Raw genomic sequence first — 57333 nt, 5'->3', positions numbered from 1 at the left:
GTTGCAGGCGTAGCCCGTGATCTGATCAACTTGGGCTTTGAAGTCGTGGCCACTGCCGGGACCGCTAAGCTGATCGAAGCTGCCGGCCTGAAAGTGCGTCGCGTGAACAAGGTGACGGAAGGCCGTCCGCACGTGGTCGACATGATCAAGAATGACGAAGTCACGCTGATCATCAACACCACAGAGGGTCGCCAGTCGATCGCGGACTCCTACTCCATTCGTCGTAATGCCTTGCAGCACAAGATCTACTGCACCACCACTATTGCTGCTGGCGAAGCCATCTGCGAAGCGCTCAAGTTCGGTCCAGAAAAGACCGTGCGTCGCTTGCAGGATCTACACGCAGGATTGAAGGCATGATCAAATACCCAATGACTGTCCAGGGCGCCAAGGCCCTGGAAGAGGAACACGCCCATCTGACCAAGGTCGTCCGTCCGAAGCTGAGCCAGGACATCGGTACGGCCCGCGAACTGGGTGACTTGAAGGAAAACGCTGAATACCACGCTGCTCGCGAGCAGCAGGGTATGGTCGAGGCGCGGATCCGTGACATCGAAGGCCGTATGCAGAATGCGGTGGTCATCGACGTCACGACCATCCCGAAGACCGGCAAAGTGATTTTCGGCACCACCGTGGAAATCGCCAACGTCGAGACTGATGAGCGCGTTGTTTACCACATCGTGGGTGAAGACGAAGCCGACTTCAAACTCGGCAAGATCTCTGTTGGTTCCCCACTCGCCCGTGCCTTGATTGCCAAGGAAGAGGGTGACGTGGTGGCTGTGAAAACGCCCGGTGGCGTTATCGAGTACGAGATTGTTGAAGTTCGTCACATCTGAAAGACGGCGCCCGCTTCATGCGGGCGCCATGCTTTGGCAGCTTGCCCAGATGCTTTGGGTGGGCGGCGTGTGGTTGTTACACATTGGTATATTACCGACGCTGGGCCTGATTGGCCTGGCGCCGTTGCTGATCGATGAGATCGACGGATTGCTAAGTGCGCTGCTGGTGGTTTTTGCGGCGGCGTGCGTGACGCTCCAAGTGCTGGTGCTGATCAGGGCCGAAGGCTTGGAGAGTTTGTGGCGGGATATTCGCGGCCAGCTGCTGTTGATGGCGCTGTATGCATGCGCAATGTTCTGCGTGGTGCATGTGTGGCTGCCGCAAGCGTTGCGCTGGCAGCTATTCAGCTATCTTGTGCTAGGGTTCTCCGGCCTGGTGCTGGTTATACAGCCGGCGCCTGGGTGGAGTGGCGGGGCGCGCGAAGCGCGCCCGTGACCCTTGTTGTCATTTGAAAGCTACTTGAAGCGGTGTACGTTCGACAGTTGCTTGTTGACGCTGAAGTTCTTGCGATACAGCAGCGCCATCTTGCCGATGACCTGAACCAGGTCCGCTTTGCCGACCTTGCACAGTTCTGCAATGGCGGCCAAACGCGCTTCGCGGTCAAGGATGTTGACCTTGATCTTGATCAGTTCGTGATCGCCCAATGCGCGTTCAAGTTCGGCTAACACACCTTCAGTCAAACCGTTGTCTGCCACAATCAGAACTGGTTTCAGATGGTGGCCAATGGATTTGTACTGTTTCTTCTGCTCTTGAGTGAGCGGCATAATCTGACCCCTGCGTCTGATCTTGTAAAAAGCGGCGGCCAGTTTACCCGAGCGAGTCCGGGACCGCCCAGTTAATCACGACCCGTTTTATTTTTCGAGGTGGCCCGTGGCCCGTTCCAAAACTAGTCTTAAGTGGCTGCAAGAGCATTTCAACGATCCTTACGTCAAAAAGGCGCAAAAGGACGGCTACCGTTCGCGGGCCAGCTACAAGCTGCTGGAGATCCAGGACAAGGACAAATTGATTCGTCCGGGCATGAGCGTTATTGATCTTGGCGCGGCCCCCGGTGGCTGGTCCCAAGTGACCAGTCGTCTGATTGGTGGGCAGGGCCGCTTGATTGCTTCCGACATCCTGGAAATGGACAGCATCCCGGATGTGACCTTTGTTCATGGTGACTTCACCCAGGACACCGTGCTCGCAGAGATCCTCGAAGCCGTGGGAAATTCGCAGGTAGACCTTGTGATTTCCGACATGGCCCCCAATATGAGTGGATTACCGGCCGTCGATATGCCGCGAGCGATGTTCCTTTGTGAATTGGCTCTGGATCTGGCAGGTCGGGTTTTGCGTCCTGGTGGTGATTTTCTGGTGAAAGTCTTCCAAGGCGAAGGTTTTGACGAGTACCACAAGAACATCCGCAAGCTGTTCGATAAGGTGCAGACGCGTAAACCTGACTCTTCACGGGACAGGTCTCGAGAGCAGTACCTGCTGTGCCGTGGGTTCCGCGGTGTCGAAGGCGCGGCGAGCGAAGAGCGTTTTTGAGAAATTCGAGGAGGGCGATAGGTTTTTTTATGTCGCTTTCGTCACGAAGCTTTACGAATATTGTGTAGTCAAAGTTTCACAAAGGGTTACAGACGGCGCCTGCCAGAGTTGTAGGTAATGTAGTAAGTTAGGCCGGTGAATATCATGCGAAGCGCGCGCCAGTAGCGGAGCTTGCTTCAGAGGGTAGTTAATTGAACGATATGGCAAAGAATCTGATCCTGTGGTTGATCATCGCGGCTGTCCTGGTGACGGTGATGAACAACTTCTCCAGCCCTAATGAGCCGCAGACCCTCAACTATTCCGACTTCATCCAGCAAGTTAAGGATGGCAAGGTCGAGCGCGTAGCGGTTGATGGCTACGTAATTACCGGCAAGCGCAGCGATGGCGATAGCTTCAAGACCATTCGTCCGGCAATCCAGGACAACGGTCTGATCGGCGACCTGGTGGATAACCACGTAGTCGTTGAAGGCAAGCAGCCTGAGCAGCAGAGCATCTGGACTCAACTCCTGGTGGCCAGCTTCCCGATCCTGGTGATTATCGCCGTGTTCATGTTCTTCATGCGCCAGATGCAAGGTGGTGCGGGAGGCAAGGGCGGGCCGATGAGCTTCGGCAAGAGCAAGGCGCGCCTGCTCTCCGAAGATCAGGTGAAGACCACCCTGGCTGATGTTGCAGGTTGCGATGAAGCCAAGGAAGAAGTGGGCGAGCTGGTTGAATTCCTGCGCGATCCGGGCAAGTTCCAGCGCCTGGGTGGCCGTATTCCTCGCGGTGTGCTGATGGTCGGTCCTCCGGGTACCGGTAAAACCTTGCTGGCCAAGGCAATTGCCGGCGAAGCCAAGGTGCCTTTCTTCACCATTTCCGGTTCTGACTTCGTCGAGATGTTCGTCGGTGTGGGTGCCAGCCGCGTTCGCGATATGTTCGAACAGGCCAAGAAGCACGCGCCATGCATCATCTTCATCGATGAAATCGACGCCGTTGGTCGCCATCGTGGTGCCGGCATGGGCGGTGGTCATGATGAACGTGAACAGACCCTCAACCAGTTGCTGGTAGAGATGGATGGCTTCGAAATGAATGACGGCATCATCGTCATCGCTGCGACTAACCGTCCTGACGTACTCGACCCAGCGCTGCTGCGTCCAGGTCGTTTCGACCGTCAGGTTGTGGTTGGCCTGCCGGATATCCGTGGTCGCGAACAGATTCTGAAAGTGCACATGCGCAAAGTGCCAATGGGTGACGACGTTGCTCCGGCCGTGATTGCCCGTGGTACTCCAGGTTTCTCCGGTGCCGACCTGGCCAACTTGGTGAACGAGGCTTCGTTGTTCGCAGCCCGTACCGGCAAGCGCATCGTGGAAATGAAAGAGTTCGAGTTGGCGAAAGACAAGATCATGATGGGCGCCGAGCGCAAATCGATGGTCATGTCCGAAAAAGAGAAGCAGAACACCGCTTATCACGAAGCTGGTCACGCCATTGTGGGTCGCGTTGTGCCTGAGCATGACCCGGTCTACAAAGTGTCGATCATCCCTCGTGGTCGGGCGCTGGGTGTCACTATGTTCCTGCCGGAAGAGGACCGTTACAGCCTCTCCAAGCGTGCACTGATCAGCCAGATCTGCTCGCTGTACGGTGGTCGAATTGCTGAAGAAATGACCCTGGGCTTTGACGGTGTAACCACCGGTGCCTCCAACGACATCATGCGTGCCAGCCAGATTGCACGGAACATGGTGACCAAGTGGGGCTTGTCGGAAAAACTTGGCCCATTGATGTATGCCGAGGAAGAAGGCGAAGTGTTCCTGGGTCGTGGCGGTGGCGGTCAAGCCGCCAGCTTCTCCGGTGAGACAGCTAAGCTGATCGACTCCGAGGTGCGCAGTATCATTGACCAGTGCTACGGCACGGCCAAGCAGATCCTGACCGACAACCGCGACAAGCTGGATGCCATGGCTGATGCGCTGATGAAGTACGAAACCATTGATGCCGACCAGATCGACGACATAATGGCAGGTCGTACGCCTCGTGAGCCTCGCGATTGGGAAGGCGGTTCAGGTACTTCTGGCACTCCGCCAGTGGTTCAGAACGAACGTCCTGAAACCCCGATCGGCGGCCCGGCAGCTGACCTCTAAGGTTTGAAATGACTTCTGCGTTGTCCTCCACCCGGTTGCCTTGCGGCAACCGGGTTCTTGATTTGGCCCATACACATGTCATGGGCATTCTTAATGTAACCCCTGATTCCTTTTCTGACGGCGGCCGTTTCAGCCAACTGGATGCCGCATTGCGTCATGCCGAAGCGATGGTGGCGGCTGGCGCAACGTTGATTGATGTCGGCGGCGAGTCGACTCGCCCTGGCGCTCGTGTTGTTTCTCCCGCCGAGGAGCTGGAGCGCGTGGCGCCGATAGTCGAGCTTATTGCTCGCGAGTTGGACGTAATCATATCGGTCGATACATCCACCCCAGCCGTGATGCGTGAGACGGCACGTCTGGGGGCGGGGCTCATCAATGACGTCCGCTCGCTGCAGCGCGACGGCGCCCTGGATGCTGCGGCGGCAACCGGTCTGCCGGTGTGCCTGATGCATATGCTGGGAGAGCCCGGCAATATGCAGGACAGCCCGCACTACGATGACCTCGTTGGCGAAGTGAGCGGGTTCCTTGCTGAACGGATTGCTCAGTGCGTCAAGGTGGGGATTGCTGCCGAAAAGATCATCCTTGATCCCGGGTTTGGCTTCGCCAAGACCCTTCAACACAATTTAAGCCTGTTCAAGCATATGCAAGCCTTGCATGCCCTTGGTCGGCCCCTTTTGGTCGGCGTTTCGCGCAAGAGCATGATAGGGCTGGCCTTGAGCCGTCCTGTAGGTGAGCGGCTGTACGGTGGGCTGGCGCTGGCGGCGCTGGCCGTGACCAAAGGTGCGCGTATTTTGCGTGTGCATGACGTCGCCGAGACGGTCGATGTGGTGCGTATGCTTGCTGCTGTAGAATCAGCCGAATAAGAATGATGGAGCACTTATGACTAAAAAATATTTTGGCACCGACGGTATCCGTGGCCGTGTCGGCGAATTCCCGATTACTCCTGATTTCATGCTCAAGCTGGGTTGGGCGGCAGGCATGGCGTTCCGCAGCATGGGCGCGTGCCGCATCCTGGTAGGCAAAGACACCCGGATTTCGGGGTATATGTTTGAATCGGCGCTGGAGGCAGGTTTATCCGCCGCCGGTGCTGATGTAATGCTGCTGGGCCCTATGCCGACACCGGCGATCGCCTACCTGACGCGTACCTTTCACGCTGAAGCCGGTATCGTGATCAGTGCCTCGCACAATCCCCATGATGACAACGGCATCAAGTTTTTCTCGGGCCAGGGCACCAAGCTGCCGGACGAGATCGAGCTGATGATTGAAGAGCTGCTGGATGCACCGATGACCGTGGTCGAGTCCAGCAAGCTGGGTAAGGTCTCGCGCATCAACGACGCCTCTGGTCGTTATATCGAATTCTGCAAGAGCAGCGTGCCGACCAGCACCAATTTTGCCGGCCTGAAGATCGTCGTCGATTGTGCGCACGGTGCAACCTACAAGGTCGCTCCGAGTGTATTCAAAGAGCTGGGTGCTGACGTGACAGTGCTGTCAGCCCAGCCGAATGGTTTGAATATCAACGATAACTGCGGCTCCACCCATATGGAGCAGCTGCAGGCGACCGTTCTGGCTGAGCATGCTGACTTGGGTATCGCCTTTGATGGCGATGGTGACCGCGTGTTGATGGTGGATCACACCGGTACTGTTGTTGATGGCGATGACTTGCTGTTTATCATTGCTCGCGATCTGCATGAGCGTAACAAGCTGCAAGGTGGTGTCGTTGGTACGCTGATGAGCAATCTTGGGCTTGAGCTGGCCTTGGCAGAGCTGGGGATCCCATTTGTTCGCGCCAATGTCGGTGACCGCTATGTAATCGCCGAGCTGCTGGAGCGTAACTGGCAGGTGGGTGGTGAGAGCTCTGGGCATGTTGTCTGCTTCCAGCACACCACCACGGGCGATGCCATTATTGCTGCGCTGCAAGTGTTGCTGTCCTTGCGTCGTCGCGAAGAGAGTCTCGCTCAGGCGCGTCAGGCGCTGCGCAAGTGCCCGCAAGTTCTGCTCAATGTGCGTTTCGCCGGTGGTGAAAACCCGATCGAGCACCCTGCTGTCAAAGACGCCTGCGAGCGCGTGACCCAGGCAATGGCGGGGCGTGGGCGGGTGTTGCTGCGCAAGTCCGGCACAGAGCCTTTGGTGCGTGTCATGGTCGAAGGTGAAGACGAAGCACAGGTTCGCGGCCATGCCGAGGACCTGGCAAAACTGGTAACTGAAATTTGCGCCTGAATTCGGCTTGCCAGTGATGATGTGGTTGGGTAACATCTGCGCCCACTTTGACCGACGAGGTACAGCATGCGTCGCACTATGGTAGCTGGTAACTGGAAGATGCACGGTACCCGCGCCAGTGTCGCTGAGCTGATAAACGGCCTTCGTCACTTGGCCTTGCCTAGCGGTGTTGATGTCGCGGTTTTTCCGCCTTGCTTGCATATCAACCAGGTTGTTGATGGCTTGAAAGGTAAGTCGATTCAGGTCGGCGCGCAGAATTCTGCGGTGGAGCCCATGCAAGGTGCGTTGACCGGTGAGATTTCGCCGAGTCAGTTGGTAGATGCGGGTTGTTCCTATGTGCTTGTCGGGCACTCCGAGCGCCGTCAAATGATGGGCGAACGTGATGGGACACTCAATCGCAAGTTCGCAGCAGCACAGGCTTGTGGCCTGATTCCAGTGTTGTGCATAGGGGAGACTCTTGAGCAGCGTGAATCGGGCAAGACTCTTGAAGTTGTCTCGCGTCAGCTGGGCAGCATCATCGAGGAGTTGGGTGTTGGTGCATTTGCAAAGGCAGTAATTGCTTACGAGCCGGTCTGGGCCATTGGCACCGGGCTGACTGCTACACCGCAACAGGCGCAGGATGTGCACGCAGCCATCCGCGCGCAGTTGGCGGCAGAGAATTCTGAAATCGCACAAGGTGTGCGGCTTCTATACGGCGGCAGCGTGAAGGCGGCCAATGCGGTCGAACTGTTCGGCATGCCGGATATCGATGGGGGGCTCATTGGTGGAGCTTCCCTGAATGCAGATGAGTTCGGTGCGATCTGTCGCGCCGCGGGAAACTGAAAAAATGCTGGAAACAGTCGTAGTCGTTTTTCATCTGTTGGCTGCCCTGGGCGTAATTGCCCTGGTTTTGTTGCAACAGGGTAAAGGTGCGGATGCTGGTGCGTCTTTCGGTGCAGGTGCTTCAAATACTGTATTCGGAAGCCAAGGTTCCTCTACCTTTCTTAGTAAGTTTACTGCTATACTTGCCGCCGGTTTCTTCATAACCAGCTTGGGGTTAGGTTACTATGCTAAAGAGAAAGCTCATGTGCTGACTCAAGTAGGTCTCCCAAATCCAGCAGTGTTGGAAGTACCAAAAGCAAAACCGGCTTCTGATGATGTCCCGGTGCTTCAAGAGCAAAAGTCGGCTACTCCAGCGACTGACGTACCTCCAGCTCAAGAGCAGAAGTAAGAAGGGTTGTAAGCGCTGTATTGCCGAGGTGGTGGAATTGGTAGACACGCAACCTTGAGGTGGTTGTGCCCATAGGGTGTAGGGGTTCGAGTCCCCTTCTCGGTACCAATTATCAGGAGAGCCCGCTGTTGCGGGCTTTCTTGTAGGTGGAAGGTTACATTGACCCTGTAAAGGATCGGTCGTATACTTCCGCCCCAGCTTTGTCGCGGGGTGGAGCAGTCTGGTAGCTCGTCGGGCTCATAACCCGAAGGTCGTCGGTTCAAATCCGGCCCCCGCAACCAGTTTTAGCGGAGCCCCTTTTAAGGGGCTTTTTGTTAGCTGGACACTTTCAACGCCGCTGTTCGACGGCGTTTCAAGGATGGGCGTTTCGCCCATTTTTTTATTTTGCACAGCATGCACATACATGCACGAGGGGGTTCAGGTGTCGAGCAAGCTAGAAGAGTTGCAGGCCTTGTTGGCCCCGGTGGTCGTGGCCCTAGGCTATGAATGCTGGGGTATTGAGTTTTCGGCTCAAGGTCGCCACTCAATGTTGCGCGTTTATATCGATAAAGAGGGCGGCGTGCTGGTGGACGATTGTGCCATTGTCAGCCGTCAGATCAGCGGTGTGCTGGATGTTGAAGATCCAATCGCCGTTGAGTACACCCTTGAAGTTTCCTCGCCTGGCATGGAACGCCCACTGTTCACTATTGATCAGTTTGCAAAATTTGCCGGTGAACAAGTGAAGATCAAGCTGCGCTCTCCCTTTGAAGGGCGACGCAACTTTCAGGGCCTTCTGCGCGGTGTAGAAGAACAGGATGTCGTGGTGCAGGTAGAAGACCATGAATTCCTGTTGCCGATCGATATGATCGACAAGGCCAACATTATTCCCAGTTTTGACTGAGACGCGGATCCCGCGGATCCAATGGCTTGCGAAAGGCGAGGCGTACGATGAGCAAAGAAGTACTGCTGGTTGTTGAGTCGGTATCCAATGAAAAGGGCGTACCGGCAAACGTGATTTTTGAAGCGCTGGAGCTGGCCTTGGCCACTGCTACCAAAAAGCGTTTTGAAGACGAAGTTGATCTGCGTGTGGAAATCAACCGCCACACCGGTGCCTATGAGACTTTCCGTCGCTGGACGGTCGTCGAAGAAGCCGATCTTGATGATCCGGCCATCGAAACTTGGCCAAGCAAGGTTGCCGAAACGCATCCTGGCGCCAATGTCGGTGATGTCGTCGAAGAAAAGATCGAGTCGATCGAATTCGGCCGTATTGCTGCACAGACCGCCAAGCAGGTCATCGTGCAGAAGGTTCGCGAAGCCGAGCGCGCTCAAGTCGTTGACGCTTATCGCGAGCGCCTGGGTGAGATCATCTCCGGCACCGTGAAAAAAGTTACCCGCGACAACGTGATCGTCGACTTGGGCAATAACGCTGAAGCGTTGTTGGCCCGCGAAGACATCATTTCTCGCGAAACCTTCCGTGTCGGCGTGCGTCTGCGTGCGCTGCTCAAGGAAATCCGCACCGAGAACCGCGGCCCGCAGTTGATCCTGTCGCGTACCGCGCCGGAAATGCTGATCGAGCTGTTCCGTATCGAAGTGCCGGAAATTGCCGAAGGCCTGATCGAAGTCATGGCTGCGTCCCGCGACCCGGGTTCGCGCGCCAAGATCGCGGTCCGTTCCAAGGACAAACGCATCGACCCGCAGGGCGCTTGCATTGGTATGCGTGGTTCACGCGTCCAGGCAGTGTCGGGCGAATTGGGCGGTGAGCGTGTGGACATCGTCCTATGGGACGATAACCCGGCGCAGTTCGTGATCAACGCCATGTCGCCAGCTGAAGTGGCGGCAATTATCGTTGACGAAGATGCCCATGCAATGGACATCGCCGTTGGCGCAGACAATCTGGCTCAGGCCATTGGTCGTGGTGGTCAGAACGTGCGTCTGGCCAGCCAACTGACCGGCTGGACCCTGAACGTGATGACCGAATCGGACATCCAGGCTAAGCAGCAAGCTGAAACCGGTGACATCCTGCGCAACTTCATCGACGAGCTGGAAGTCGACGAAGACCTGGCGCAGGTACTGGTAGATGAAGGCTTCACCAGCCTGGAAGAGATTGCCTACGTACCGTTGGAAGAAATGCTCAACATCGACGGCTTTGACGAAGACACCGTCAACGAGCTTCGCGCTCGGGCCAAGGATCGTTTGTTGACTAAAGCCATCGCTACTGAGGAAAAGCTGGCAGACGCCCATCCGGCCGAAGACCTGCTCTCGCTTGAGGGTATGGACAAGGATTTGGCGATGGAACTGGCGGTGCGCGGCGTAATTACCCGCGAAGACCTGGCCGAGCAGTCTATTGACGATCTGCTCGACATCGACGGCATTGACGATGATCGTGCCGGCAAGTTGATCATGGCCGCCCGAGCCCATTGGTTCGAGTAACTAGGCGCGGCCTGAGGAGAGAAGTGCATGACGCAAGTCACGGTGAAACAACTGGCCGATGAGGTCAAAACACCGGTAGAGCGCCTGTTGCAGCAGATGCGTGAGGCAGGTCTGCCGCACACCGCCGCCGATGAAGGTGTGAGCGATAGTGAGAAGCAGTCTTTGCTGACTCACTTGAAGAGCAGCCACAAGGCGAAAGTGGAAGAACCGCGCAAGATTACATTGCAGCGCAAAACCACCAGCACCCTGCGTGTTGCTGGTAGCAAGAGCATCAGCGTTGAAGTACGCAAGAAGAAAGTCTTCGTACAGCGCAGCCCGGAAGAAATCGAAGCCGAGCGCAAACGCGAACTGGAAGAACGTCGCGCAGTAGAAAATGCTGCTCGTCAGAAGGCTGAAGAAGAAGCCAAGCGTCGCACCGAAGAAGAAGCGCGTCGCCAGCCTACTGCTGCGCAACCTGCTGGTACTGAAGCGGTCGCCGCTCCTGTAGCGCCTGTTGAAGCTGTGCGTGAGGCCGCTCCGGTTGCCGCTGCACCTGCTCCTGCAGCAGACGCTCGCAAGCGCGACGAACCTCGTCGTCCGGACAAGCCACGTGCCGACGATAACAATCGTCGCGGTGGTGGTGCTGATGGCGAGCGCAAAAACGCTCCGCATCGTGCCTCGGTCAAAGAGAAAGCGCCTGCTCCACGCGTTGCTCCACGTACTACCGACGAAGAAAGCGATGGCTTCCGTCGTGGTGGTCGCGGCAAGGCCAAGCTGAAAAAACGTAACGCCCACGGTTTCCAGAGCCCAACCGGCCCTGTCGTGCGTGATGTGCAGATCGGCGAGACCATTTCTGTTGGCGATCTCGCCAATCAGATGTCGGTCAAGGCTGCTGAAATCATCAAGTTCATGTTCAAACTGGGTACTCCAGCGACTATCAACCAGGTGCTTGATCAGGAAACTGCTCAGCTCGTGGCTGAAGAGTTGGGCCATAAAGTGACCCTGGTCAGCGACACCGCCTTGGAAGATTCCCTGGCCGAGTCCTTGAAGTTTGAAGGTGAAACCTTCTCCCGTGCGCCAGTCGTGACCGTAATGGGCCACGTTGACCATGGTAAGACTTCCCTGCTCGACTATATCCGTCGTGCCAAGGTAGCTGCTGGCGAAGCCGGCGGTATCACCCAGCACATCGGTGCCTACCACGTTGAAACCGAACGCGGCATGGTCACCTTCCTCGACACCCCAGGTCACGCCGCGTTTACCGCAATGCGTGCCCGTGGTGCCAAGGCGACTGACATCGTGATCCTGGTAGTTGCAGCGGACGACGGCGTGATGCCGCAGACCATTGAAGCTGTCCAGCACGCCAAGGCCGCAGGTGTTCCACTGGTTGTTGCAGTGAACAAAATCGACAAGCCGGGCGCTGATCTCGATCGCATCCGTAGCGAGCTGTCGGTTCACGGCGTGACTTCCGAAGAGTGGGGCGGTGATACGCCGTTCGTTTCGGTTTCGGCGAAAGTCGGTACCGGTGTAGACGAGCTGCTCGAAGCGGTTCTGCTGCAAGCTGAAGTACTCGAACTGAAAGCAACTCCATCGGCCCCGGGTCGCGGTGTTGTGGTTGAATCGCGTCTCGACAAAGGTCGTGGCCCGGTTGCAACCGTTCTGGTTCAAGACGGTACCCTGCGCCAAGGCGACATGGTGCTGGTCGGTTCGAACTACGGCCGTGTACGTGCCATGCTCGACGAGAACGGCAAGCCAATCAAAGAAGCCGGTCCTTCCATCCCTGTCGAGATTCTCGGCCTGGACGGTACCCCGGACGCTGGCGACGAGATGAGCGTGGTTGCCGACGAGAAGAAAGCCCGTGAAGTGGCTCTGTTCCGTCAAGGCAAGTTCCGCGAAGTCAAGCTGGCCCGTGCTCACGCCGGCAAGCTGGAAAACATCTTCGAAAACATGGGCCAGGCAGAGAAGAAGACGCTCAACATCGTCCTCAAATCTGACGTCCGTGGTTCGCTCGAAGCGTTGAACGGCGCCTTGAATGGCCTGGGTAACGACGAAGTGCAAGTGCGCGTTGTCGGTGGCGGTGTCGGTGGTATCACCGAGTCCGACGCCAACCTGGCACTGGCTTCCAACGCTGTACTGTTCGGCTTCAACGTGCGTGCCGATGCTGGCGCTCGCAAGATCGTCGAGCAGGAAGGCCTGGACATGCGTTACTACAACGTCATCTACGACATCATCGAAGACGTCAAGAAAGCCCTTACCGGCATGCTTGGCAGCGACGTTCGGGAGAATATCCTGGGTGTTGCCGAGGTGCGTGACGTGTTCCGCTCGCCGAAATTCGGCGCGATCGCCGGTTGCATGGTTATCGAAGGTGTTGTGCACCGTAACCGTCCAATCCGTGTACTGCGTGAAGACATCGTTATCTTCGAAGGCGAGCTGGAATCCCTGCGCCGCTTCAAGGATGACGCTTCCGAAGTACGTGCCGGCATGGAATGCGGTATCGGCGTCAAGAGCTACAACGACGTCAAGGCTGGCGACAAGATCGAAGTCTACGAGAAGGTTCAGGTTGCTCGCAGCCTCTAACTCGCGCACTTCAGGAGCCACGCCGCGTGTGGGCATGCAAATGCCCCGCGCAGCGTACGGACTCTAAACGCAACGCCCGGTCTGGCTTTTGTCAGGCCGGGCGTTTGCCGCTTTCAGACCCCACGGGTTTCACCGTGTGGCAGTAACAGGTAACAAGACATGGCAAAAGAATACAGCCGTACCCAACGTATCGGCGATCAGATGCAGCGCGAGCTGGCCCAACTGATCCGTCGCGAAGTCAAAGACCCCCGTGTTGGCCTGGTGACCATCACCGCGGTTGAAGTGAGCCGCGACGTAGGTCACGCGAAGATCTTCATCACCGTGATGGGGCAGGACAACAGCGAAGAAATCGCGCAAAGCATCAAGGTGCTCAACTCGGCTGCAGGTTTCCTGCGCATGCAGTTGGCCCGTGAAATGAAGCTGCGCAGCGTGCCTCAGTTGCACTTCCACTACGACGAAAGCGTCGTGCGTGGTGCGCACCTGTCGGCCCTGATCGAACGCGCCGTGGCTGAAGACAGCCAGCACCCGTCCACACCTGAAGACGCCAAGGAGTAAGCGGTGGCTCAGGTCAAACGTATCCGTCGCAACGTCAGCGGCATTATTCTGCTCGACAAGCCCATTGGCTTTACCTCCAATGCCGCCTTGCAGAAGGTCCGCTGGCTGCTCAATGCCGAGAAGGCCGGGCATACCGGCAGCCTCGACCCCTTGGCCACCGGTGTACTGCCGCTGTGCTTTGGTGAGGCGACCAAGTTCTCGCAATACCTGCTTGATTCCGACAAGGGTTACGAAACCCTGATGCAGCTGGGCAAGACCACTACCACGGCCGATGCCGAGGGTGATGTTTTGCAGGTTCGTGACGTGACCGTTGGTCGTGCTGATATTGAAGCTGCTTTGCCGGGTTTTCGTGGGCAAATCAGTCAGATACCGCCGATGTACTCGGCGCTCAAGCGTGATGGCCAGCCACTTTACAAGCTGGCACGTGCGGGCGAAGTAGTGGAGCGCGAACCGCGTTCTGTTACTATTGCGCGCTTGGATTTGCTCGCCTGTGAAGGCGACACTGCCCGCTTGGCCGTGGACTGCAGCAAAGGCACCTATATCCGTACCCTGGTGGAAGATATTGGTGAAAAGCTCGGTTGCGGCGCGTACGTTGCAGAACTGCGACGTACCCAGGCAGGGCCCTTCAGCCTGGCCCAGACGGTCACGCTGGAAGAGTTGGAGGCCGTACACGCCGAAGGCGGCAATGAAGCAGTTGATCGCTTCCTGATGCCATCGGACAGCGGTTTGCTGGATTGGCCATTGCTGCACTTCTCGGAGCACAGCGCGTTCTACTGGCTCAACGGCCAGCCGGTACGTGCCCCGGATGCTCCGAAGTTCGGCATGGTGCGGGTACAGGATCATAACGGTCGCTTCATCGGTATCGGTGAAGTGAGCGAAGACGGGCGTATAGCGCCGCGTCGACTGATTCGGTCAGAATGACCGGACGAGTGTGGCTGTTAACAGGCACGGTCAACACTCATTTTTAGATACAGGGATTTGTCCCTGGCCTGTTGAGACTGCCCTTTGGGTGGTTTCCTGAAAAAAGGATTGCCTCATGGCTCTCGACGTTCAAGAAAAAGCACAAATCGTAGCTGACTATCAGCAAGCTGTTGGTGACACTGGTTCGCCAGAAGTGCAAGTTGCACTGCTGACCCACAACATCAACAAGCTGCAAGGTCACTTCAAGGCCAACGGTAAAGATCACCACTCCCGTCGTGGTCTGATCCGCATGGTAAACCAGCGCCGTAAGCTGCTGGACTACCTGAAAGGCAAGGATCTGGGTCGTTATCAGGCTCTGATCGGTCGCCTGGGTCTGCGTCGCTAATCAGCGATTGCGCTAGAGGTTGGTTGTCTGCCGTGTGTCAGTGGGATTCCCGCTGGCCCATGGCAGGCTCCCAGCCTCAAGTTTTATCTGGATACACGTTTTGCCCTGGACCAGGCTCGGGCCGATTCCCGACATTGCCCAAGAATTTCGCAAGAAGACAAGTTCCCCAAGAGCCACAAAGAAGGTAGGACACCGTGAACCCGGTTATCAAAAAATTCCAGTTCGGTCAGTCGACCGTTACCCTCGAGACAGGCCGTATCGCCCGTCAAGCCTCCGGCGCAGTGCTGGTCACCGTTGACGACGACGTCACCGTATTGGTGACCGTTGTTGGCGCCAAGACCGCTGACCCAAGCAAAGGCTTCTTCCCTCTTTCCGTTCACTACCAGGAAAAGACTTACGCTGCCGGTAAGATCCCTGGCGGTTTCTTCAAGCGCGAAGGCCGTCCTTCCGAAAAAGAAACCCTGACTTCCCGACTGATCGACCGTCCGATCCGTCCGCTGTTCCCAGAAGGCTTCATGAACGAAGTGCAGGTTGTCTGCACCGTCGTTTCCACCAGCAAGAAGACCGATCCGGACATCGCTGCGATGATCGGTACCTCGGCTGCCCTGGCCATCTCCGGTATTCCTTTCGATGGCCCGATCGGCGCAGCTCGCGTTGCTTTCCACGAAAGCACCGGCTACCTGCTGAACCCGACTTACGAACAACAGAAAGCTTCGAGCCTGGACATGGTCGTTGCCGGTACTTCGGAAGCCGTGTTGATGGTTGAATCGGAAGCCAAAGAGCTCACCGAAGACCAGATGCTGGGTGCGGTACTGTTTGCTCACGACGAGTTCCAGGTTGTGATCAACGCTGTTAAAGAACTGGCTGCTGAAGCTGCCAAGCCAACCTGGACCTGGGCCCCACAGCCTGAAGCCACTGCTCTGCTGGGCGCTATTCGTGCCGAGTTCGGCGACGCGATCTCCCAGGCTTACACCATCACCATCAAGGCCGATCGTTACGCTCGCCTGGGTGAGCTGAAAGACCAGGTTGTTGCCAAGCTGTCCGGTGAAGAAGGCCAGCCTTCTTCCAGCGAAGTCAAAGCAGCTTTCGGCGAAATCGAATACCGCACCGTTCGCGAAAACATCGTAAACGGCAAGCCACGTATCGACGGCCGCGACACCAAAACTGTACGCCCTCTGAACATCGAAGTCGGTGTTCTGCCTAAGACCCACGGTTCGGCTCTGTTCACCCGTGGCGAAACCCAGGCCCTGGTTGTTGCAACACTGGGCACCGCCCGTGACGCACAGCTGCTGGACACCCTGGAAGGCGAGAAAAAAGACCCGTTCATGCTGCACTACAACTTCCCTCCGTTCTCGGTAGGTGAGTGTGGTCGCATGGGTGGTGCTGGTCGTCGTGAAATCGGTCACGGCCGTCTGGCCCGTCGTTCGATTGCAGCCATGCTGCCTGCCGCCGACGTGTTCCCGTACACCATTCGTGTGGTGTCGGAAATCACCGAGTCCAACGGTTCCAGCTCCATGGCTTCCGTTTGCGGTGCTTCCCTGGCACTGATGGACGCTGGTGTGCCGATGAAGGCGCCGGTTGCCGGTATCGCCATGGGCTTGGTTAAAGAAGGCGAGAAGTTCGCCATCCTGACCGACATCCTGGGTGACGAAGACCACCTGGGCGACATGGACTTCAAGGTAGCCGGTACCGCTAAAGGTGTTACCGCGCTGCAGATGGACATCAAGATCAAGGGCATCACCGAAGAGATCATGGAAATCGCTCTGGGCCAAGCCCTGGACGCGCGCCTGAACATCCTCGGTCAGATGAACCAGATCATTGGTCAGTCCCGTACCGAACTGTCGGAAAATGCTCCGACCATGATCGCGATGAAAATCGACACCGACAAAATCCGTGATGTTATCGGTAAAGGCGGCGCGACTATTCGTGCGATCTGCGAAGAGACCAAGGCTTCGATCGACATCGAAGACGACGGCTCGATCAAGATCTTCGGCGAAACCAAAGAAGCCGCAGAAGCTGCGCGTCAGCGCGTTCTGGGCATCACCGCTGAAGCCGAGATCGGCAAGATCTACGTGGGTAAGGTTGAGCGCATCGTCGACTTCGGCGCATTCGTCAACATCCTGCCGGGCAAAGACGGTCTGGTTCACATCTCCATGTTGAGCGACGCTCGCGTTGAGAAAGTGACCGACATTCTGAAAGAAGGCCAGGAAGTGGAAGTGCTGGTACTGGACGTGGACAACCGCGGCCGTATCAAGCTGTCCATCAAGGACGTAGCAGCAGCCAAGGCTTCGGGCGTTTAAACACCCGTAGGCTTAAGCTGAAAAAAAGGACCCTTCGCAGACTGTGTGAAAACCTAGCAATCTGCGCAGCGCTCAAAGAAAATGCTCCGTATCGAAAGATACGGAGCATTTTTCGTTATGGCCTATATCCAAGGAGAGTCCCGCAGCCAGACCAGTCTGTTCCCGGTCTCGTTGGAGGAATTGATCCCCGAGGATCACCTCGTTCGCGTCATTGATCTCTATGTCGCCAGGCTGGATCTGGTGCAACTGGGCTTTGATAAAGCGTTGCCCAAAAGCACCGGCCGCCCGTCTTATGACCCCGCCGACCAGCTCAAACTCTACCTTTATGGCTATTTCCAGCGGATTCGCTCATCGCGGCGGCTTGAAGCCGAATGCCAGCGCAACATCTAAGTGATGTGGCTGATCAATCGGCTCAAACCTGACTTCAAGACCATCGCCGACTTTCGCAAAAACAACAAACTCGCCTTTGTGGCGACGTGCCGTGCCTTTGTTCGGTTTTGCCGCACAGCCGGTCTGATCGCCGGTGAGTTGGTGGCCATCGACGGCAGCAAATTTCAGGCGGTGGCGTCCTCGCGGCGTCATATGAATTTGAAGCAGCTCAAACGTCAGGAAGAGAAACTGGATAAGCGCATCGCTCAGTATCTGGCCGAGCTGGATGAGGCCGACAAGGCCGAAACCACAGAGGCGATTGATCGCAGCGCAATCAAAACAGCACTGGCGCAGCTTGAAGTCCGGCAGCAGGATAATCAGAGCTGCCAAGCGCTAATGAACTCGATGGGCCTGTAGCAATTCAACATCCAAGAAAGCGATGCCCGAATGATGCGCACGCCCAAAGGGCCGCGGGTGGCTTACAACGTACAAACCGCCGTGGACGCCGCACATTGCCTGATCCTGCACCATGAAGTGACCCAGGATGGCGATGACCGCAAGCAACTCGAGCCAATGGCCAAGGCCTCAAAAGAACATCTGGAACAAGATGCCCTGAGCGTGACAGCCGATGCTGGCTACTCCAACGGCCAGCAGTTTCAGGCCTGCGAGGAGGCTGGGATTACCGTGTACGTGCCGCCCAATCGCTCGGTCAACCCAGGCGGTGAGGAGCTTTTTGAGCGCAAAGATTTTATCTACGAAGCCGAACACGATCGTTATCAGTGCCCGGCGGGCAAGTGGCTGACGCTCAAGCAGCGCAACAAGGGAGATCGAATCTATCAGGGCGATGTCAGTGACTGCGCTGTCTGCCCGCTCAAATCCCAGTGCACTGGCGCCCAACGTCGCTATGTCTCACGCCATGCCCATGAGGAAGCCTTTGAGCGAATGGAGCAGCGAATGCTGGCGCATCCGCAGATGATGGCCAACCGAAGATCCATCGTTGAGCACCCTTTCGGAAACCTCAAGCAATGGCTATTTGGGAATGGTCGTTTCCTGTTGCGCCAGTTGGAGGGCGCAAAAGCAGAAATGGCCTTGGCGGTGAACGCTTATAACCTTAAGCGAGCGATTAGCGTGCTCGGAGCCCGCCAGTTGATGGAGCTGATGGGCTGAAAGGCCTTTTTTCATCTATTGCTCGCACAAAAACAAACGCCCCGAACAAGTCGGGGCGTTTGTTGAGCTGGCCTTCAGTGCGTTTTCACACAGTCTGTTCGGGGTCCTTTTTTTATGGGGATGGGAAAATGCAGAAAAATCAGGCGTTTAATCCAGCCCAAAAGCCGCAACTTGCATGCAGGCAGGGTCCTCTTCATGCAAGTTGCACGATTCCGGATTTTTTAATATTTCATAACTCATTGTTTTAAAAGGATTTATATCGTATCTGTGAGTTGGCACAGTGTCTGCAATATCCCTGTTAACGCTGCAGCATCAAGGTTTACCCACTGCAGACTTTCAATAAAACAGGAGTTACTCGTATGAAGAAGTTCGCTCTCGCTACTGCTACCGCTCTGACCCTGGCCATGGGTGCTAACGTGGCCTTTGCTCAGACTTCCCAAGCTCCAATGACCCTGGCCGCTGGCGAAGTGACCAAAGCCAAAGAGTCCACTTCGGATACTTGGATCACCACCAAAGTCAAAGCTGACCTGCTGACTGAAAAAGGTATTCCTGGCTCGGACATCAAGGTTGAAACCAACAAAGGCGTGGTTTCGCTGTCCTCGACAGTTGCTATCTCTGACTCGCAGAAAGCCACTGCCGTAGCGATCACCAAGAAAATCAAAGGTGTTACCGCTGTTTCCGCTGACGGCCTGCTGGCTGGTGGCGCAACTAAGGCCGACAACATCGACAAAACCAAAGGCGCAGCAGCCGACGCAAAAGGCGCTACCTCTGATACCTGGATTACCACCAAAGTGAAAGCTGACCTGGTAACCGAGAAAGGCATTCCTGGCACCGACATTAAAGTCGAAACCAACAAAGGTGTAGTGTCCCTGTCCTCTTCAGTCGCAGTGACTGAAGCGCAGAAAACTACCGCGGTAAATATCACCAAGAAAATCAAAGGCGTTAAAGCTGTATCGGCCGATGGCCTGAAAGCAGAGTAACGCTTAACGTCTCGTCTGAACTGTAAAGCGGCGGCTTAGGGTGAGTTAGATATCCACCCGGTGCACCTCTGGAGTTCATGCGACCGACCACACGGATGTGGTCATTACAGGCCCCGGCACTTGTGTCGGGGCCTGTTCTATTTTGAGCAGAAACAAAATCTCCAGGCCGACCCAAAACAAACGTGGGAGCTGGCTTGCCTGCGATAGCATCACCTCGATTCAACTGAATGACCGAGGTGTCTGCATCGCAGGCAAGCCAGCTCCCACATTTGCATGGTGCCGCTCAGGCGTTACTCAGCATCCAGATGCATCGGCGTCACCACCCGACCATCCTTCTGCGCTTGCCCCAGGTTGGCATCAATGAAGTACACCCGGTCATCTTCCAACTGGCCTTTGTCCACCAGGTAGTCCTTGATGGCACTGGCACGGTCTTGCCCCAGTTGGCGCAGCAAGACGTCACTGGCGCCCCAGAACTTGATCAACCCATCACGCAGCTTCGCAGTGCGATCATCGCTGCCCAGGTCTTTCCATTCGGCCGGTGGTTGTTGTTTCAGGCGTGTACGGTAGATGCCTTCAAGCAGCGGCGCCTTTTCCTTCTCCGGTACGACAAGCAACGAAGCCTGGGCCGGGACTTTATCGCCACGGCGCTGGAGTATCTTGTAGTAGTTATATTGGTATTCACGTTCCAGACGCTCTGCGGCGAGGAACGGCCCGTCACTGCTGGCAGCGGCCGTGCCTTCGATTTCCAGGCGCAGGGTAGGGCGCTCTTTCAGCGCCTTGGCCAGGGTGTTCAGCGCGCCTTCGGCGTCTTTGTTCAATTCGCTGGAGCCTGCGGCGAACGACACATTGCCCAGGTCTTCAGAGCCCCCGCCAGTCACCAGCCCGCCGATAAACTTGAACGGCGCCGTCGCCGCGCGCACCACTAGGTTACGCAGGGTCTGCCACACAATCGGCATCACGCTGAATTGCGGGTTGTTCAGGTCGCCCGTCACCGGCAGCTCGATGGAGATCTTGCCGTCAGAGTCCTTGAGCAGGGCGATTGCCAGGCGAATTGGCAAGTCCACGGCATCGGCGCTGTCGACTTTCTCACCCAGTTGCAGCTGTTCAACCACCACTTTGTTTTCAGCCTTCAACTGGCCCTTGGTGATCACATAGTGCAGGTCGAGATTAAGGCGGCCCTTGCGGATGCGGAACCCGGCGAACTTGCCGGAGTACGGCGTCAATGTGGTCAGCTCGACGCGCTTGAAGCTGGTGGCGATATCCAGCGCCGCCATCGGATCAAACGGGTTCACGCTGCCCTTGATGGTCACTGGCGCATAGCGATCCACCTTGCCCTTGATATCGACGGTGGCCGGTTTGGCCTGGCGACTGTCAATGGTGCCGATCTGCCCGTTGAGCTGCTGGATGGCCGTGGCGAAGTTGGGTGTGAGGCTGAAGTCGGCGAAGTTGGCCGAGCCGTCATTGATCGCGATCTGGCCGATATGAATGCCCAACGGCTTGTCTTTACTCGCCGCGGGCTTGGCCGCTGATTTGGCGCCACTGTCGGCGGGCTGCGGGATCAGCAAGTCGTCGATGTTGGTGGTGCGGTCATCGTTGATCATGAAACGCGCGTATGGCTGCAGCAGGTTGACCTTGTCGATCGACAGGCTGTCGCCGTGCTGATAGTTCACGCCTTCCAGCACCAGGCGCTGCCATTTGAGGAAGTCGCGGGTTTTGAGCGTGTCCAGGGTGTGCAACTGATCGACCTGAGCGCGGCCGGTGATCTGGAGCGCCAATGGCTCAGTGCTTTTAAGGTTCACATCCAAGTTACTGCCGAGCATGCCGCTGCGCAGTTCCAGGCGAATGAACGGGCTGATATAGGACTGGGCGACCCGCAGGTCGATGTCCTGGGTATTCACTTTGAGTTTGGCGCTGACCGGGTTGAGGTTGACCTGGCCGGTTGCCTGGATCTTGCCTTGCTTGCCCAGGCCGGTATCGACTTTCAAGGTAAAGGGGCTTTGGTTCAGGCTGTCGAAGTTCTGCACGTCGACATTCAACGGGCCCAGCTCCAGCGCTACCGCAGGTTTGACCTGGCGGTCCGCCAGGTGCACCTGATAGTTACGCAGTTGCACATCCTTGAGCAGCACTTGCCAAGGTTTGCTGGGTGCTGTTGGCTGCGCCTTTGGCGAGTCGGCTGTCGCCGGTGCGGTGGCAGGTTCCGGCGCCTTGGCCGGTTTGCTCGGTTGGCTGGCGAACAGTTTCTGCCAGTCCAACTGCCCATCGGCTTCGCGGGCGGCCCAGGTTTCCAGCTTGTTGCTGCGAATCTTGCCGACCACTACCTGCTGCTTGGCCAGGTCCACCGTGGTTTCGCTGACGTCCAGGCGTTCCAGGCGCACCAATGGGCGGCCATCCGGTGCCTTGATTGCAAACGGCGCGATGCTGGCGGCGGTGTTGGTCAGGTTCAGTTCGGTTTCTTTGGCCAGGCTGAATTTGTAGTCGGTGCTGAAATTCAGCACGCCATCTTCCAGCACCAATGGCAACGCGTCTCGCACGTATGGCCACCAGGCTTTCATCTTGCCATCGGTGACTTTCAGCGTGCCCTCGGAGGTGATCGGTATCAGGCTGAAATTGCCTTTCCAGTCGATCTGCCCACCTTGAGGGCCGGCGGCCACCAAGGTCATGTTGGCATTGTCTTCCGGCAGCGTGCTGAGGTTTTTCAGCTCAAAGTCGAGTTTGTCGTAGAGGAATTCGATCGGTTCGCTGGGGCGCAAATCTTGAAAGTGCACATAGCCGCCAGCCAGCTTGATGCTGTCGATGCGCAGCGGGAACGGCTTGGCGTTAGGGTCAGTCGGCGTGGGCTCGCTCGGCGGCAGCTTGAACAACTGCGCAAGGTTCAGTTGGCCGGACTTGTCGAACAGCAGCTCGGTCTTGGGCTGGTCCAGCTGCACATCGGCCAGGTGCAGCGCACGGGTCCAGAGACTATCTATCTGCAGGTTGGCGTAGAGACGCTCGAAACCCACCTGCTCCTTGCCCGGTTCGCCGATCTTCAAGCCCCATGCCGTAACTTCCAGGCTGAACGGGTTGAGCTCGATTCGCTCGATGCGTGCCGGCACCGTGGCGTAATTGGCCAACTGTTGGTTGGCAATGCGAAGGGCGATGCCCGGCAGAATCAGAAAGCCCAGCAAGCTGTACAGAGCCAGGGCGGTCAACAAGGCGCCAGCGGCGCGGATCAATCCTTTGGGCATGAGTGACGCCATCTATGTAGAACAAGAGTGCCTTGGAGTATGGCACGGGATTTCGGTTCCGAAGTACCGGGCTGCTTGGGAAAAGTACTACAACTGAAGGATCAGGGTTTTCAGAGGCGGCTGCTGATCCTGAGACGGGAAGTCGGCTCCCGGCGCCATGATTTGCCAGTCGCGTACCGGGCGCCCGGCTTTTTCGGCGCAACGCAGCACCTGTTCGCGCCAATCATCCATGCTGACTTTCGCCAAGTTGTTGCAGCAAATCAGCACGCCATTGTCGGCGGTAGCGAGCAGTGCAGGCTTGAGCAGGCTCTGGTAGTCGCGCAGCAGGTCGACGGTGCCGAACGCGCTCTTGGCCCAGGCCGGTGGGTCGAGCAGCACTAGGTCATATTGGCGTTGCTCAAGGCGCGGATAGCTCGGCAGCTTGTGGCCGCGGCGCTGAGTGATCGGCAAGCCCGCCAGTTGGCGAATCGCCGGAAAGTAGTCGGATTGCACGAAACCCATGGTCGGCAATTGCGGGTTGAGCACACCGTTTTCGCGGCCCACCGCCAGGTTGCCCTCGGCGAAGTCCAGGTTGCACACCTCGCGGGCGCCACCGGCTGCCGCGCTCAGGCCCACGCCACAGGTGTAGGCAAACAGGTTGAGCACACGTTTGCCGGCGCTGTGTTCCTTGACCCAGCCACGGGTGTTGCGCAGGTCGAGAAACAGCAGCGGGTCCTGCCCTGCATGGCGCCCGCGCACGCGGTAATTGAGGCCCCATTCGTGGCCGACCAAGTCTTCCAGTGCCGCCGGTTGGGCGCGGTACACCGTGTCTTCACGGTCGATCCGCGAATTGCCACGCGAGCGGTCGTTGTACACCAGCAGCAATTCCAGGCCCATGAACTGGTTGATCAGTTCATGCAGGTTCAACAGCTCGGCTGTTTCCAGGGCCTGGTGAAAACTCTGCACCAGCAGTTGCGGGCCATAACGGTCAATGGTCAAGCCGCCGGCGCCTTCCTGGCTGCCGTGGAACAGCCGGTAGCAGTCGGTGCCCTGGGCATGCAGCGTGTTGATCAGGTCTTGGCGTTGATCGAGGGCGGCGCGCAGCGCCTGATTCAAGGGAGTCATGGAGCGCGCCTTGCTTGCGAGTCAATATGGGCGCGGAGTTTAACAGCTATGAGCCGCCGCCTACATCAGCCCCATTCGCCGATGGGCGCGCTGCACCGAACCATTGCGCATCGCCCAGCGCAGCAACGGTGCACTGCGCTTGACCCCGGCGCGGATCAGCTGGCGCTGCAACGGGCTCTGGTGCTGTTCGAGCAGGCTGCTTGCCCAGTCTGGCAGCAGGTCGATCCCGGCCTGCATCATCAAGCTGCCAAAGGGTTTGGCCAAGGTGCTGGGTGCGGGTGCATTGAGCAGCAGGCGCAGCACTTCGCGGCTGCGCTCGTCGCACAGCAGTTGCGGACGAATGCGTGCCAGGTAATCCGAAACTTCCTGCCGTGAACGCGGAACATGCCGAGCGCCCAAGCGCTCGGCGACCAAGGCGATTTCACTGTAGTAACGGTCCTGATCCCGGCCCGAAAGACCCGGGTTGCAATAGCGCAGGTGCGACGCCAGAAAGTTGCTGACCTCCGCCACGTGCACCCACGTCAGCAGTTCCGGATCGCTGGCCGCGTAAGGCCGCCCGTCCGGGGCATGCCCGGTCACTTGCAGGTGGATGGTGCGCACTTTTTCGATCAGCCATTCGGCGTCTTTGCGCGAACCGAAGGTGGTGCCGGAAATAAACTGCGAGGTGCGCCGCAAGCGCCCGAGCATGTCCTGGCGAAAGTTGGAGTGGTCCCACACGCCGGCCAGGGCCAGCGGGTGCAAGGCTTGCAGCATCAAGGCGCTGATGCCGCCAATGAGCATGCTGCTGAAGTCGCCATGCACTTGCCAACTGACCGAGTCCGGCCCGAACAGGCCGGGATCGCCCTTGGGGTTTTCCAGGTCCAGCTGGCCCAGTGACAAGCCGGTAAGGCTCATCAACTGAGTTTCGATACGGCTGCGGATAAATTCCATGGCGACTTCAGAGGTTCCTAGCGGTTCAGGCGTTTGTCGATCAGCCCGTCTACCACGCTGGGGTCGGCCAGGGTCGAGGTATCACCCAGGCTGTCCAGTTCGTTGCAGGCGATCTTGCGCAAAATCCGCCGCATGATCTTGCCTGAGCGGGTTTTCGGCAGGGCGGGTGCCCATTGGATCAGTTCCGGCTTGGCAAAGCTGCCGATTTCCTTGCTCACCAGCGCCAGCAGGTGTTTTTTCAGCTCATCGCTGGGCTCGACGCCATTCATTGGCGTGACGAAGGCATAAATCCCCTGGCCTTTGACGTCGTGGGGATAGCCGACCACGGCAGCCTCGGCCACCTGATCATGCAGCACCAGAGCGCTTTCGACCTCGGCGGTGCCGATACGGTGGCCCGAGACGTTGATCACATCATCGATGCGCCCGGTGATCCAGTAGTCGCCGTCTTCATCGCGCCGTGCGCCGTCGCCGGTGAAGTAGTAGCCGGGGTAGGGTTTGAAATACGTGTCGATCATGCGCTGCGGGTCGCCGTAGATGCTGCGAATCTGGCCCGGCCAGCTGGCTTTGATCACCAGCACGCCACTGCCGGCACCGCTGATTTCCTTGCCTTGCTCATCCAGCAGCACGGGCTGTACGCCAAACATCGGCTGGGTCGCGCAGCCTGGTTTGATACGCTGGGCGCTGACCAGTGGGCTGAGCATGATGCCGCCGGTTTCGGTCTGCCACCAGGTATCGACAATCGGGCAGCGTTGTTCGCCCACGGCGTTGAAGTACCAGTCCCAGGCTTCCGGGTTGATCGGCTCGCCGACGCTACCCAGCAAACGCAGGCTGGCGCGGGACGTGTTCTGCAGCGGCCCGTGGCCCTCACGCATCAAGGCGCGCAGCGCGGTGGGCGCGGTGTAGAAGATATTCACCTGATGTTTATCGATCACTTGCCAGAAGCGCGAGCTGTCCGGGTAGCTCGGTACGCCTTCGAACATCAGCGAGGTAGCGCCATTGGCCAGCGGGCCATACACGATGTAGCTGTGGCCGGTGACCCAGCCCACATCGGCGGTGCACCAGAACACTTCGCCGTCACGGTAATCGAGCACGTACTTGAAGGTCATCGCCGCCTGCAGCAGGTAGCCACCGGTGGTGTGCAGCACACCTTTGGGTTTGCCGGTGCTGCCGGACGTGTAGAGGATAAACAGCGGGTCTTCGGCGTCCATCGGCTCGGGCGGGCAGTCGTCGCTGGCGGCGTCCAGGGCTTGCTGGTAGTTGAGGTCGCGGTCTTTGACCCAGATAAGGTCGGCCCCCGTACGTTGCACCACCAGCACCGTGCTGACGTTCGGGCAACTGGCCAGGGCCTTGTCGACATTCTTTTTCAACGCCACCGGCTTGCCGCCGCGCACGCCTTCATCGGCAGTGATCACGGTGCGACAGTCGGCGTCGAGAATGCGGTCGCGCAGGGCGTCCGGTGAGAACCCACCAAACACCACCGAGTGCACCGCGCCAATTCGCGTACAGGCCAGCATCGCGTAGGCCGCTTCCGGGATCATCGGCATGTAGATGCACACTCGGTCGCCTTTCTTTACGCCACGGCTTTTCAGCACATTGGCCAGGCGGCTGACGTTTTGGTGCAGTTGGCGGTAGGAGATTTTGGAAGATTTTGCAGGATCATCGCCTTCCCAGATGAAGGCCGGCTGATCGGCGCGTTGCGCCAGGTGACGGTCAATGCAGTTGTAACTGACGTTGAGTTGGCCGCCGGCAAACCATTGGGCGGCGCCAGTCTTGATGTCTGACTGTTGGACGGTGTGCCAGGGTGTTATCCAGTCGAGAAAGCCCTTGGCCTGTTCGGCCCAGAAGGTGTCAGGTTGCTCAATGGATTGGCGATAGAGGCGCTGGTACTCGGCTTGACTGAGCTGCGCGGCAAGGCGGACGGCATCGGCGGCGGGAAACGTGCTGATATCGAACATGAGCGGTCCTTATTCTTGTTTTCGGGACAAGGCATAAAGATGCACGCTGTGGGGAGAGGGTTCAAGGCCAACGTCCAAACGGACGTTGGCCTTGGTGTACCGGCTTCAGCCGCGGTGACGACCGCGGAAGTAGTTGATCAGGCCTTGTGTCGACGCATCGTCAGCCAGGGTTTCTTCGGCGCCGGTCAGGCGGTTGTAAACGCCCTTGCCCAGCTCCTTGCCCAGCTCAACGCCCCATTGGTCAAAGGCGTTGATTCCCCAGATCACGCTTTGCACGAACACTTTGTGCTCATACATGGCCACCAGTGCGCCGAGGCGACGTGGGCTGATGCGCTCCACCACAAGGGTGTTGCTCGGGCGGTTGCCCGGGATCACCTTGTGCGGGGCCAGTTTCTGCACTTCGGCTTCCGCCAGGCCTTTCTCGCGCAGTTCGGCTTCGGCTTCGCTGCGGGTCTTGCCGAGCATCAGTGCCTGGCTTTGGGACAGGCAGTTGGCGTACAGCCACTGGTGGTGGTCGGACACCGGGTTAAAGCTGACGATCGGCACGATGAAGTCGGCTGGGATCAGTTGGGTCCCTTGGTGCAGCAACTGGTGGTAGGCGTGCTGACCGTTGCAGCCGACGCCGCCCCAGATGACCGGGCCGGTGTCGGTGGACACTGGCGTGCCGTCCTGGCGCACGCTTTTGCCGTTGGATTCCATGTCCAGCTGTTGCAAGTGCTTGGTGATGTTACGCAGGTAATGGTCGTACGGCAGGATCGCATGGCTCTGCGCACCCCAAAAGTTGCCGTACCACACGCCCAGCAAGCCCAGCAGCACGGGCATGTTCTGTTCAAACGGGGCGTTCTGGAAATGCTGGTCCATGGTGTAGGCACCGGACAGCAGTTCCTTGAAGTTGGACATGCCGATGGCCAGGGCGATTGGCAAGCCGATGGCCGACCACAGCGAGTAACGGCCGCCGACCCAGTCCCACATCGGGAAAATGTTTTCTTCGCGGATACCGAAGGCCACAGCTGCCGCGTTGTTACTCGATACGGCGATGAAGTGGCGGTACAGCTCGGCTTCCGAGCCACCTTGGGCCAAGTACCAGGCGCGGGCGGCCTGGGCGTTTTTCAGGGTTTCCAGGGTGTTGAAGGATTTCGACGAGACGATAAACAGCGTGGTCTCGGCGCGCAACTTCATGGTCAGCTCGTGGAATTCGCTGCCGTCGATGTTCGCCAAGTAGTGGCAGCGCACGCCTTTATGGGCGTAGGACAACAGTGCCTCAGAGACCAGCTCCGGGCCGAGGAACGAGCCACCGATGCCGATGTTCACCACGTCAGTGATCGGCTTCTCGGTGTAGCCACGCCACAGGCCATCGTGGATACGGCCCACGAGGTCGGTGATCTGGTTCAGCACTTTGTGCACGTCCGGCATGATGTTCACGCCGTTGACCGATAGCTTGTCACCCACAGGGCGGCGCAAGGCGGTGTGCAGAGCCGGGCGGCCTTCGGAGGAGTTGACCGGTTCGCCGGCGTAGAGCGCGTCGATCGCAGCTTTAAGGTCGACTTCCTTGGCCAGCCCTACCAGCAGGTCGCGTGTTTCGGTCGTGATCAGGTTTTTCGAGTAATCGAGGAAAAGCCCGCAACTGCTCAAGGTGAACTCGGAAAAGCGCTGGGGATCGGCATTGAACGCGTCGCGCATGCTGAAATCCTGCATGGCTTGGCGATGTTTATTGAGCGCTTGCCAAGCGGGCAGAGCGGTAACGTCATGAGGAGTGCGGTAATACGCCATCGCTGCGGGTTTCCTTTTTATTACGGGGACTTGCCTTTAGGACACTTCTAAATCCGGAACGTCCAGTCTTTCATCAGGCGTTGGGTGCCGGTCAGCGCCAACAATGGCGCAGGGCGATTACATTAAACCTAGCGTGTCGATATGTCTTGGCTTTGTCTGCGCTGTGGCCGGTACTTTTTTATACCGGCACAGCGGGGAGGGCAACAGGTGCGGTGTTTTTTCAATGAGAAAAGGCGGGGGTGGTCAGGCCAGGTTCAGGTGCAAGTTATCGATCAGGCGAGTCGCCCCCAGATACGCTGCAACCAGGATCACCACATCGCGGTCCTCAGCCGTGGCCGGGCGCAAATGCACGCCTTGGCGCACTTCGAGGTAATCCATGCGCAAGCCTGCGGCCTCAACGTGCTGGATTTGCTCGGCACGCAGCTTGGCGAAATCGTGGTCACCGGCTTTGATCGCCGCGGCAATCTGGCTGAGGCTGCGGTACAGCACCGGGGCGATGGCACGCTGCTCGTCGGTGAGGTAGCCGTTGCGCGATGACAGCGCGAGGCCGTCAGCGGCACGTACGGTCGGCTCGCCGATGATCTGGATCGGCATGTTCAGGTCATGCACCATGGCGCGGATCACCGCCAGTTGCTGGTAATCCTTCTGGCCAAACACGGCCATGTCCGGCTGGACCATATTGAACAGCTTGCTCACCACTGTGGCCACGCCTTCGAAGTGCCCGGGGCGGCTGGCGCCGCATAGGCCTTCGGACAGTTGCGGAACACTGACGCGGGTCTGGCCGCTCATGCCGCCGGGGTACATTTCTTCGACGGTCGGCGCGAACAGCAGGTTGCAACCGGCTTGCAGCAGCTTTTCCTGATCCGCCGCCAGCGTGCGAGGGTACTTGTCCAAATCTTCGCCTGCGCCGAATTGCAGCGGGTTGACGAAGATGCTCGCCACCACAAAATCCGACTGCTGCGCGGCCTTGGTCACCAACGTGGCGTGACCGCTGTGCAGGTTGCCCATCGTGGGCACAAAGCCGATGCGTTTGCCGGCGCTGCGCGCGTGGGCGACGGCGGCGCGCAGTTCTCGTACGGTTTTAACGGTGTTCATGCAGAGAATCCGTGTTCAGCGCTTGGGAAAGTAACGGCTTTGACTTCGTTGACGTAAGCGCTCAACGCGGCCTGGATGCTCTCTTGGCCGGCCATGAAGTTCTTCACGAATTTCGGCGCACGGCCGGTCAGCGACAGGCCGAGCATGTCGTGCAACACCAGAACCTGGCCATCGGTATCGGCACCTGCGCCAATGCCGATCACCGGCACTTTGACGGCCTGCGTGATCTCAGCAGCCAGTTCGCTCGGCACGCACTCCAGCACGATCATCGCAGCCCCGGCTTGTTCCAGGGCGATGGCATCCGCACGCATCTGGCGCGCCTGGGCTTCATTACGGCCTTGTACTTTGTAGCCGCCGAGGATGTTCACCGACTGCGGTGTCAGGCCCATGTGCGCGCACACCGGCACACCGCGCTCAGCCAGCAAACGGATCGGCTCGGCGAGCCACACGGCACCTTCGACTTTGATCATGTGCGCACCGGCTTGCATCAGTTTGCCGGCGTTTTGAAAGGTCTGTTCGAGGGTGGCGTAACCCATGAACGGCAGGTCAGCGATGATGAAGGCGCCGTCGTTACCGCGCTTGACGCTGGCCGTGTGGTAGGCGAGTTCATCAGTGGTGACGGGCAGGGTGCTGTCATTCCCTTGCAAAACCATGCCGAGGGAGTCACCCACCAGCAGCACCTCGACGCCGGCCTGGCAACAGGCCTGGGCGAAGGTGGCGTCATAGCAGGTCAGCATGGCGATTTTTTCACCTTTGAGCTTGAGGCTCTGCAAGGTGGTCAGGGTAATGTCTGGCATGAAAAGGGTCCTCGTTCAGGCGCTTGGAAACAGCGAGTAACGCGCGTGAGTCTTCGTTTATACAGGCGCACTGTCTTGAGAGCAGTGCTTATAAGGCCTGGATTGCGCCCTTCAGCGCCGGGTTGGCGGCAGCGGGACGCCTATAGTCGTGATGAGGGCTCGGTAAGTCAATTGGATGTGTTACCGCATTGTTACGAGTGCGGTGTTACCGCTGTTACGGGTGGGCGCTGGCTTGCCTGCGATGCAGGCGACTCGGTTCGGCAGTCATGCTATCGCAGGCACGCCAGCTCCCACCGGGACCGGATCAGACTTTAGGGAGGCGTTCCAGCCCGACAAACGGGCAGGCCGTCAGCAGCGCTTTGAGCGTACGGCCGTCGGGCAACTGCAGGTCGGCCGGCGCCAGCTCAGCCAGCGGGTACAACACAAACGCGCGCAAGTGCATCTGATAGTGAGGCACCGTCAGGCGTGGCTCGTCGATCAAGCGATCGCCAAACAGCAGGATATCCAGGTCCAAAGTACGCGGGCCCCAACGCTCGAGGCGCTCGCGGCCCTGGTCGTTCTCGATGGCTTGCAGCGCATCGAGCAGTGCCAGTGGCGCGAGGTTGCTGTCCAGGGCCGCGACCGCATTGGTGTAGCGCGGTTGGCCCGGGAGCAGCGAATCACTTTGATAGAAGGCGGACACGCCTGCGAGGGTGGTGCCGGGCAGCAATGCCAGCGCCTGGGCGGCGCTGCGCAATTGCTGGTCCGGGGCAGCCAGGTTGCTGCCCATGCCGATGTAGATACGTTCCACGTTTATTCGCCTGCGGCGCCCGAGGCATCGGCAGACGTGCGTTTGCGCTTGCTGGAACTGCGACGACGCTTCTTCGGCCCATCGCCAGCGCCATCGCCTTTGCTGCCGAGGTCACGAATCATGTCGCGGCGTTGGCTGTCATTGGCGTCCTGGTAATCGGTCCACCATTCGCCCAGGCCGTCGGTCTGCTCGCCGGCGCTTTCGCGCAGCAGCAGGAAGTCGTAGCCGGCACGGAAGCGCGGGTTGTCCAGTAGCAGGTCGGCGCGTTTGCCGCTGCGGCGTGGCAGGCGCTCCTGCATGTCCCAGATCTCGCGGATCGGCATGGTGAAGCGTTTCGGGATAGCGATGCGCTGGCACTGCTCGGCGATCAGCTCGTGCGCGGCTTCCTGCATGGCCGGAATCGCAGGCATGCCACGGTCCTGCAGGCGCATTACGCGTTTTGGAAGCGCTGGCCACAACAAGGCGGCAAACAGGAACGCCGGGGTCACCGGTTTGTTCTGTTTGATGCGCAAGTCCGTGTTGATCAAGGCTTCGCTGATCAGCGTGTGGGTGTAGGTCGGGTTGTATTCCAATGCCTCGGCGCTGGCCGGGAACAATGGGTCGAACAACTGCAGGTCCACCAGCATTTCGAAGGTGTCGGCGGCATACCCCGAGAGGAACAGCTTGAGCACTTCTTCAAACAGGCGCGCTGAAGGAATTTCCCGCAGCATCGGCGCCAGCTCACGAATCGGCGCGGCAGTGTGTTTCTCGATACCGAAGTTCAGCTTGGCGGCGAAACGCACCGCTCGCAGCATGCGCACCGGGTCTTCCTGGTAGCGCTGCGTCGGGTCGCCGATCAAGCGGATCAGGTTGTTGCGAATGTCGTGTACGCCATTGGCGTAATCGAGGATGCGCTCGCTGACCGGGTCGTAATACAAGGCATTGATGGTGAAGTCGCGGCGTTGCGCGTCTTCTTCCAAGGTGCCGTAAACGTTGTCGCGCAGGATGCGCCCGCTCTCGTTGCGGGAAGACTGGTTGGTGTCTTCCTCTTCATCGTTTTGCGGGTGGCCGGCGCGGAAGGTCGCGACCTCGATGATTTCGCGTCCAAAGTGGATGTGCACCAATTTGAAGCGGCGACCGATGATTCGCGCATTGCGAAATTCGGCACGCACTTGTTCGGGCGTGGCGCTGGTGGCGACGTCGAAATCCTTGGGCGTGATATTAAGCAACATGTCGCGCACGCAACCACCCACCAGGTAAGCCTGGTAGCCGGCGTTCTGCAAACGTTCGACGATGTTCACTGCATAACGGCTGAATTGAGCGCGCTGCAATGAATGCTGATTGCTGTTAAGCACTTCAGGCGTGCTGCGAATGTGTTGCGTACGACGCAAGGGGGAACGGAATGACTGGAACAACTTCTTCAGCATGGGATGCACTGTTTGAAGGAATGTTCGGCCATAACGAAGAATGACCGCATGATGGGCCGGGATTCTAGCATTTAGTCGGGGGATGGTGTAGGAACAAGCTGCAAGGCTTGAGCCAGAAGCTTAAAAGAAGGATTGGCAGGTACCAAATTGCGGAAACTACAAGGGGAGCCGAAGCTCCCCCAGAAGTAGTTGCGTGCTCTATTTTTATTATTGATTGCGGGCTTCTTGTTTTTGTTGATCGCCCTCGCCGTGAAGTTTTACCTTCATGACACTCCCAATCGGGAGTCAAGAGCAAACGGATTGCTTTGGTCGCTGTGTTGCTGATCTACGATCCAACCAGTTCAGGCTCTGCCTTAGGGCAGTTTTTGTTGTTCTCGGCCTGGTTGCGGGGCAAGCCCCAAATGCAACGCCTCTCCAAAAGAATCAGTTAGCTGCGCCTCCGCCGTGTTGTTTTTATTATGCGTGAGTCGATTCGTCTTATTTTTATTGTCTGGTACTGAGCTTGTTATTGTTTTTGTACTAAGCATATAGCAGGGTGCGTGCCAACTTTTGTGCCGCCCAGCAAAATCGGGGGGTTGAGGTGGTTTCGGGTTTTTTGAGGGCCAAAAAAAGCCGGGGCTTCGTTACCGTAAGCCCCGGCTTTTGTTACGCGAAAAAGCAGCGGTAACAGTTTTTTCACATCTGAGAGTGTTACCTGTGGGGGCGCACCCTCAACTTTCGCTGGCCACCCCGGTCTTGCGCCGTGGAATACCCAGGCGCTGGCGCCGTTCCCACAGGCACTTGCGGCTCACGCCCAGCTTGCGAGCCAGTTCGGTCTCGGTCATGTGGTCCTGATGCTCAAGGACGAAGTGCTGGAAGTAATCTTCCAATGACAAATCTTCCGTCGGCTCATGGCTGGTATTGCTACCGCCCTGTTGTGGGGCCAGGCCGATGAAGTCGTCGTCTTCCAGGTCACTGAGCTCGATATCGATGCCCAGCAGCTCGGCGGAAATTTCCGGGCTCTCCGACAGGATCACCGCTCGCTCGACCGCATTCTCCAGTTCCCGCACGTTACCCGGCCACGAGTAATGCCGAATCGCCTGCTCAGCGTCCGGTGCGAACTTGAGATCGGTGCGGTTGATGCGCGCGCTCTGGCGCAGCAGAAAGGCACTGGCGATCTCGTTGACGTCGGCGCCGCGCTCACGCAGGGCCGGCAACTTGAGGGCGATCACGTGCAGGCGGTAATACAAGTCTTCACGGAACTGGCCGATCTTGGCCAGGCTCTTGAGGTCACGGTGGGTTGCTGCGATCAGGCGAACATCGACCTTCTGTGATTGCACCGAGCCTACGCGGCGAATCTCGCCTTCCTGCAACACGCGCAGCAAGCGCGCCTGGGCTTCCAGGGGTAGCTCGCCGATTTCGTCGAGAAATAACGTGCCGCCGTCCGCCGCTTCCACCAGGCCCGCACGCCCGGCGCTGGCGCCGGTAAACGCGCCTTTTTCGTGGCCGAACAGTTCGGACTCGATCAGGGATTCGGGGATCGCTGCGCAGTTCACCGAAATCATCGGTGCCTTGGCGCGCTTGGACAGGTTGTGCAGGGCGCGGGCCACCAGTTCTTTACCGGTGCCAGATTCGCCCTGGATCAATACATTGGAGTCGGTGGGCGCCACTTTGCGGATCTTGCTGTAAAGATCCTGCATGGGCGGGCAGGAGCCGATGATGCCGATCTCGCCATTGCTGTTGTCGACGCCTGGCTTGTCCGCACCATTGGCAGCCTTGCCGGCGGGGCGCTGTTCGGCGGGCGCGCTGCTGGCCGACTGACGGTCGCGCAGAATGCGGGCCACGGCCTGGAGCATTTCGTCGTGGTCGAAAGGCTTGGCGATGTAGTCCACCGCGCCCATCTTCATCGAGTCCACTGCCGAGCGCAGGCTGGCGTAGCTGGTCATGATCAGCACCGGGGTGCCCTGGCCAAGCTTGATCAGCTCGGTACCGGGCGCGCCCGGCAGGCGCAGGTCGCTGACAATCAGGTCGAACGTGGGAATGCTGAATCGCTCTTGGGCTTCCTGCACCGAGCCGGCTTCGCTGACCTGGTACTGATTACGTTCAAGCAGGCGACGCAAGGCAGAGCGGATAATTGTTTCGTCTTCGACGATCAAAATGTGCGGCATTGATTCAATTCTCTCGACGGTCTCAGTTCACAGCGGACGTCGCTTCGACATGACGCGGCAAGGTCACCCGAATACGGGTGCCGCGTTGGCTTTCGGTGTCAGCCGGGCTGTCGATGGTGATTTGTCCATAATGCTCTTCAACGATGGAATAGACCAGTGCAAGGCCCAGACCGGTACCTTCACCGGGGTCCTTGGTGGTGAAGAAAGGTTCGAACAATCGGTCCATGATGTTCTGTGGAATACCGCTGCCTTCGTCTTCCACGATCAGATCGACCGTGTGCTCGAAAGCCTCGCTCTTGACGCGTACCGCGCTGTGCGGCGGGGAGGCGTCGCGGGCGTTGGACAGCAGGTTGATCAGCACCTGCGCCAAGCGTTGGGAATCGCCGTCGACCCAGTGGTCCGGGTCGCACAGATTGAAGAACTGTACTTCGAAATTGCGCCGGTTCAAGGCCAGCAGCCCAATGGCATCCTGCGCCACTTCGGCCAGACACACCGCTTCGTCCTGATTCTGATGGGCGCCGGAATGGGCGAAGCTCATCAGCGATTGCACGATGCGCGAAACGCGCTTGGTCTGTTCGAGGATCTGCCCGCTGATTTCGGTGATTTCGCCGTCTTCTTCGCGCTCCTCGCGCAGGTTCTGCGCCAGGCACGCGATACCGGTGATCGGGTTGCCAATTTCGTGGGCCACGCCCGCCGCCAGACGGCCAATGCTGGCCAGTCGCTCGGAGTGCACCAGCTTGTCTTCGAGCATTTGGGTGTCGGTCAAGTCTTCAACCAGCAGCACCAGGCCGCTGTTACCGGGCGCCAGCGGCTCGTCGATGGCGGCTTTGTGCAGGTTGAGCCAGCGGGTCTGGCCGTCGAGCGCCAGGTGCTGCTTGTGCAAATGCTCGTCGGGCAGGTTGATAAAGCCTTGCAGCAGTTCTTTCCATGGGTCGCCCAGGGTGTTCAGGCGTGAGCCCACCACCCGCTGCGCCGCGATGCCGGTCAGTTCTTCCATGGCCTTGTTCCACATCAGGATCTCTTGATCCTTGGCCAGGGAACACACGCCCATCGGTAATTCTTGCAGGGTTTGGCGGTGGTAACGGCGCAGCGCATCGAGTTCGGCGGCAAGGCCGGTGAGGCGTGAGTGGTAGTCCTCCAGCCGGCTCTCGATGAAATGGATATCTTCGGTCACGTAGTTTTCGCCGCCGGCCTTATAGGGCAGGAAGGTTTCGACCATGTCCTGGGACACGCTCGGCCCCATCAACCCGGACAGGTTGGCCTCGATGCGGTCGCGCAAGCGGCGCAGCGCGTACGGGCGGCGCTCGTCGAACGGCAGGTACAGATCGCGCAGCGCCTGCTCGACTTCCTTCTGCGCAGCCTTGGCGCCCAACGGCTTGGCCAGTTGCGTGGCGAACTCCTGGGGCGAGGCAGCATGCAGTTCGCGGCGTTGCGGGCGGCGCACGTTGTCCACTGCGCAGGCTTCGGCGGCGCTGGTTTCTTCGGGGCTGGCGTTGGTGAACAACGAGATCAGGGTGAACATCAGCACGTTGGCCGCCAGCGAGGCGATGGCCGCCATGTGCCAGCTGGTGTCATCGAGCACGTAAATCATGTTCAGCAACGGAATGTAGAAGCCCTGCAAGTTACCGACCAGCGGTAGCAGCATGGTGACGATCCACACCAGAATCCCCGCCAGCAGCCCGGCGATAAACCCACGGCGATTGGCCGTCGGCCAGTACAGCACCGACAACACGCCCGGCAGGAACTGCAAGGTGGCGACGAACGCGACGATGCCGAGGTTGGCCAAGTCTTGCCCGGCGCCCAGCAGCAGGTAGAAACCATAGCCGGCCATGATGATTGCGACGATCAGCGCGCGGCGCGTCCATTTCAGCCAGCGGTAAATGTTGCCTTCGGCCGGCGGCTGATACAGCGGCAGCACCAAGTGATTGAGCGCCATGCCCGACAGTGCCAGCGTGGTGACGATGATTAAGCCACTGGCCGCTGACAAACCGCCGACGTAAGCCAGCAACGCCAGGGATTTGCTATTGGCGGCAATGCCGACGCCGAGGGTGAAGTATTCCGGGTTGGTGGTCGCCCCCAGCTTGAGGCCGGCCCATAGAATCAACGGCACCGACAGGCTCATCAGCAACAGGAACAGCGGCAGGCCCCAGCTGGCGCTGACCAGGGAGCGCGGGTTGAGGTTTTCGGTGAACGTCATGTGGTACATGTGCGGCATCACAATCGCCGAGGCGAAGAACACCAGCAACAGCGTGCGCCATGGGCCTTCCTGCAACGGTGTGTGCAGGGCGGCGAGGGCGGTCTGGTTTTGCAGCAGCCACAGTTCCAGCTGTTGCGGGCCGTCGAACACACCATAGAGTGCATACAGGCCGACACCGCCGATGGCGATCAGCTTGATCACCGACTCAAAGGCAATCGCGAACACCAGGCCTTCGTGTTTTTCACGGGTGGCGATATGGCGTGAACCGAAGAAAATCGTGAACAGCGTGATCAGCGCGCAGAAGGCCAGGGCGACGCGATGCTGCACCGGCTCGCGGGTGAGGATGCTGATGGAATCCGCCACGGCCTGGATTTGCAGGGCCAGCAGCGGCAACACGCCGAGCAGCATGAAAATCGTGGTCAGCGCGCCGGCCCAGGTGCTACGAAAGCGGAAGGCAAACAGGTCCGCCAGGGACGACAGCTGGTAGGTGCGGGTGATTTTCAGGATCGGGTACAGCAACACCGGCGCCAGCAGGAACGCGCCGGACACCCCAAGGTAACTGGAAAGAAAGCCGTAGCCGTACTGATAGGCCAGGCCCACGGTGCCATAAAACGCCCAGGCGCTGGCGTAGACGCCCAAGGACAAGGTGTAGGTCAACGGATGGCGAATGATCGCCCGCGGAATCATTCCGCGCTCACTGATCCAGGCCACGGCGAACAGCGCAGCCAGGTAGGCGGCGCTGATCAGCAGCATCTGGGTGAGGCTAAAGCTCATCGGCATCTTTTTGGCTCTGCAGGATAAAGGTCACGACGATCAGGATCAGCCACAGCAGATAAGGGCGATACCAGGCGCCCGTGGCGTCGATCCACCAATCCATGATGGCGGGGGAAAACAGGTAGATCCCGACGACCAGCAGCAGGACCAATCGATAGATGTACATGTTGGCCTCTGATTAAAAAACTGCGGCGATGGTAACGGATGGCTGGCAACCTGCAAGCGCCTTCAGCTCAATTGCGCTTCGGCCAGCGTGAGTGTGCGCGGGATCCGGGTTGCATCCCAGTGCGCAATGCCCCAATCCAGCAGTTCCCGTGGGCTGGCGTGCAGCAGTTCTGCGCCGGCCGACTGGCCGAGGGCGCGCAATGCCCTTAACAGCAAAGGCGTGGCTTGGTCGGGTGTCAACGGCGGGGAACGGTAGGATTTGCCCAACTTATTACCGTCCGGCTGCACGATCAACGGCACGTGCAGGTAGCGCGGCTGGCGCAGGCCCAGCAGTTCTTGCAGGTACAGCTGGCGCGGTGTGGAATCGAGCAGGTCGGCGCCGCGCACGATATCGGTCACACCTTGCCAGGCATCGTCGAGCACCACGGCCAGTTGATAGGCATACAGGCCGTCGCGGCGACGGATGACGAAATCGCCTACATCGCGGCCCAAGTGCAGTCGGAATTCGCCTTGTACGCGGTCGGTAAAGTGGTATTCCAGCTCAGGCACGCGCAGGCGGATCGCAGCATCTTGCTGGTCATGCCCGGCATTGCGGCACAAACCCGGGTAAATCCCGTGGTAGGACTCCAGTTGTTTGCGCGAACAGGTGCAGGCGTAGGCCAGGCCGTGGTTGAACAGGCCGTTGAGGACTTCGGCGTAGGCGTCATGCCGTTCGCTTTGTCGGACCAGTTCACCGTCCCATTCAAAGCCATAGCTTTCCAAGGCGTGCAGGATCGCTGCCTGGGCGCCGGGCTCTTCGCGGGGTGGGTCGAGGTCTTCCATGCGCATTAGCCAGCGGCCTTGATTGGCGCGGGCATCAAGGTAGGAGGCGAGGGCGGCAACCAGCGAGCCGAAGTGCAAATGGCCGCTGGGCGTGGGGGCGAAACGCCCGATATAGGTAGAGGCTGTCATGGGCCGGATACTACTGGAAAATCGGCAAACGCCAGAAACAAAAATGGGGCGTTTGCACGCCCCATTCGTTCAGCCCGGCAGGATTACTTGCCGACCTGTTTTTCCTTGATTTCAGCCAAGGTCTTGCAGTCTACGCACAGGTCCGCGGTTGGGCGGGCTTCCAGGCGGCGAATACCAATCTCGACGCCGCAGGATTCGCACCAGCCATATTCCTCGTCTTCGATCAGTTGCAGCGTTTTGTCGATTTTCTTGATCAGCTTGCGTTCACGATCACGGGCTCGCAGTTCGAGGGCGAATTCCTCTTCCTGGCTGGCACGGTCTGCCGGGTCCGGGAAGTTGGCGGCTTCGTCCTTCATGTGGTCAACGGTGCGGTCGACCTCTTGCATCAAGTCCTGCTTCCACTTCTGCAGGATCTTGGTGAAGTGCTGGCGCATGGGCTTGCCCATGTACTCCTCACCTTTCGCTTCGACGTAAGGTGTGAAGCCACTGAGGCTCTGCTGCTGTTGCTTTGCTTGGGTGGACATGAATAGACCGCCTCTCACTCTTCTAATCCATTGCGCAGGATTGCAACGTCACCGACACCTGCCGGCCCTGCGGCTGCAAGCGGGCGAACTTACCAGATAGATTCGGGGTGCGCCACTCCCGGTTGTCGAGGCCCAATACGGCGGGGTTGCAAACAGCAGTAGCCCGCCATGGCTGGGTATAGCTTGCCTCGAATGTTGATTTTAGTCGTTTTGCAAGCGCGTGCTGGGTTCATCGTCGACGGCCGAGCAGGCAATAGAGCATGTTTTACCGCGAGGGTTCGGTAGAATCCTGATTTTGTCCTCACCGTTAAGGAAGGCTAATGGCTCAGCCCTACAGTGCGCGCAGTCGCGCCATCGAACCCTTTCATGTCATGGCGCTGCTGGCGCGAGCCAATGAGCTGCAGGCGGCCGGCCATGATGTGATCCATTTGGAAATCGGCGAGCCGGACTTCACCACGGCCGAGCCGATCATCCAGGCCGGCCAGGCAGCGTTGGCCAACGGCAAAACCCGCTACACCGCGGCCCGTGGGCTGCCCGAGTTGCGCGAGGCCATCAGCGGGTTTTACCAGCAGCGCTACGGGCTAAGCATTGATCCTGAGCGCATCCTGATCACTCCGGGCGGCTCCGGCGCCTTGCTGCTAGCGAGCAGCCTGCTGGTCGACCCGGGCAAACATTGGTTGCTCGCCGATCCAGGCTACCCGTGCAACCGACATTTCCTGCGCTTGGTGGAAGGCGCGGCGCAACTGGTGCCGGTCGGCCCGGACGTGCGCTACCAATTGACCGCCGACCTGGTGGCCAAACATTGGGACCAGGACAGCGTGGGCGCGCTGGTCGCGTCGCCGGCCAACCCCACCGGCACGATCCTCACGCGGGACGAATTGGCGGGGTTGTCGAGCGCAATCAAGGCGCGTAACGGTCACTTGGTGGTAGACGAGATCTATCACGGCCTTACTTACGGCACCGACGCCGCCAGCGTGCTGGAAGTCGACGACGACGCGTTTGTCCTAAATAGTTTTTCGAAGTATTTCGGCATGACCGGCTGGCGCCTCGGTTGGCTGGTGGCGCCGCCCGCTGCGGTAAGCGAATTGGAGAAGCTGGCGCAAAACCTCTATATCAGTGCGCCGAGCATGGCCCAGTACGCGGCGTTGGCCTGCTTTACCCCGCAAACCCTGAGCATTCTGGAAGAGCGCCGCGCCGAATTCGGTCGCCGGCGGGACTTCCTACTGCCCGCCCTGCGCGAGTTGGGCTTCGGCATTGCGGTAGAACCGGAAGGCGCGTTCTACTTGTACGCCGATATCAGCGCGTTCGGCGGCGATGCCTTCGCGTTCTGCCGTCATTTCCTCGAAACCGAACACGTAGCCTTCACGCCGGGGCTGGATTTCGGCCGCTATCAAGCCGGTCATCATGTGCGTTTTGCCTACACGCAAAACCTCGATCGGTTACAGGAGGCGGTGGAGCGCATCGCCCGTGGTTTGCGGAGCTGGCAAGGCTGATGCGTTTTCATCCTCCCCTCGAAGAAGCGCGGCTGATTCGCCGCTACAAGCGTTTTCTCACCGATATCGAAACCGTTACCGGCGAGTTGCTGACGATTCACTGCCCGAACACCGGTTCGATGTTCAATTGCATGGTGGAGGGCGGCCAGGTCTGGTTCAGTCGCTCCACCGACCCCAAGCGTAAATTGCCAGGCACCTGGGAGATCGCCGAAACGCCTCAGGGCCGGCTGGCGTGCGTCAACACCGCGCGCGCCAATCAGCTGGTTGAGGAGGCGTTGCGTGCCGGGGTCATCACTGAGCTCAACGGCTTTACCGCGTTGAAGCGCGAAGTGCCTTACGGCCAGGAAAAAAGCCGCATCGATTTTCGCCTGGATTACCCACAGGGCGCGGCGTTTGTCGAAGTCAAAAGTGTCACCTTGGGCTTTGACGGCACGGCAGTGGCAGCCTTTCCCGATGCCGTGACCCAGCGCGGCGCCAAGCACTTACGCGAGTTGGCGCACCTGGCGCGTGAGGGTGTGCGGGCGGTGCAGTTGTATTGCGTCAACCTGTCGGGCATCGAGGCGGTGCGCCCGGCGGTGGAAATCGACGCCGGTTACGCTGCGGCGTTGCGCGAGGCCAAGGCCGCCGGTGTGGAGGTGCTGGCCTACGGTGTGCACGTCACGCCTGAGGAAATTTACGTCGACCGCCGTTTGGAGGTGCTGATCGGCGACTAGAGTTCCACCCACAAGCCCTGTGCGTCTTCGCGGCCGGGCAGGGCGGTGAGGCTTTGGCCCGCGCAGGGGCCGGCGATGCATTCGCCGCTTTCGATCAGAAACAGTGCGCCGTGCGTGGCGCACTGGATCAGGCTGGCGCTGGTGTCGAGGAACTGGTCGGGCTGCCATTCCAACGGGATACCGCGATGGGGGCAGCGGTTGATATAGAAGTAGGCAATCCCGTCCCGGCGTACGGCCAATAGCTTGCAACCGTCGATCTCAAAACCGAGGCTGCTGTTGGGCGCGAGGGTATCGGAGGGGCAGAGAAACTTCATTTCAATCCTTAAGTGCCTTGACGTGCAAATGCAAACAATTATCAAATACCGGCTTCGCCCGTCAGCTGATTGGGCGCTCAGTACGATGCCAGGCAGGCTTAATCTGTCACATTGATGAGTGCTTGAGTGGCCCTGCCCTTGGAAGGAAACCCTGTTATGCGCTTGAGTACCAGCGCTATTGCGCTTGTTGCCTCACTGCTGGTCAACCACGGGGCGCAAGCCTCTGAACTGCCACAACGCTGGGTCAGTGCGGGTGGGGCGCTATCGGAATGGGTGACGGCCTTGGGCGGTGAGTCGAAGTTGGTGGGAGTCGATACCACCAGCCAGCACCCGGCGTCGCTGAAAGCGTTGCCGAGTATCGGTTATCAGCGGCAGTTGTCGGCTGAAGGCATCCTCAGCCTGCGCCCGCAAGTACTGGTGGGTACCGAAGAAATGGGGCCGCCGCCGGTGCTCGCGCAGATTCGTGGTGCGGGCGTGCAGGTGGAGATGTTCTCGGCCGAGCCGGACCTTCCAACCCTGAAGGGCAACCTGCAGCACTTGGGCAAGTTGCTGGGCAGCGAGGCAAAAGCCAACGAATTGTTTACCGGATATGAACAGGCACTTGAGCAGCAGAAGCACTGGGTCACCCAGGCCCAAGCCACGCAGAGGGCGCCGGGTGTGCTGTTGTTGCTCGGCCATGCGGGCGGCAAGCCGCTGATCGCGGGTAAAGACACCGCCGCTGATTGGCTGTTGCAACAGGCGGGTGGGCGCAACCTTGCGACCCACACTGGCTACAAACCCTTTTCGGTGGAGTCGCTGGCTGGGTTGAGCCCTGATGTACTGGTGTTTGCTGACCGTGCCCTGACCGGCGATGCCGCGCGTGCGGCCTTGTTCAAGGAAAACCCGATTTTGGCCTCAACGCCGGCGGCCAAAAATGGCCGGGTGTTCGAGCTGGACCCGACCCTGCTGGTCGGCGGCCTGGGACCGCGTTTGCCGCAAAGCCTGGTGCAACTGTCTGTCGGGTTTTATCCGTCCCAGGCTAACCCTGCCCCATGACCACTCTGGTTAAACCGAAAACGCTGTTTATCGGGCTGGCGCTGTTGTGTGTCTTGGCGATCTGGCTCTCATTGGCCCTAGGGCCTGTCAGCTTGCCGTTGTTAGATACACTCAGGGCCGCCTTGCGCTTGATGGGCGTGCCGATTGAAGCCCAAGGCCTGGAACAGGCCGAGCTGATCCTGGGGCAGATCCGCCTGCCGCGCACATTGCTCGGCCTGGCGGTCGGCGGCGTGCTGGCGTTGTCGGGTGTGGCGATGCAGGGGTTGTTCCGTAACCCGCTGGCTGATCCGGGGTTGGTCGGGGTGTCCAGTGGCGCGGCGCTGGGGGCGGCGGTTGCGATTGTGGGTGGTTCGTTGTTTGGCGGGCTGCCGGATGCGGTTGGGCCGTACTTGCTGTCGTTATGTGCCTTTCTGGGTGGTTTGGGGGTCACGGCGCTGGTCTACCGCTTGGGGCGCCGTAACGGCCAGACCAATGTCGCAACGATGCTGCTTGCCGGCATCGCCCTCACGGCCCTCGCCAGCTCGGCGGTGGGGTTGTTTACCTACTTGGCGGACGACGCCACCTTGCGCACCCTGACCTTCTGGAACCTGGGCAGCCTCAATGGCGCAAGCTATTCGCGGTTGTGGCCGTTGCTGCTGGTGAGCGCCGGTGTGGCGCTGTGGTTGCCGCGCCGGGCCAAGGCGCTGAATGCATTGTTGCTGGGTGAGTCCGAGGCCAGTCATCTTGGGATTGATGTGGAAGGGCTCAAGCGTGAGCTGGTGTTCTGCACTGCCTTGGGGGTGGGCGCAGCAGTGGCGGCGGCGGGGATGATCGGGTTTGTCGGGCTGGTGGTGCCGCATCTGGTGCGGTTGCTGGCGGGGCCGGATCACCGGGTACTGTTGCCGGCCTCAGTACTGGCGGGGGCGAGTTTGCTGTTGTTTGCGGATTTGGTGGCGCGCCTGGCCTTGGCGCCGGCGGAGTTGCCGATCGGTATCGTAACGGCGTTTATCGGCGCACCATTTTTTCTCTATCTGTTATTGCGGGGGCGTGCCTGATGCTGCGAGTGGAAGCGCTGCAGATCCGGCGCGGTCGCAAGACTGTGTTGGCTGATGTCAGCCTGAACCTGTTGCCGGGCGAAGTGCTCGGCGTGCTGGGGCCCAATGGTGCTGGCAAAAGTACATTGCTCGGCGCGTTGTGCGGTGAGCTGCATCCGGACCAGGGCAAGGTGTGGCTGGACCAGCACGAGTTGAAGAACTGGAGTGGTTCGCAGCGTGCCCAGCGGCTGGCGGTATTGCCGCAAACGTCGACCCTGGATTTTGCCTTTCGGGTTGAAGAGGTCGTTGGCATGGGACGTTTGCCGCATCAGACCGGGCGAGTGCGTGATGACGAGATCATCAATGCAGCGTTGCACGCGGCGGATGTCGGGCACTTGAGTGGTCGCAGCTACTTAGCGTTGTCTGGCGGCGAGCGCCAACGTGTGCACCTGGCGCGGGTGCTCGCGCAGTTATGGCCGGGGGAGGCGGGCCAGACGTTACTGTTGGATGAGCCGACGTCGATGCTTGACCCCTTGCACCAGCACACGACCTTGCAGGCCATCCGCAGCTTCGCCGATCGAGGCGCGGCAGTGTTGGTGATCCTTCATGACCTGAACCTGGCGGCTCGCTACTGTGACCGCATTCTGTTGCTGGAGGATGGGCGTCCACATGCCTTGGATACACCCGCAGAGGTGTTGCGACCTGAGCCACTTAAGGCTGTATTTGGTTTGGATGTGTTGGTGCAGCCGCATCCGGAGCGTGGGCATCCGTTGATCATTGCGCGCTGAGTCGCGCTTTCTGTCGGCAGCTTTTTACAGGCAGCTTTCTATAGGTAAAAAAAGACCCGGCAAGAGCCGGGTCAAATAACCGTGATTAGCCTGATGAGGAGATAATCTGAGAGTCCGAACCAATGGTCTTTCAGTTATCGGCTGATCTCGCGACCAGTTGTGATAATCATAACGATTCTCATTTGAGAGTCAACATTTGTTTTTGCGCATCCTGCTGGTTTTCTCAATCACGTGTTCGCAAGGCTCGTAAACATTGGGTTTGGTCGTCGAACTAATTCTTCTGACGCGTTGAAAGGGCATCCAACTGACGGTTCAGTGCTTCCTTTCTCTCCGCAGAAATGTCGTTCCAGTGCACATCCATCAACGCGCCTTCAATTGCATACAGCAGTACTTTCGATGCTCGGAACCCGCGAGTTCTCACGGCCCGGTAGGCATCGACCGCTCCCAGGCGGCGCAAGTCGGACGCGCTGTGGATGCCCACCGCATGCAGCCACTGCGCCGACGTCTTGCCCAGGTTTTTCAGGTGTTGCAGCTCATCGTTCATCAAGCCTCCTTGCGACGGCCGAATGGTGCGGTGGGTATCGTGACCAGGCAAGCCTGAAAAGGAGTGTAGCGCTCAGTAGGAAAAGCGTGGTTCTTTGGTCAGGAAGGGCTGAAAAGCTTATAAGAATAGCTAGGGGGATTTGCGGTAGGCAGGCGCGAATCACCCGGCACGCGGGATGCGTAGCCGGGGTCGGTAGGTGGCGTCACTTGGTGCGGTAGCGCAGGCGAGTGCCGAAATTGACCGACATGAGGATCTCGTCGGCAGTCAGTTCAGCGGGGAAGTAAGTGCCGGAAATCTGTGCATGGGCCAGGCTGGCGCCTTCCAGCGAGCAGTCGCGCAAGTCCAGGCCGCGCAGGTCGGCAGAACGGAAGTAGGCGTCGGTGAAATCGACACCACCGGCGTTCAGGTCGCGCAGGTCCAGCCCTCGGAAGTCACCACCGCGCATGTCGATGATCCCGTCTTTAGGGCGTTCCTGGTTGAAACCTCGAATGTCGTCCTTGTGCAGGAGCGCGTAGAGCGGGGTATCAAGAAGCTTGGGGTGACTCATGACGGCGACTCCTGTTGGAATTATGACGCCATTATAGTGCCACTATTTCTCGGTCGTGCACCGTAGATCGGTGACACGACCAAGAAATATTTCTTACAGGCCTGGCAGGCGCTGGCGAATATGCGCCACCAGAGCATCCAAGGTTCCGCTTTCATTGGTCTCTACACGCTTGCTGAGCAGCAGCTCTTCGGCTGTCAGCGGGTCGCGATTGGCCTGTTGCTCTTCGATGACGGTCAGCGTCGCGTCGGACGGGTCGTTTTTATCCGCCTGACGCTGTGCCAGCCAGCTGGCGATAACGGCTTGTGGTGCGTTGCAATCCAGGATCAGGAAAGGCGCGCCGGTGGCTTCAGCAACCTTGGCGGCGGCGTCGCGCTGTTCGCGTTTCAGGAAGGTGGCATCCAGCGCGACAGGGTAGCCGGCGCGCAAGACCGTTTCGGCGATTTCGTTCAAGCGTGCATAGGTAGCAGCGCTGGCGTCGGCAGCGTAGATGCCGGCCTGTGGCGTGTTCTCCACCTGCTGCTCGCCAAACAGGCGCTTGCGCTCCACATCCGAACGCAGGCGCACGGCGCCCAGCGCTTCTACCAGGCGCATGGCAACGTGGCTTTTGCCGACTGCCGATACACCGTGGGTAATTGCGAGAAAGCGCGAAGGAATGGTGCTGTAGCTTTCCGCCAGGTTGGCATAGTTGCGGTACTGGCGCAGCGTGGTGGCGCGTTGCACCGGGCTGGCTTCGCTCGGCATGCTGAACAGCGCAACCTTGGCGCGTACCAACGCGCGGTAGGCTTTATAGAAGTTCAGCACTTCGAGGCCTTGGTAGTCGCCGGTCAATTCCAAGTACTGGCTGATAAAACGGCGTGCCAGGGATTTGAGGCCCCGGTCTTCCAAGTCCATCGCCAAGAAGCCGGTGTCGGCCCATACATCGGTGAAGCGGAACGGTTCGTTGAACTCGATGCAGTCGAAGATCACTACTTGGCCGTCGATCAGCGTGGCGTTGCCCAAGTGGATATCGCCGTGGCATTCGCGAGTGAAGCCTTCCAGTTTGCGCTGTGCCAGCAGTGGCTTGAGGCGCTCGAAGCTGCTTTCAGCCCAGGCTTGCAGGGCTTCCAGTTGTGCCAGGTCAGCCTTGTCGCTGAGGAAGGGGCGGATCTGCTCGAAGTTCTGACGTACTGGCGCCATCACCTCGTCCGGCGTGCCGGCCGGGTGCTCCTGGGGAACCTTAGGCGCGGTGAGATGGAAATGTGCGATCTGCGTGGCCATTTCATCAATGTGCGCGCTGGTCAGTTCACCATTGGCTTGCAGGGTGCTGAGCAGTTGGCTTTGCGGGAACTGGCGCATTTTCAGCGCGTACTCGATCGCAGGGCCGTCGCCGCCCAATTGCGGAGCTTCGGCAGTGCCGGTAATCGGCAACACTTCAAGATACAAATCTTCAGTCAGGCGCTGGTTGAGGCGCAGCTCTTCGTTGCAGAAGTGGCCTCGATCCTTGAGCTGGGTGAAATCCAGGAAGCCGAAGTTCATCGGTTTCTTCAATTTATAAGCGAAGGGGCCAGTCAGGATGACCCAGGAAATATGGGTCTCGATAACTTGAAACGCTTCAACCGGATGGGGATATAAAGCCGGGTTTTGCAGGGCAGCGATCAGGGACTGGCTCACGGGCGATCCTTCAAAGTCTGGGGGAAATCATGGCGGGCATTATGGCTGTTACAGCTGGTCGTGCAAACCGCTGTCCGGCTCATGTTGATCATCAATAAAGTGCGTATAATCCGCCGCCATGACTCGAACCCGATCTCCCCGTTCCCGTAAAAAACCTCCTTCGCGCGGCCTGCGCCCGTGGCTCGGCTGGGCGCTCAAGCTCAGCCTGGTGGGCCTTGTGGTGCTCGCTGGCTTCGCGGTGTACCTCGATGCCGTGGTCCAGGAGAAGTTTTCCGGCAAGCGCTGGACCATTCCGGCCAAGGTGTATGCGCGCCCGCTGGAACTGTTCAGCGGCCAGAAGCTGAGCAAGGAAGACTTCCTGACCGAGCTCGATGCGCTGGGCTACCGCCGCGAAGCTGTGAGCAACGGCCCGGGCGCCGCAGCGGTCAGCGGCAATACCGTCGACCTGAACACCCGTGGCTTCCAGTTCTATGAAGGCCTGGAAAAAGCCCAGCCAGTGCGTGTGCGTTTCTCTGGTGATTACGTCGCCGAGCTGTCGTCGCTCAATGGCTCGAAGTTGCCTGTGGTGCGCCTCGAGCCGCTGCTGATCGGCGGTATTTACCCGAAGAACCTTGAAGATCGCATCCTGATCAAACTCGATCAGGTGCCGCCATATCTGCTCGAAACCCTGGTTGCCGTGGAAGACCGCGATTTCTACAGTCACTGGGGCGTGTCGCCGAAGTCGATTGCCCGCGCGATTTGGGTCAACACCTCCGGCGGTAAGATGACTCAGGGCGGCAGTACGCTGACGCAGCAATTGGTTAAGAACTTCTACCTGACCAACGAGCGCAGCCTGACGCGTAAGCTCACTGAAGCCATGATGGCGATGTTGCTGGAGCTGCATTACAGCAAGCAGGAAATCCTCGAGGCGTACCTCAACGAGGTGTTCGTCGGTCAGGATGGCCAGCGCGCCGTGCACGGTTTTGGCTTGGCCAGTCAGTTCTTCTTTGGCCAGCCATTGTCCGAATTGAAGCTGCATCAGGTCGCATTGCTGGTGGGCATGGTCAAAGGGCCGTCCTACTACAACCCGCGTCGCAACCCGGAGCGTGCGCTTGAGCGCCGTAATCTGGTGCTGGATGTGCTGGAGCAGCAGGGCGTAGCCACCGCTGAACAAGTCGCGGCGGCGAAGAAAATGCCACTGGGTGTAACCACCCGCGGCAAGCTGGCCGACAGCTCGTTCCCAGGCTTTATCGACTTGGTCAAACGTCAACTGCGTGAAGACTACCGCGACGAAGACTTGACCGAAGAGGGCCTGCGGATCTTCACCAGCTTCGACCCGATTCTTCAGATGAAAGCCGAAGCGTCGGTGAGCGACACCTTCAAGCGCCTGACCGGCCGTAAAGGCTCCGATGAAGTCGAAGCTGCCATGGTCGTGACCAACCCGGAAACCGGTGAAGTGCAGGCCATGATCGGCAGTCGCCAAGCCAGCTTTGCCGGTTTCAACCGTGCGCTGGATGCCGTGCGGCCGATTGGCTCGCTGGTCAAGCCGGCGGTTTACCTCACGGCCTTGGAAAAACCGAGTAAATACACCCTGACCAGTTGGCTCTCGGATGACCCACTGTCAGTCAAAGGTGCCAATGGCCAGGTGTGGACGCCGCAGAACTTTGATCGACGCTCCCACGGTACGGTGTTCCTGTACCAGGGGATTGCGCACTCCTACAACATTTCCACCTCACGCCTGGGGCTGGAAGTGGGGGTGCCGAATGTTTTGAAAACCATCGCGCGCCTGGGTGTCACTCGTGAGTTTCCGGCCTTCCCGTCGATTCTGCTCGGCGCTGGCGCCATGACGCCGATGGAAGTGGCAACGATGTACCAGACCCTCGCCAACGGTGGCTTCAATACACCGATGCGGGGCATTCGCAGTGTGCTGACCGCCGAAGGCGAGCCGCTCAAGCGTTACCCGTTCCAGATTCAGCAACGCTTCGATGCGGGCTCCATCTACCTGATCCAGAACGCCATGCAGCGCGTGATGCGCGAAGGCACCGGGCGCTCGGTCTACAGCGTGCTGCCGTCGAACCTGACGCTGGCGGGCAAAACCGGTACCAGTAACGATTCGCGTGACAGCTGGTTCGCCGGCTTCGGCCAGGACGTGCTGGCGGTGGTGTGGTTGGGCCGTGACGATAATGGCAAGACGCCGTTCACCGGTGCGACCGGTGCGCTGCAGGTCTGGACCAGTTTCATGCGCAAGGCCGACCCGCTACCGTTGAACATGCCGCAGCCGGACAACATCGTGCAGGCCTGGATTGATCCGCATACGGGGCAGGGCTCCGATGCCAACTGTCCGGGCGCGGTGCAGATGCCGTATATTCGCGGCAGCGAGCCACCACCCGGAGCCGCATGCGGTGGCAGTGCCCCCGCTGACGCGGACTCGGTGATGGATTGGGTCAAGGGCTGGATGAATTAAGCAAAGAGGGTTTCAAGTGAACAAGTGGTTGATTCCAGCTATTACAGCTCTAGCGGTGCTCAGCGGTTGCTCAAGCGTGCAACGCGGCTCAATTCCCGTAGTGGACTCGAGCACGGCCGTCTCGAATAACGATCGCATCTCGGCCAACGGTGGTTTCCGCCAGACCGTGGTCAAGCGTCCAGCCCAAGCTACCGCTCAAACCATTGCGCAGGATTCGGGTGTGGTGGTGATGGTGCCGGGCGCTGGCGCTGCGACCTCGGCGCCGATCAGTGCCGAGCCGTGGACTCCAGGGCCAAGCACGTCGGGGCCGGTTGATGCCGCGCCGATCCAGACGGCGCCGGTCAATCAAGGCACCTACAACATGCCGTCGACGCCAAGCGGTATTCCGTCGTCGTCCAGTGCTGGTGGCCTGTCGGCCGACGAGCAGTTGGACGGGCCGGTATTGGCCTTGCTGACCACTGCTCAACAGCAGCAGTCCGGTGGCGACTTGAATGGTGCGTCGTCGAGTCTGGAGCGTGCCCAGCGCGTGGCACCGCGCGAGCCGCAAGTGTTGTATCGCCTCGCCCAGGTGCGCATGGCCCAGGGCGATGCGCCGCAAGCCGAACAGTTCGCACGTCGTGGCCTGAGCCTGGCCAACGGCCGACCAGACCTGCAAGCCAACTTGTGGGCCTTGATTGGTGACGCGCGCGCCGCACAAGGCGATGCTGCCGGCGCCGCTCAAGCACGGCAAAAAGCCAAGGTCAGCCTCTGATGGATGTGCGTTTCCCAGCGATTGCCGAACAGTTGTTGCTGATTGAGCGCGAATTGCGTGTACAGGGCTGGTGGGACGAGGTGTCCCCCAGCGTCGAAGCGCTCAGCAGTGTCGAACCGTTTTCGGTCGACACCCTGGATTTCCATCAATGGCTGCAATGGATCTTCCTGGTGCGCATGAAGCAGATCCTCGAGCAGGATCTGCCATTGCCCAATGCATCGGGGATCATGGAAATGGCGGAGATGGTTTACGCCGATCGGCCGCTGGAGAGCCTTGGCTTGCGCAATGCGCTGAAAAAGTTCGACCAACTGATCGTCGACGCTCGTTAATTGCCTGACTGCCGGTTTTTCCGGCAGTCTTGCGCACATTTCTACCGCTTGACGACATTCAGGCGAGTTTTATCCCTCCTCAAGCCTCTTTCTTATACGTTCTCATGCGCTTAGTTGGAAAAAAGCGCAATTATTGCTTGACTTGAAGGGGCTGAAACAGAAGAATCCAAAGTCCGCTGTATCGGGACTGCCAGAAGCAGGCCCGCTCAGCAGATCATGAGGCGCACATCCGCGCCGACCTGTAACACCCGCAACGCGTTACCTCGCGCTGGGTGGGAAAAGCCCGCAACACTTGGGACGATCCCAATACTTGCTCAGTCAGTGCTGACGTAGTCGGCGACCACCGTCGCTCATGCTCTGTTGAGAAGTAAACCTATTAAGACCCGTCGGTTTTTAACGGACGGTATTCTGGCGTTTTAGAGGTGAACAACGTGGAGCTTTTATCTGGCGGTGAGATGCTCGTCCGCTTTTTGCGTGACGAAGGCGTCGACTATATCTACGGGTACCCAGGTGGTGCTCTGCTGCATGTCTACGACGCACTGTTCAAGGAACCGGCTGTTACCCACATCCTGGTTCGCCACGAACAAGCTGCTACCCATATGGCTGACGGCTACGCCCGTGCCACCGGTAAAGCCGGCGTGGTACTGGTAACCTCCGGCCCAGGCGCAACCAATGCCATTACCGGCATCGCGACTGCTTATATGGACTCCATCCCGATGGTGATCATTTCCGGCCAGGTCGCAAGCACCATGGTGGGGACCGATGCATTCCAGGAAACCGACATGATCGGTATCTCCCGGCCGATCGTGAAACACAGCTTCATGATCAAGCATGCGTCGGAAATCCCAGAAGTCATGAAAAAGGCGTTCTACCTCGCACAGTCCGGTCGCCCGGGCCCTGTAGTCGTAGATATCCCGAAAGACATGACCAACCCGGCCGAGAAATTCGAATACATCTTCCCGAAGAAAGCCAAGCTGCGTTCCTACAGCCCGGCCGTTCGTGGGCACTCGGGGCAAATCCGCAAGGCGGCAGAAATGCTCCTGGCGGCCAAACGCCCAGTGCTGTACTCGGGCGGTGGCGTGATTCTGGGTGGCGGTTCCGCACCGTTGACCGAATTGGCCAAACTGCTCAACCTGCCGGTCACCAACACCTTAATGGGCCTCGGCGCATTCCCGGGCACCGACCGTCAGTTCGTCGGCATGCTTGGCATGCACGGCAGCTACACCGCCAACCTGGCCATGCACCACGCCGACGTGATCCTGGCGGTGGGCGCGCGGTTTGATGACCGCGTGATCAACGGCGCGAGCAAGTTCTGCCCGAATGCCAAGATCATCCACATCGACATCGACCCGGCGTCCATCTCCAAGACCATCAAGGCCGACGTGCCGATCGTGGGTCCTGTTGAAAGCGTGTTGACCGAAATGGTTGCAGCGCTGAAGGACATCGGCGAGACGCCGAACAAGGAATCCGTTGCCAGCTGGTGGAAGCAGATCGACGAATGGCGCGGTGACCGCGGCCTGTTCCCTTACGACAAGGGCGACGGCAGCATCATCAAGCCACAAACCGTGATCGAGACCCTGTGCGAAGTGACCAAGGGCGACGCCTTTGTGACCTCCGACGTGGGCCAGCACCAGATGTTCGCCGCGCAGTACTACACGTTCGACAAGCCTAACCGCTGGATCAACTCCGGTGGCCTGGGCACGATGGGCTTTGGTTTCCCTGCGGCCATGGGTGTGAAGCTGAGCTTCCCGGACACCGACGTTGCGTGTGTCACCGGTGAAGGCAGCATCCAGATGAACATCCAGGAGCTGTCGACGTGCTTGCAGTACGGCCTTCCGGTGAAGATCGTCTGCCTGAACAACGGCGTGTTGGGCATGGTTCGTCAGTGGCAGGACATGAGCTACGGTAGCCGCCACTCCCATTCCTACATGGAATCGCTGCCGGATTTCGTCAAGTTGGTTGAAGCCTATGGCCACGTCGGCATTCGCATCACTGATTTGAAAGATCTGAAGCCGAAGATGGAAGAGGCGTTCGCCATGAAGGACCGCCTGGTGTTCCTCGATATTCAAGTGGACACCAGCGAGCACGTCTACCCGATGCAGATCAAAGACGGCTCGATGCGCGACATGTGGCTGAACAAGACGGAGCGTACTTAATCATGCGGCACATTATCTCCCTGCTTCTGGAGAACGAACCCGGCGCTCTGTCTCGTGTTGTCGGCCTGTTTTCGCAACGCAACTACAACATCGAAAGCCTGACCGTGGCCCCAACCGAAGACCCGACCCTGTCGCGCCTGACGTTGACCACCGTGGGCCATGATGAGGTGATCGAGCAGATCACCAAGAACCTCAACAAGCTGATCGAAGTGGTCAAGCTGGTCGACCTGTCGGAAAGTGCCCACATCGAGCGCGAGCTGATGCTGGTCAAGGTCAAGGCCACGGGTGCCCAACGTGCCGAGATCAAACGCACGACTGACATTTATCGCGGGCAGATCGTCGATGTGAGCGCCAGCGTTTATACCGTTCAACTGACCGGTACGAGCGACAAGCTGGACAGCTTCATCCAGTCGATCGGGACGGCCTCGATTCTGGAAACTGTACGCAGTGGTGTCACCGGGATTGCTCGTGGCGACAAAGTACTCAGCATCTAACCCAATTAGTGAATGGCCTAAGGGCCTGGATATATAGAGGAACCTCATGAAAGTTTATTACGAAAAAGATTGTGACCTGTCGATCATCCAGGGCAAAAAAGTCGCCATCATCGGCTACGGTTCCCAGGGCCACGCTCAAGCGTGCAACCTGAAAGACTCCGGCGTTGACGTGACTGTTGGCCTGCGCAAAGGCTCGGCCACTGTTGCCAAGGCTGAAGCCCATGGCCTGAAAGTGACTGACGTTGCTTCCGCCGTGGCTGCTGCCGACCTGGTCATGATCCTGACCCCGGACGAATTCCAATCCGCGCTGTACAAGAACGAAATCGAGCCGAACATCAAGAAGGGCGCCACCCTGGCCTTCTCCCACGGCTTCGCGATTCACTACAACCAGGTTGTGCCGCGTGCTGACCTCGACGTGATCATGATCGCGCCGAAAGCGCCGGGCCACACCGTGCGTTCCGAGTTCGTCAAAGGCGGCGGTATCCCTGACCTGATCGCGATCTACCAGGACGCTTCGGGCAATGCCAAAAACGTTGCACTGTCCTACGCCGCTGGCGTGGGTGGCGGTCGTACCGGCATCATCGAAACCACCTTCAAGGACGAGACCGAAACCGACCTTTTCGGCGAACAAGCCGTTCTGTGCGGCGGTACCGTGGAACTGGTTAAAGCCGGTTTCGAAACCCTGGTTGAAGCTGGCTACGCGCCGGAAATGGCCTACTTCGAATGCCTGCACGAACTGAAGCTGATCGTTGACCTCATGTACGAAGGCGGTATCGCCAACATGAACTACTCGATCTCCAACAACGCCGAATACGGCGAGTACGTGACCGGCCCGGAAGTGATCAACGCCGAGTCCCGTCAGGCTATGCGCAACGCCCTGAAACGTATTCAGGACGGCGAGTACGCCAAAATGTTCATCAGCGAAGGCGCAACCGGCTACCCTTCGATGACCGCCAAGCGTCGTAACAACGCCGCCCACGGTATCGAGATCATCGGCGAGCAACTGCGCTCCATGATGCCGTGGATCGGTGCCAACAAGATCGTCGACAAAGCCAAAAACTAAGTCGTACGCATCAAGAGAAAACGCGGCTTAGGCCGCGTTTTTTCGTTTAAGGGGCGGGTTCTGGTATAAAGCTGCATCGTTTGCGGGCGAACACTCGCCGCAAGTATTTGTCGAATTTTTTTCACACCGTTGCAAGGTAAAGTCCATGAGCGAACGTCCCGAAGAGCCACACCAGGCCTCTGACGCCGAAAGCCTGCTGCCGATCGATGAGCATGTCGAGGAAGGGCACGATGCGGAAGGTCGCAAGGTCCGGCATCGTGGCATCTATCTTCTGCCCAACCTGTTCACCACGGCAAATCTGTTTGCCGGGTTCTATTCCATCATCAACTCCATGAGCGCTCAAAGCGCGTTGGCGGCGGGTGATGCGGCGAGTGCCAGCAAGTATTTCGGCTTTGCTGCCATCGCGATTTTCGTGGCCATGGTGCTCGACGGCCTTGATGGTCGCGTGGCGCGCATGACCAATACGCAGAGTGCCTTCGGCGCCGAGTACGACTCGCTGTCGGACATGGTTGCCTTCGGTGTTGCGCCTGCACTGCTGGCGTTTGCGTGGGCACTGGGTGATATGGGCAAGGTCGGCTGGATGGTCGCCTTCATCTATGTCGCCGGTGCCGCTTTGCGTCTGGCACGCTTCAACACCCAGGTAGGCACTGCCGACAAGCGTTACTTCATTGGCCTTGCCAGCCCGGCGGCTGCGGGCGTAGTGGCCGGTATTGTCTGGGCATTCAGTGACTACGGCATCCAGGGTTCGAAGATGTCGTTCCTGGTGGCTTTGATGGTTGCGGCCGCCGGCATGCTGATGGTCAGCAACATCAAGTACAACAGCTTCAAGGAGTTCGACCTCAAGGGGCGCGTGCCTTTCGTGGCTATCCTGGTGGTGGTGCTGGTGTTCGCGGTCGTCTTCAGCGATCCGCCGCGTATCCTGCTGCTGGCGTTCCTGGTCTACGCCGCTTCGGGGCCGATTCAGTACCTGCTGCATCTGCGCCGCGACAAAACATTGTCTTAATGTAATGTTCCCCATACTCCGCAGTCTATTGGTGCATCAGTCCTCCAAAGCTGCGGAGTTGCCATGTTAATCAAGATCCCCAAAGCGTCCGATTGTCACGAATCGGATGTCACGCCTGAATCTTTCTATCTCTCTCGCCGCAGCCTGCTCGGTGGTGCGCTTGCCGGAGTGGCTGCCAGCACCTTGCCGCGCTGGGCCAATGCCGACAATGCTGCGCGTTATGCCGATGTTGAGCCGGGCAAGGCGCCGAACTGGTTTGCCGAGAAATTGCCAAGTACTAAATGGCAGGCGGTTACCGTGAAGGACGAGGCCATCACGCCTTTCAAGGACGCGACCCACTACAACAACTTCTATGAGTTCGGTACAGGCAAGGGCGACCCGGCGACGAATGCCGGTTCACTCAAGACCGAGCCGTGGAGTGTTGTAATCGATGGGGAGGTTGCGAAGCCTGGGCGCTATGCCTTGGAAGACTTCATGAAGCCTTACCAGTTGGAAGAGCGGATCTACCGTTTGCGCTGTGTTGAGGCGTGGTCGATGGTCATTCCATGGATGGGCTTTCCGATCTCGGCCTTGCTCAAGCAGGTTGAGCCGACCTCCAAGGCCAAGTACATCCGCTTTGAAACCCTGCAGGACCCCAAAAGCATGCCGGGCCAACGCTCGAGTTTTGGCTTGATTGACTGGCCCTATGTAGAAGGGTTGCGTCTGGACGAGGCGATGAATCCTTTAGCGATCCTTGCGGTGGGCATGTATGGGCGGGAACTGCCTAACCAGAATGGCGCGCCGTTGCGTTTGGTGGTGCCGTGGAAGTATGGCTTTAAAAGTGTGAAATCCATTGTGCGGATCAGCCTGGTGAGTGAACAGCCCAAAACCACTTGGCAAAGTATTGCTGCGGATGAGTATGGGTTCTACGCAAACGTGAACCCTACGGTCGATCATCCTCGCTGGACTCAGGCGCGGGAGCGTCGCTTGCCGAGTGGTTTGTTCAGTCCGAATGTGCGCGAGACGCAAATGTTCAACGGCTACTCGGATGAGGTTGCCTCTCTTTATACCGACCTCGATTTGCGGAAGAACTACTGATGCGGTATCCGATCTGGCGCATTGGCGTCTTTATAGCTGCTGCGGTGTGGCCATTTTTCTGGCTGTATGAGGCATGGAGTTCTGTTCTCGGACCTGATCCAGGCAAAGTGCTGATGGATCGGTTGGGGCTTGGTACGTTAATTCTGTTGCTTATTACGCTGGGCATGACGCCGCTGCAGAAGCTGAGCGGGTGGGCAGGGTGGATTGCCGTTCGCAGACAGCTGGGGCTCTGGTGTTTTGCGTATGTGGTTTTGCACTTGGCAGCTTACTGCGTATTTATCCTTGGGCTGGATTGGTCGCAATTAGGGGTGGAGTTGCGTAAGCGGCCTTACATTATTGTTGGCGCGCTGGGCTTCCTGTGCTTATTGGTGCTGGCGGTAACCTCCAATCGCTATAGCCAGCGCCGGCTGGGTAGTCGTTGGAAAAAGCTGCACCGCTTGGTGTATGTGATTGTTGGGCTCGGTTTGCTGCATATGTTGTGGATCGTGCGGGCCGATCTGAAGGAGTGGGCTATCTATGCAACTATAGGGGCACTGCTTTTGATCCTGCGGATTCCGCCTGTAATGCG

Annotated in this window: 50 protein-coding genes, 2 tRNA genes and 1 pseudogene (2 of these 53 running past the window's edge); 34 read left to right on the top strand and 19 right to left on the bottom strand. The window is 58.9% G+C overall.

Going from position 1 to position 57333, the window contains the following annotated elements; translation table 11 throughout:
* The 3 genes in view from carB to K0P33_RS27505 are tightly spaced (at most 28 nt apart) and all read left to right on the top strand, a layout consistent with a single transcriptional unit that may run on beyond the window.
* On the top strand, positions 1-357 hold the final stretch of the coding sequence (carB, locus tag K0P33_RS27515; RefSeq protein ID WP_094951707.1) for a carbamoyl-phosphate synthase large subunit. It extends 2865 nt beyond the left edge of the window; 357 of the gene's 3222 nt are visible here — the last part of the coding sequence; its start codon lies beyond the left edge, outside the window; the stop codon is at positions 355-357.
* Entirely contained in the window at positions 354-830 is a 477-nt protein-coding gene (gene greA / locus K0P33_RS27510; protein WP_094951708.1) for a transcription elongation factor GreA, read from the top strand. The genes carB and greA overlap by 4 nt, the downstream gene beginning before the upstream one ends.
* 28 nt (positions 831-858) lie before the next feature.
* A complete protein-coding gene (locus K0P33_RS27505; RefSeq protein ID WP_242152590.1) occupies positions 859-1263 on the top strand; it encodes an MFS transporter in 405 nt (134 codons plus the stop codon).
* Between the two features lie 20 nt (positions 1264-1283).
* On the opposite strand, the gene K0P33_RS27500 is transcribed toward K0P33_RS27505, so the two are convergent.
* The gene (locus K0P33_RS27500; RefSeq protein WP_017139256.1) at positions 1284-1592 is read right to left on the bottom strand and encodes a YhbY family RNA-binding protein; all 309 of its coding nucleotides are present in this window, start codon (positions 1590-1592) and stop codon (positions 1284-1286) included.
* A gap of 106 nt (positions 1593-1698) precedes the next feature.
* Between K0P33_RS27500 and rlmE the strand changes: the two genes are divergently transcribed.
* The 17 genes and pseudogenes from rlmE (at position 1699) to K0P33_RS27415 (ending at position 19523) form a co-directional block, all read left to right on the top strand.
* Positions 1699-2349: a 23S rRNA (uridine(2552)-2'-O)-methyltransferase RlmE gene (rlmE, locus tag K0P33_RS27495; protein ID WP_065892263.1), complete on the top strand. Its 651-nt coding sequence runs from the start codon at positions 1699-1701 to the stop codon at positions 2347-2349.
* A gap of 200 nt (positions 2350-2549) precedes the next feature.
* A complete protein-coding gene (ftsH, locus tag K0P33_RS27490; RefSeq protein WP_242152587.1) occupies positions 2550-4460 on the top strand; it encodes an ATP-dependent zinc metalloprotease FtsH in 1911 nt (636 codons plus the stop codon).
* 8 nt (positions 4461-4468) lie between these two features.
* On the top strand, positions 4469-5320 hold the full coding sequence (folP, locus tag K0P33_RS27485; protein WP_242152584.1) for a dihydropteroate synthase: 852 nt from the start codon (positions 4469-4471) through the stop codon (positions 5318-5320).
* 16 nt (positions 5321-5336) lie between these two features.
* Positions 5337-6674, top strand: coding sequence for a phosphoglucosamine mutase (gene glmM / locus K0P33_RS27480; RefSeq protein WP_242152581.1), 1338 nt, complete (start codon positions 5337-5339; stop codon positions 6672-6674).
* 66 nt (positions 6675-6740) lie between these two features.
* Complete coding sequence (tpiA, locus tag K0P33_RS27475; protein ID WP_083356722.1) at positions 6741-7496, top strand: triose-phosphate isomerase; 756 nt, start codon at positions 6741-6743, stop codon at positions 7494-7496.
* A 4-nt stretch (positions 7497-7500) separates the two neighbouring features.
* Positions 7501-7884, top strand: coding sequence for a preprotein translocase subunit SecG (gene secG, locus K0P33_RS27470; protein ID WP_083356723.1), 384 nt, complete (start codon positions 7501-7503; stop codon positions 7882-7884).
* A gap of 22 nt (positions 7885-7906) precedes the next feature.
* Positions 7907-7992, top strand: a tRNA-Leu gene (locus K0P33_RS27465).
* 96 nt (positions 7993-8088) lie between these two features.
* A tRNA-Met gene (locus K0P33_RS27460) sits at positions 8089-8165 on the top strand.
* A gap of 140 nt (positions 8166-8305) precedes the next feature.
* Positions 8306-8764: a ribosome maturation factor RimP gene (gene rimP, locus K0P33_RS27455; RefSeq protein WP_032865935.1), complete on the top strand. Its 459-nt coding sequence runs from the start codon at positions 8306-8308 to the stop codon at positions 8762-8764.
* Between the two features lie 47 nt (positions 8765-8811).
* Positions 8812-10293: a transcription termination factor NusA gene (nusA, locus tag K0P33_RS27450; RefSeq protein WP_078739144.1), complete on the top strand. Its 1482-nt coding sequence runs from the start codon at positions 8812-8814 to the stop codon at positions 10291-10293.
* Positions 10294-10320: 27 nt separating this feature from the next.
* On the top strand, positions 10321-12846 hold the full coding sequence (infB, locus tag K0P33_RS27445; protein ID WP_242152577.1) for a translation initiation factor IF-2: 2526 nt from the start codon (positions 10321-10323) through the stop codon (positions 12844-12846).
* Positions 12847-13005: 159 nt separating this feature from the next.
* Positions 13006-13401 carry a 30S ribosome-binding factor RbfA gene (gene rbfA / locus K0P33_RS27440; protein WP_003176137.1) on the top strand — a complete coding sequence of 132 codons (396 nt, stop codon included), beginning with the start codon at positions 13006-13008 and terminating at the stop codon, positions 13399-13401.
* A 3-nt stretch (positions 13402-13404) separates the two neighbouring features.
* On the top strand, positions 13405-14322 hold the full coding sequence (gene truB, locus K0P33_RS27435; protein ID WP_242152574.1) for a tRNA pseudouridine(55) synthase TruB: 918 nt from the start codon (positions 13405-13407) through the stop codon (positions 14320-14322).
* A 115-nt stretch (positions 14323-14437) separates the two neighbouring features.
* On the top strand, positions 14438-14707 hold the full coding sequence (gene rpsO, locus K0P33_RS27430; protein ID WP_003176135.1) for a 30S ribosomal protein S15: 270 nt from the start codon (positions 14438-14440) through the stop codon (positions 14705-14707).
* A gap of 194 nt (positions 14708-14901) precedes the next feature.
* Complete coding sequence (gene pnp / locus K0P33_RS27425; protein WP_094951715.1) at positions 14902-17007, top strand: polyribonucleotide nucleotidyltransferase; 2106 nt, start codon at positions 14902-14904, stop codon at positions 17005-17007.
* Between the two features lie 117 nt (positions 17008-17124).
* A pseudogene (locus tag K0P33_RS27420) lies at positions 17125-18543 on the top strand (IS1182 family transposase).
* A gap of 359 nt (positions 18544-18902) precedes the next feature.
* Positions 18903-19523: a BON domain-containing protein gene (locus K0P33_RS27415; protein ID WP_094950190.1), complete on the top strand. Its 621-nt coding sequence runs from the start codon at positions 18903-18905 to the stop codon at positions 19521-19523.
* Between the two features lie 290 nt (positions 19524-19813).
* Here the strand turns inward: K0P33_RS27415 and K0P33_RS27410 are convergent, their stop codons facing one another.
* The 14 genes from K0P33_RS27410 to dksA all read right to left on the bottom strand — a co-directional run bounded on the left by K0P33_RS27410 (position 19814) and on the right by dksA (position 39352).
* The gene (locus K0P33_RS27410; protein ID WP_242152572.1) at positions 19814-22747 is read right to left on the bottom strand and encodes a DUF748 domain-containing protein; all 2934 of its coding nucleotides are present in this window, start codon (positions 22745-22747) and stop codon (positions 19814-19816) included.
* Between the two features lie 87 nt (positions 22748-22834).
* Entirely contained in the window at positions 22835-23851 is a 1017-nt protein-coding gene (locus K0P33_RS27405) for a class I SAM-dependent methyltransferase (RefSeq protein ID WP_242152569.1), read from the bottom strand.
* A gap of 60 nt (positions 23852-23911) precedes the next feature.
* Positions 23912-24781 carry an oxygenase MpaB family protein gene (locus K0P33_RS27400; protein ID WP_094950186.1) on the bottom strand — a complete coding sequence of 290 codons (870 nt, stop codon included), beginning with the start codon at positions 24779-24781 and terminating at the stop codon, positions 23912-23914.
* Between the two features lie 17 nt (positions 24782-24798).
* Positions 24799-26736: an acetate--CoA ligase gene (gene acs, locus K0P33_RS27395; protein WP_242152567.1), complete on the bottom strand. Its 1938-nt coding sequence runs from the start codon at positions 26734-26736 to the stop codon at positions 24799-24801.
* Between the two features lie 105 nt (positions 26737-26841).
* Positions 26842-28506 (bottom strand): glucose-6-phosphate isomerase, encoded by a 1665-nt coding sequence (gene pgi, locus K0P33_RS27390; protein ID WP_242152564.1) that lies wholly within the window; start codon positions 28504-28506, stop codon positions 26842-26844.
* A gap of 243 nt (positions 28507-28749) precedes the next feature.
* Positions 28750-29601: a pantoate--beta-alanine ligase gene (gene panC / locus K0P33_RS27385; RefSeq protein WP_242152560.1), complete on the bottom strand. Its 852-nt coding sequence runs from the start codon at positions 29599-29601 to the stop codon at positions 28750-28752.
* Positions 29598-30398 carry a 3-methyl-2-oxobutanoate hydroxymethyltransferase gene (gene panB / locus K0P33_RS27380; protein ID WP_094950182.1) on the bottom strand — a complete coding sequence of 267 codons (801 nt, stop codon included), beginning with the start codon at positions 30396-30398 and terminating at the stop codon, positions 29598-29600. Before panB ends, panC begins: the two co-directional genes overlap by 4 nt.
* 304 nt (positions 30399-30702) lie before the next feature.
* Entirely contained in the window at positions 30703-31188 is a 486-nt protein-coding gene (gene folK / locus K0P33_RS27375; protein ID WP_094950181.1) for a 2-amino-4-hydroxy-6-hydroxymethyldihydropteridine diphosphokinase, read from the bottom strand.
* Positions 31189-31190: 2 nt separating this feature from the next.
* Positions 31191-32594 (bottom strand): polynucleotide adenylyltransferase PcnB, encoded by a 1404-nt coding sequence (locus K0P33_RS27370; RefSeq protein ID WP_094950180.1) that lies wholly within the window; start codon positions 32592-32594, stop codon positions 31191-31193.
* Between the two features lie 710 nt (positions 32595-33304).
* On the bottom strand, positions 33305-34741 hold the full coding sequence (locus K0P33_RS27365) for a sigma-54 dependent transcriptional regulator (protein ID WP_242152557.1): 1437 nt from the start codon (positions 34739-34741) through the stop codon (positions 33305-33307).
* A gap of 22 nt (positions 34742-34763) precedes the next feature.
* Positions 34764-37718, bottom strand: a complete 2955-nt coding sequence (locus K0P33_RS27360; RefSeq protein WP_242152553.1) for a sensor histidine kinase — start codon at positions 37716-37718, stop codon at positions 34764-34766.
* Entirely contained in the window at positions 37702-37878 is a 177-nt protein-coding gene (locus K0P33_RS27355; protein ID WP_003176118.1) for a hypothetical protein, read from the bottom strand. Before K0P33_RS27355 ends, K0P33_RS27360 begins: the two co-directional genes overlap by 17 nt.
* A 62-nt stretch (positions 37879-37940) precedes the next feature.
* Positions 37941-38828 (bottom strand): tRNA glutamyl-Q(34) synthetase GluQRS, encoded by an 888-nt coding sequence (gene gluQRS, locus K0P33_RS27350; protein ID WP_242152550.1) that lies wholly within the window; start codon positions 38826-38828, stop codon positions 37941-37943.
* An 83-nt stretch (positions 38829-38911) separates the two neighbouring features.
* Positions 38912-39352, bottom strand: coding sequence for an RNA polymerase-binding protein DksA (dksA, locus tag K0P33_RS27345; RefSeq protein ID WP_026083092.1), 441 nt, complete (start codon positions 39350-39352; stop codon positions 38912-38914).
* 320 nt (positions 39353-39672) lie between these two features.
* Between dksA and K0P33_RS27340 the strand changes: the two genes are divergently transcribed.
* On the top strand, positions 39673-40845 hold the full coding sequence (locus tag K0P33_RS27340) for a pyridoxal phosphate-dependent aminotransferase (RefSeq protein WP_242152547.1): 1173 nt from the start codon (positions 39673-39675) through the stop codon (positions 40843-40845).
* Positions 40845-41558, top strand: a complete 714-nt coding sequence (sfsA, locus tag K0P33_RS27335; RefSeq protein WP_242152544.1) for a DNA/RNA nuclease SfsA — start codon at positions 40845-40847, stop codon at positions 41556-41558. Before K0P33_RS27340 ends, sfsA begins: the two co-directional genes overlap by 1 nt.
* On the opposite strand, the gene K0P33_RS27330 is transcribed toward sfsA, so the two are convergent.
* Positions 41555-41872: a Rieske 2Fe-2S domain-containing protein gene (locus K0P33_RS27330; protein ID WP_094950174.1), complete on the bottom strand. Its 318-nt coding sequence runs from the start codon at positions 41870-41872 to the stop codon at positions 41555-41557. The two genes, sfsA and K0P33_RS27330, sit on opposite strands and share 4 nt — an antisense overlap.
* A 156-nt stretch (positions 41873-42028) precedes the next feature.
* Between K0P33_RS27330 and K0P33_RS27325 the strand changes: the two genes are divergently transcribed.
* From K0P33_RS27325 to K0P33_RS27315, 3 genes are read left to right on the top strand one after another with little or no spacing between them, the layout of a single operon-like run.
* Positions 42029-42907, top strand: a complete 879-nt coding sequence (locus K0P33_RS27325; RefSeq protein WP_242152541.1) for an ABC transporter substrate-binding protein — start codon at positions 42029-42031, stop codon at positions 42905-42907.
* Positions 42904-43941, top strand: coding sequence for an iron ABC transporter permease (locus tag K0P33_RS27320; RefSeq protein ID WP_094950172.1), 1038 nt, complete (start codon positions 42904-42906; stop codon positions 43939-43941). The genes K0P33_RS27325 and K0P33_RS27320 overlap by 4 nt, the downstream gene beginning before the upstream one ends.
* A complete protein-coding gene (locus tag K0P33_RS27315) occupies positions 43941-44708 on the top strand; it encodes a heme ABC transporter ATP-binding protein (RefSeq protein WP_242152538.1) in 768 nt (255 codons plus the stop codon). The genes K0P33_RS27320 and K0P33_RS27315 overlap by 1 nt, the downstream gene beginning before the upstream one ends.
* A gap of 271 nt (positions 44709-44979) precedes the next feature.
* Here K0P33_RS27315 and K0P33_RS27310 read toward each other — a convergent pair whose 3' ends face one another.
* The 3 genes from K0P33_RS27310 to K0P33_RS27300 form a co-directional block, all read right to left on the bottom strand.
* On the bottom strand, positions 44980-45252 hold the full coding sequence (locus tag K0P33_RS27310; RefSeq protein ID WP_094950170.1) for a TfoX/Sxy family protein: 273 nt from the start codon (positions 45250-45252) through the stop codon (positions 44980-44982).
* 202 nt (positions 45253-45454) lie between these two features.
* Positions 45455-45799 carry a pentapeptide repeat-containing protein gene (locus K0P33_RS27305; RefSeq protein ID WP_094950169.1) on the bottom strand — a complete coding sequence of 115 codons (345 nt, stop codon included), beginning with the start codon at positions 45797-45799 and terminating at the stop codon, positions 45455-45457.
* Between the two features lie 93 nt (positions 45800-45892).
* Positions 45893-47449, bottom strand: a complete 1557-nt coding sequence (locus K0P33_RS27300) for a bifunctional aminoglycoside phosphotransferase/ATP-binding protein (protein ID WP_094950168.1) — start codon at positions 47447-47449, stop codon at positions 45893-45895.
* 118 nt (positions 47450-47567) lie between these two features.
* On the opposite strand from K0P33_RS27300, the gene mrcB reads away from it, so the two are divergent.
* The 9 genes from mrcB to msrQ all read left to right on the top strand — a co-directional run.
* The gene (gene mrcB / locus K0P33_RS27295) at positions 47568-49892 is read left to right on the top strand and encodes a penicillin-binding protein 1B (protein WP_094950167.1); all 2325 of its coding nucleotides are present in this window, start codon (positions 47568-47570) and stop codon (positions 49890-49892) included.
* A gap of 16 nt (positions 49893-49908) precedes the next feature.
* Complete coding sequence (locus K0P33_RS27290) at positions 49909-50643, top strand: tetratricopeptide repeat protein (protein WP_242152535.1); 735 nt, start codon at positions 49909-49911, stop codon at positions 50641-50643.
* Complete coding sequence (locus tag K0P33_RS27285) at positions 50643-50972, top strand: YqcC family protein (protein ID WP_242152532.1); 330 nt, start codon at positions 50643-50645, stop codon at positions 50970-50972. Before K0P33_RS27290 ends, K0P33_RS27285 begins: the two co-directional genes overlap by 1 nt.
* 431 nt (positions 50973-51403) lie before the next feature.
* Entirely contained in the window at positions 51404-53128 is a 1725-nt protein-coding gene (locus tag K0P33_RS27280; protein ID WP_094950231.1) for an acetolactate synthase 3 large subunit, read from the top strand.
* Between the two features lie 2 nt (positions 53129-53130).
* On the top strand, positions 53131-53622 hold the full coding sequence (gene ilvN, locus K0P33_RS27275) for an acetolactate synthase small subunit (protein WP_003176102.1): 492 nt from the start codon (positions 53131-53133) through the stop codon (positions 53620-53622).
* A gap of 46 nt (positions 53623-53668) precedes the next feature.
* On the top strand, positions 53669-54685 hold the full coding sequence (gene ilvC, locus K0P33_RS27270) for a ketol-acid reductoisomerase (RefSeq protein WP_007948647.1): 1017 nt from the start codon (positions 53669-53671) through the stop codon (positions 54683-54685).
* Positions 54686-54830: 145 nt separating this feature from the next.
* Positions 54831-55688: a CDP-diacylglycerol--serine O-phosphatidyltransferase gene (pssA, locus tag K0P33_RS27265; protein ID WP_094950164.1), complete on the top strand. Its 858-nt coding sequence runs from the start codon at positions 54831-54833 to the stop codon at positions 55686-55688.
* Positions 55689-55751: 63 nt separating this feature from the next.
* Positions 55752-56765: a protein-methionine-sulfoxide reductase catalytic subunit MsrP gene (msrP, locus tag K0P33_RS27260; protein WP_094950163.1), complete on the top strand. Its 1014-nt coding sequence runs from the start codon at positions 55752-55754 to the stop codon at positions 56763-56765.
* Positions 56765-57333, top strand: partial view of a protein-methionine-sulfoxide reductase heme-binding subunit MsrQ gene (gene msrQ / locus K0P33_RS27255; RefSeq protein ID WP_094950162.1) — the 5' portion only. It continues 52 nt past the right edge of the window; only the first 569 of its 621 coding nucleotides appear in the window; the start codon lies at positions 56765-56767; its stop codon lies off the right edge, out of view. The genes msrP and msrQ overlap by 1 nt, the downstream gene beginning before the upstream one ends.

The sequence above is a fragment of the Pseudomonas sp. ArH3a genome (assembly GCF_022648765.1).
Classification (GTDB): Bacteria; Pseudomonadota; Gammaproteobacteria; order Pseudomonadales; family Pseudomonadaceae; genus Aquipseudomonas.
The sequence above is the reverse complement of the archived record's forward strand: the minus strand, read 5'-3'. Positions and strand labels throughout refer to the sequence as shown.

Excerpts from the sequence above, each read along its gene's own strand:
- secG (WP_083356723.1), top strand. The coding sequence starts at position 7,501 with ATGCTGGAAACAGTCGTAGTCGTTTTTCATCTGTTGGCTGCCCTGGGC.
- K0P33_RS27330 (WP_094950174.1), bottom strand. The coding sequence starts at position 41,872 with ATGAAGTTTCTCTGCCCCTCCGATACCCTCGCGCCCAACAGCAGCCTC.
- K0P33_RS27365 (WP_242152557.1), bottom strand. The coding sequence starts at position 34,741 with ATGCCGCACATTTTGATCGTCGAAGACGAAACAATTATCCGCTCTGCC.
- ftsH (WP_242152587.1), top strand. The coding sequence starts at position 2,550 with ATGGCAAAGAATCTGATCCTGTGGTTGATCATCGCGGCTGTCCTGGTG.
- sfsA (WP_242152544.1), top strand. The coding sequence starts at position 40,845 with ATGCGTTTTCATCCTCCCCTCGAAGAAGCGCGGCTGATTCGCCGCTAC.
- ilvN (WP_003176102.1), top strand. The coding sequence starts at position 53,131 with ATGCGGCACATTATCTCCCTGCTTCTGGAGAACGAACCCGGCGCTCTG.
- pgi (WP_242152564.1), bottom strand. The coding sequence starts at position 28,506 with ATGGCGTATTACCGCACTCCTCATGACGTTACCGCTCTGCCCGCTTGG.
- rbfA (WP_003176137.1), top strand. The coding sequence starts at position 13,006 with ATGGCAAAAGAATACAGCCGTACCCAACGTATCGGCGATCAGATGCAG.
- dksA (WP_026083092.1), bottom strand. The coding sequence starts at position 39,352 with ATGTCCACCCAAGCAAAGCAACAGCAGCAGAGCCTCAGTGGCTTCACA.
- K0P33_RS27310 (WP_094950170.1), bottom strand. The coding sequence starts at position 45,252 with ATGAACGATGAGCTGCAACACCTGAAAAACCTGGGCAAGACGTCGGCG.
- ilvC (WP_007948647.1), top strand. The coding sequence starts at position 53,669 with ATGAAAGTTTATTACGAAAAAGATTGTGACCTGTCGATCATCCAGGGC.
- K0P33_RS27340 (WP_242152547.1), top strand. The coding sequence starts at position 39,673 with ATGGCTCAGCCCTACAGTGCGCGCAGTCGCGCCATCGAACCCTTTCAT.
- K0P33_RS27305 (WP_094950169.1), bottom strand. The coding sequence starts at position 45,799 with ATGAGTCACCCCAAGCTTCTTGATACCCCGCTCTACGCGCTCCTGCAC.
- pssA (WP_094950164.1), top strand. The coding sequence starts at position 54,831 with ATGAGCGAACGTCCCGAAGAGCCACACCAGGCCTCTGACGCCGAAAGC.
- K0P33_RS27285 (WP_242152532.1), top strand. The coding sequence starts at position 50,643 with ATGGATGTGCGTTTCCCAGCGATTGCCGAACAGTTGTTGCTGATTGAG.
- infB (WP_242152577.1), top strand. The coding sequence starts at position 10,321 with ATGACGCAAGTCACGGTGAAACAACTGGCCGATGAGGTCAAAACACCG.
- acs (WP_242152567.1), bottom strand. The coding sequence starts at position 26,736 with ATGTTCGATATCAGCACGTTTCCCGCCGCCGATGCCGTCCGCCTTGCC.
- K0P33_RS27320 (WP_094950172.1), top strand. The coding sequence starts at position 42,904 with ATGACCACTCTGGTTAAACCGAAAACGCTGTTTATCGGGCTGGCGCTG.
- K0P33_RS27410 (WP_242152572.1), bottom strand. The coding sequence starts at position 22,747 with ATGCCCAAAGGATTGATCCGCGCCGCTGGCGCCTTGTTGACCGCCCTG.
- glmM (WP_242152581.1), top strand. The coding sequence starts at position 5,337 with ATGACTAAAAAATATTTTGGCACCGACGGTATCCGTGGCCGTGTCGGC.
- K0P33_RS27505 (WP_242152590.1), top strand. The coding sequence starts at position 859 with ATGCTTTGGCAGCTTGCCCAGATGCTTTGGGTGGGCGGCGTGTGGTTG.
- panB (WP_094950182.1), bottom strand. The coding sequence starts at position 30,398 with ATGCCAGACATTACCCTGACCACCTTGCAGAGCCTCAAGCTCAAAGGT.
- K0P33_RS27500 (WP_017139256.1), bottom strand. The coding sequence starts at position 1,592 with ATGCCGCTCACTCAAGAGCAGAAGAAACAGTACAAATCCATTGGCCAC.
- K0P33_RS27415 (WP_094950190.1), top strand. The coding sequence starts at position 18,903 with ATGAAGAAGTTCGCTCTCGCTACTGCTACCGCTCTGACCCTGGCCATG.
- tpiA (WP_083356722.1), top strand. The coding sequence starts at position 6,741 with ATGCGTCGCACTATGGTAGCTGGTAACTGGAAGATGCACGGTACCCGC.
- folP (WP_242152584.1), top strand. The coding sequence starts at position 4,469 with ATGACTTCTGCGTTGTCCTCCACCCGGTTGCCTTGCGGCAACCGGGTT.
- panC (WP_242152560.1), bottom strand. The coding sequence starts at position 29,601 with ATGAACACCGTTAAAACCGTACGAGAACTGCGCGCCGCCGTCGCCCAC.
- K0P33_RS27315 (WP_242152538.1), top strand. The coding sequence starts at position 43,941 with ATGCTGCGAGTGGAAGCGCTGCAGATCCGGCGCGGTCGCAAGACTGTG.
- gluQRS (WP_242152550.1), bottom strand. The coding sequence starts at position 38,828 with ATGACAGCCTCTACCTATATCGGGCGTTTCGCCCCCACGCCCAGCGGC.
- K0P33_RS27405 (WP_242152569.1), bottom strand. The coding sequence starts at position 23,851 with ATGACTCCCTTGAATCAGGCGCTGCGCGCCGCCCTCGATCAACGCCAA.
- K0P33_RS27400 (WP_094950186.1), bottom strand. The coding sequence starts at position 24,781 with ATGGAATTTATCCGCAGCCGTATCGAAACTCAGTTGATGAGCCTTACC.
- K0P33_RS27360 (WP_242152553.1), bottom strand. The coding sequence starts at position 37,718 with ATGCCGATGAGCTTTAGCCTCACCCAGATGCTGCTGATCAGCGCCGCC.
- K0P33_RS27355 (WP_003176118.1), bottom strand. The coding sequence starts at position 37,878 with ATGTACATCTATCGATTGGTCCTGCTGCTGGTCGTCGGGATCTACCTG.
- nusA (WP_078739144.1), top strand. The coding sequence starts at position 8,812 with ATGAGCAAAGAAGTACTGCTGGTTGTTGAGTCGGTATCCAATGAAAAG.
- rpsO (WP_003176135.1), top strand. The coding sequence starts at position 14,438 with ATGGCTCTCGACGTTCAAGAAAAAGCACAAATCGTAGCTGACTATCAG.
- K0P33_RS27370 (WP_094950180.1), bottom strand. The coding sequence starts at position 32,594 with ATGCTGAAGAAGTTGTTCCAGTCATTCCGTTCCCCCTTGCGTCGTACG.
- K0P33_RS27325 (WP_242152541.1), top strand. The coding sequence starts at position 42,029 with ATGCGCTTGAGTACCAGCGCTATTGCGCTTGTTGCCTCACTGCTGGTC.
- greA (WP_094951708.1), top strand. The coding sequence starts at position 354 with ATGATCAAATACCCAATGACTGTCCAGGGCGCCAAGGCCCTGGAAGAG.
- mrcB (WP_094950167.1), top strand. The coding sequence starts at position 47,568 with ATGACTCGAACCCGATCTCCCCGTTCCCGTAAAAAACCTCCTTCGCGC.
- msrP (WP_094950163.1), top strand. The coding sequence starts at position 55,752 with ATGTTAATCAAGATCCCCAAAGCGTCCGATTGTCACGAATCGGATGTC.